The organism is Rhizobium sp. 05N430 (assembly GCF_056396985.1).
On record NZ_JBFTMO010000002.1, the window covers coordinates 172,272 to 228,783 of the forward strand.

The 56,512-nt window shown below is 61.5% G+C and carries 53 protein-coding genes and 1 pseudogene (2 of these 54 only partly in view); 36 read left to right on the forward strand and 18 right to left on the reverse strand.

Going from position 1 to position 56,512, the window contains the following annotated elements:
- Positions 1–1,323, reverse strand: partial view of an acyltransferase gene (locus tag AC1DJO_RS04670; RefSeq protein ID WP_477969465.1) — the 5' portion only. Its footprint begins 330 nt before the window's first position; 1,323 of the gene's 1,653 nt are visible here — the first part of the coding sequence; the start codon lies at positions 1,321–1,323; the stop codon falls past the left edge of the window.
- A 19-nt stretch (positions 1,324–1,342) separates the two neighbouring features.
- On the reverse strand, positions 1,343–2,611 hold the full coding sequence (locus AC1DJO_RS04675; protein WP_477969467.1) for an ABC transporter substrate-binding protein: 1,269 nt from the start codon (positions 2,609–2,611) through the stop codon (positions 1,343–1,345).
- A gap of 161 nt (positions 2,612–2,772) precedes the next feature.
- Between AC1DJO_RS04675 and AC1DJO_RS04680 the strand changes: the two genes are divergently transcribed.
- Together AC1DJO_RS04680 and AC1DJO_RS04685 are read left to right on the forward strand one after the other, a co-directional pair.
- Complete coding sequence (locus tag AC1DJO_RS04680; protein WP_477969469.1) at positions 2,773–3,816, forward strand: LacI family DNA-binding transcriptional regulator; 1,044 nt, start codon at positions 2,773–2,775, stop codon at positions 3,814–3,816.
- Between the two features lie 187 nt (positions 3,817–4,003).
- Positions 4,004–4,957: a sulfonate ABC transporter substrate-binding protein gene (locus AC1DJO_RS04685; protein WP_477969471.1), complete on the forward strand. Its 954-nt coding sequence runs from the start codon at positions 4,004–4,006 to the stop codon at positions 4,955–4,957.
- A 200-nt stretch (positions 4,958–5,157) separates the two neighbouring features.
- Here AC1DJO_RS04685 and AC1DJO_RS04690 read toward each other — a convergent pair whose 3' ends face one another.
- The 4 genes from AC1DJO_RS04690 to AC1DJO_RS04705 all read right to left on the reverse strand — a co-directional run bounded on the left by AC1DJO_RS04690 (position 5,158) and on the right by AC1DJO_RS04705 (position 8,322).
- Positions 5,158–5,400 carry a hypothetical protein gene (locus AC1DJO_RS04690; RefSeq protein ID WP_112514430.1) on the reverse strand — a complete coding sequence of 81 codons (243 nt, stop codon included), beginning with the start codon at positions 5,398–5,400 and terminating at the stop codon, positions 5,158–5,160.
- A 228-nt stretch (positions 5,401–5,628) separates the two neighbouring features.
- Entirely contained in the window at positions 5,629–6,090 is a 462-nt protein-coding gene (locus AC1DJO_RS04695) for a helix-turn-helix domain-containing protein (RefSeq protein WP_112514431.1), read from the reverse strand.
- 98 nt (positions 6,091–6,188) lie between these two features.
- Complete coding sequence (locus tag AC1DJO_RS04700) at positions 6,189–7,226, reverse strand: hypothetical protein (protein WP_477969473.1); 1,038 nt, start codon at positions 7,224–7,226, stop codon at positions 6,189–6,191.
- 55 nt (positions 7,227–7,281) lie between these two features.
- Positions 7,282–8,322: an aldo/keto reductase gene (locus AC1DJO_RS04705; protein ID WP_477969475.1), complete on the reverse strand. Its 1,041-nt coding sequence runs from the start codon at positions 8,320–8,322 to the stop codon at positions 7,282–7,284.
- A gap of 349 nt (positions 8,323–8,671) precedes the next feature.
- Here AC1DJO_RS04705 and AC1DJO_RS04710 point away from each other — a divergent pair, with 349 nt between their 5' ends.
- The 5 genes from AC1DJO_RS04710 to AC1DJO_RS04730 are packed head-to-tail and all read left to right on the forward strand — an operon-like array spanning position 8,672 to position 13,485.
- Complete coding sequence (locus AC1DJO_RS04710; protein ID WP_477969477.1) at positions 8,672–9,817, forward strand: extracellular solute-binding protein; 1,146 nt, start codon at positions 8,672–8,674, stop codon at positions 9,815–9,817.
- Positions 9,817–10,707, forward strand: a complete 891-nt coding sequence (locus tag AC1DJO_RS04715) for an ABC transporter permease (protein ID WP_477969479.1) — start codon at positions 9,817–9,819, stop codon at positions 10,705–10,707. The genes AC1DJO_RS04710 and AC1DJO_RS04715 overlap by 1 nt, the downstream gene beginning before the upstream one ends.
- Positions 10,704–11,534 carry an ABC transporter permease gene (locus AC1DJO_RS04720; protein ID WP_477969481.1) on the forward strand — a complete coding sequence of 277 codons (831 nt, stop codon included), beginning with the start codon at positions 10,704–10,706 and terminating at the stop codon, positions 11,532–11,534. Before AC1DJO_RS04715 ends, AC1DJO_RS04720 begins: the two co-directional genes overlap by 4 nt.
- Positions 11,535–11,567: 33 nt before the next feature.
- Complete coding sequence (locus AC1DJO_RS04725; protein WP_477969483.1) at positions 11,568–12,644, forward strand: ABC transporter ATP-binding protein; 1,077 nt, start codon at positions 11,568–11,570, stop codon at positions 12,642–12,644.
- Positions 12,637–13,485 (forward strand): glycerophosphodiester phosphodiesterase, encoded by an 849-nt coding sequence (locus tag AC1DJO_RS04730; protein ID WP_477969485.1) that lies wholly within the window; start codon positions 12,637–12,639, stop codon positions 13,483–13,485. Before AC1DJO_RS04725 ends, AC1DJO_RS04730 begins: the two co-directional genes overlap by 8 nt.
- Here AC1DJO_RS04730 and AC1DJO_RS04735 read toward each other — a convergent pair.
- On the reverse strand, positions 13,482–14,312 hold the full coding sequence (locus AC1DJO_RS04735; RefSeq protein WP_477969487.1) for an inositol monophosphatase family protein: 831 nt from the start codon (positions 14,310–14,312) through the stop codon (positions 13,482–13,484). The two genes, AC1DJO_RS04730 and AC1DJO_RS04735, sit on opposite strands and share 4 nt — an antisense overlap.
- 218 nt (positions 14,313–14,530) lie before the next feature.
- Positions 14,531–14,683: a hypothetical protein gene (locus tag AC1DJO_RS04740; RefSeq protein ID WP_477969489.1), complete on the reverse strand. Its 153-nt coding sequence runs from the start codon at positions 14,681–14,683 to the stop codon at positions 14,531–14,533.
- Here AC1DJO_RS04740 and AC1DJO_RS04745 point away from each other — a divergent pair.
- From AC1DJO_RS04745 to AC1DJO_RS04775, 7 genes are read left to right on the forward strand one after another with little or no spacing between them, the layout of a single operon-like run.
- A complete protein-coding gene (locus tag AC1DJO_RS04745) occupies positions 14,682–16,370 on the forward strand; it encodes an ABC transporter substrate-binding protein (protein WP_112388771.1) in 1,689 nt (562 codons plus the stop codon). The genes AC1DJO_RS04740 and AC1DJO_RS04745 overlap by 2 nt on opposite strands.
- Positions 16,371–16,390: 20 nt before the next feature.
- Complete coding sequence (locus AC1DJO_RS04750; protein ID WP_112388770.1) at positions 16,391–17,371, forward strand: ABC transporter permease; 981 nt, start codon at positions 16,391–16,393, stop codon at positions 17,369–17,371.
- A complete protein-coding gene (locus AC1DJO_RS04755; RefSeq protein WP_112388769.1) occupies positions 17,371–18,273 on the forward strand; it encodes an ABC transporter permease in 903 nt (300 codons plus the stop codon). Before AC1DJO_RS04750 ends, AC1DJO_RS04755 begins: the two co-directional genes overlap by 1 nt.
- On the forward strand, positions 18,270–19,085 hold the full coding sequence (locus AC1DJO_RS04760) for an ABC transporter ATP-binding protein (protein WP_112388768.1): 816 nt from the start codon (positions 18,270–18,272) through the stop codon (positions 19,083–19,085). Before AC1DJO_RS04755 ends, AC1DJO_RS04760 begins: the two co-directional genes overlap by 4 nt.
- Complete coding sequence (locus AC1DJO_RS04765) at positions 19,082–20,014, forward strand: ABC transporter ATP-binding protein (protein ID WP_112388767.1); 933 nt, start codon at positions 19,082–19,084, stop codon at positions 20,012–20,014. Before AC1DJO_RS04760 ends, AC1DJO_RS04765 begins: the two co-directional genes overlap by 4 nt.
- A gap of 12 nt (positions 20,015–20,026) precedes the next feature.
- Positions 20,027–20,503, forward strand: a complete 477-nt coding sequence (locus tag AC1DJO_RS04770) for a GNAT family N-acetyltransferase (RefSeq protein WP_112388766.1) — start codon at positions 20,027–20,029, stop codon at positions 20,501–20,503.
- 16 nt (positions 20,504–20,519) lie between these two features.
- The gene (locus AC1DJO_RS04775; protein ID WP_112388765.1) at positions 20,520–22,541 is read left to right on the forward strand and encodes a beta-N-acetylhexosaminidase; all 2,022 of its coding nucleotides are present in this window, start codon (positions 20,520–20,522) and stop codon (positions 22,539–22,541) included.
- 5 nt (positions 22,542–22,546) lie between these two features.
- On the opposite strand, the gene AC1DJO_RS04780 is transcribed toward AC1DJO_RS04775, so the two are convergent.
- The 3 genes from AC1DJO_RS04780 to AC1DJO_RS04790 form a co-directional block, all read right to left on the reverse strand.
- Positions 22,547–23,749 carry an ROK family transcriptional regulator gene (locus AC1DJO_RS04780; RefSeq protein ID WP_112388764.1) on the reverse strand — a complete coding sequence of 401 codons (1,203 nt, stop codon included), beginning with the start codon at positions 23,747–23,749 and terminating at the stop codon, positions 22,547–22,549.
- A 136-nt stretch (positions 23,750–23,885) separates the two neighbouring features.
- The gene (locus AC1DJO_RS04785) at positions 23,886–24,281 is read right to left on the reverse strand and encodes a type 1 glutamine amidotransferase family protein (protein WP_310290686.1); all 396 of its coding nucleotides are present in this window, start codon (positions 24,279–24,281) and stop codon (positions 23,886–23,888) included.
- 153 nt (positions 24,282–24,434) lie between these two features.
- On the reverse strand, positions 24,435–24,923 hold the full coding sequence (locus tag AC1DJO_RS04790) for an Lrp/AsnC family transcriptional regulator (RefSeq protein ID WP_112388763.1): 489 nt from the start codon (positions 24,921–24,923) through the stop codon (positions 24,435–24,437).
- Between the two features lie 84 nt (positions 24,924–25,007).
- Between AC1DJO_RS04790 and AC1DJO_RS04795 the strand changes: the two genes are divergently transcribed.
- The 3 genes from AC1DJO_RS04795 to AC1DJO_RS04805 are packed head-to-tail and all read left to right on the forward strand — an operon-like array spanning position 25,008 to position 28,380.
- A complete protein-coding gene (locus AC1DJO_RS04795) occupies positions 25,008–26,069 on the forward strand; it encodes a pyridoxal-phosphate dependent enzyme (RefSeq protein WP_112388762.1) in 1,062 nt (353 codons plus the stop codon).
- 12 nt (positions 26,070–26,081) lie between these two features.
- Positions 26,082–27,182, forward strand: a complete 1,101-nt coding sequence (locus tag AC1DJO_RS04800; protein WP_112388761.1) for a branched-chain amino acid ABC transporter substrate-binding protein — start codon at positions 26,082–26,084, stop codon at positions 27,180–27,182.
- Positions 27,183–27,231: 49 nt separating this feature from the next.
- Positions 27,232–28,380: a M20 aminoacylase family protein gene (locus AC1DJO_RS04805; RefSeq protein WP_112444410.1), complete on the forward strand. Its 1,149-nt coding sequence runs from the start codon at positions 27,232–27,234 to the stop codon at positions 28,378–28,380.
- Positions 28,381–28,447: 67 nt separating this feature from the next.
- Here AC1DJO_RS04805 and AC1DJO_RS04810 read toward each other — a convergent pair whose 3' ends face one another.
- Entirely contained in the window at positions 28,448–28,738 is a 291-nt protein-coding gene (locus AC1DJO_RS04810) for a hypothetical protein (protein ID WP_477831170.1), read from the reverse strand.
- A 243-nt stretch (positions 28,739–28,981) separates the two neighbouring features.
- Entirely contained in the window at positions 28,982–29,977 is a 996-nt protein-coding gene (locus AC1DJO_RS04815) for a type I glyceraldehyde-3-phosphate dehydrogenase (protein ID WP_112388759.1), read from the reverse strand.
- 218 nt (positions 29,978–30,195) lie between these two features.
- On the opposite strand from AC1DJO_RS04815, the pseudogene AC1DJO_RS04820 reads away from it, so the two are divergent.
- The 4 genes and pseudogenes from AC1DJO_RS04820 to AC1DJO_RS04835 all read left to right on the forward strand — a co-directional run.
- Positions 30,196–30,855, forward strand: a pseudogene (locus AC1DJO_RS04820) (amino acid ABC transporter ATP-binding protein); the annotation flags it as partial.
- Between the two features lie 217 nt (positions 30,856–31,072).
- Entirely contained in the window at positions 31,073–32,803 is a 1,731-nt protein-coding gene (locus AC1DJO_RS04825) for a methyl-accepting chemotaxis protein (RefSeq protein ID WP_112388758.1), read from the forward strand.
- 86 nt (positions 32,804–32,889) lie between these two features.
- Complete coding sequence (locus AC1DJO_RS04830; RefSeq protein ID WP_112389043.1) at positions 32,890–33,732, forward strand: alpha/beta fold hydrolase; 843 nt, start codon at positions 32,890–32,892, stop codon at positions 33,730–33,732.
- 260 nt (positions 33,733–33,992) lie between these two features.
- Positions 33,993–34,910, forward strand: a complete 918-nt coding sequence (locus AC1DJO_RS04835; RefSeq protein WP_112388757.1) for a glycoside hydrolase family 25 protein — start codon at positions 33,993–33,995, stop codon at positions 34,908–34,910.
- A 6-nt stretch (positions 34,911–34,916) separates the two neighbouring features.
- Here AC1DJO_RS04835 and AC1DJO_RS04840 read toward each other — a convergent pair whose 3' ends face one another.
- Positions 34,917–35,510: an amino acid synthesis family protein gene (locus tag AC1DJO_RS04840; protein WP_112388756.1), complete on the reverse strand. Its 594-nt coding sequence runs from the start codon at positions 35,508–35,510 to the stop codon at positions 34,917–34,919.
- A gap of 168 nt (positions 35,511–35,678) precedes the next feature.
- Between AC1DJO_RS04840 and AC1DJO_RS04845 the strand changes: the two genes are divergently transcribed.
- From AC1DJO_RS04845 to AC1DJO_RS04885, 9 genes are all read left to right on the forward strand, one after another.
- On the forward strand, positions 35,679–37,481 hold the full coding sequence (locus AC1DJO_RS04845) for a helix-turn-helix domain-containing protein (protein ID WP_112388755.1): 1,803 nt from the start codon (positions 35,679–35,681) through the stop codon (positions 37,479–37,481).
- 165 nt (positions 37,482–37,646) lie between these two features.
- Entirely contained in the window at positions 37,647–38,639 is a 993-nt protein-coding gene (locus AC1DJO_RS04850; RefSeq protein WP_112388754.1) for a flavin reductase, read from the forward strand.
- A gap of 1 nt (position 38,640) precedes the next feature.
- The gene (locus AC1DJO_RS04855) at positions 38,641–40,155 is read left to right on the forward strand and encodes an aldehyde dehydrogenase (RefSeq protein WP_112388753.1); all 1,515 of its coding nucleotides are present in this window, start codon (positions 38,641–38,643) and stop codon (positions 40,153–40,155) included.
- A 40-nt stretch (positions 40,156–40,195) separates the two neighbouring features.
- Positions 40,196–41,272 (forward strand): LLM class flavin-dependent oxidoreductase, encoded by a 1,077-nt coding sequence (locus tag AC1DJO_RS04860; protein ID WP_112388752.1) that lies wholly within the window; start codon positions 40,196–40,198, stop codon positions 41,270–41,272.
- Positions 41,273–41,274: 2 nt separating this feature from the next.
- Complete coding sequence (locus AC1DJO_RS04865) at positions 41,275–42,084, forward strand: alpha/beta fold hydrolase (protein WP_112388751.1); 810 nt, start codon at positions 41,275–41,277, stop codon at positions 42,082–42,084.
- Entirely contained in the window at positions 42,077–42,466 is a 390-nt protein-coding gene (locus AC1DJO_RS04870) for a carboxymuconolactone decarboxylase family protein (protein WP_112388750.1), read from the forward strand. Before AC1DJO_RS04865 ends, AC1DJO_RS04870 begins: the two co-directional genes overlap by 8 nt.
- A 145-nt stretch (positions 42,467–42,611) precedes the next feature.
- Positions 42,612–43,445 carry a transporter substrate-binding domain-containing protein gene (locus AC1DJO_RS04875; protein ID WP_112538246.1) on the forward strand — a complete coding sequence of 278 codons (834 nt, stop codon included), beginning with the start codon at positions 42,612–42,614 and terminating at the stop codon, positions 43,443–43,445.
- A 61-nt stretch (positions 43,446–43,506) separates the two neighbouring features.
- Positions 43,507–44,481 (forward strand): amino acid ABC transporter permease, encoded by a 975-nt coding sequence (locus tag AC1DJO_RS04880; RefSeq protein WP_112388748.1) that lies wholly within the window; start codon positions 43,507–43,509, stop codon positions 44,479–44,481.
- A complete protein-coding gene (locus AC1DJO_RS04885) occupies positions 44,478–45,221 on the forward strand; it encodes an amino acid ABC transporter ATP-binding protein (protein WP_112388747.1) in 744 nt (247 codons plus the stop codon). The genes AC1DJO_RS04880 and AC1DJO_RS04885 overlap by 4 nt, the downstream gene beginning before the upstream one ends.
- Before the next feature lie 9 nt (positions 45,222–45,230).
- On the opposite strand, the gene AC1DJO_RS04890 is transcribed toward AC1DJO_RS04885, so the two are convergent.
- The 3 genes from AC1DJO_RS04890 to AC1DJO_RS04900 are packed head-to-tail and all read right to left on the reverse strand — an operon-like array spanning position 45,231 to position 49,237.
- On the reverse strand, positions 45,231–46,319 hold the full coding sequence (locus tag AC1DJO_RS04890) for a lactonase family protein (protein WP_112388746.1): 1,089 nt from the start codon (positions 46,317–46,319) through the stop codon (positions 45,231–45,233).
- A gap of 12 nt (positions 46,320–46,331) precedes the next feature.
- Entirely contained in the window at positions 46,332–47,600 is a 1,269-nt protein-coding gene (locus tag AC1DJO_RS04895; RefSeq protein ID WP_112389042.1) for a glycerate kinase type-2 family protein, read from the reverse strand.
- A gap of 26 nt (positions 47,601–47,626) precedes the next feature.
- Entirely contained in the window at positions 47,627–49,237 is a 1,611-nt protein-coding gene (locus AC1DJO_RS04900) for a GMC family oxidoreductase (protein ID WP_112388745.1), read from the reverse strand.
- Positions 49,238–49,458: 221 nt separating this feature from the next.
- Between AC1DJO_RS04900 and AC1DJO_RS04905 the strand changes: the two genes are divergently transcribed.
- The 4 genes from AC1DJO_RS04905 (at position 49,459) to AC1DJO_RS04920 (ending at position 54,172) form a co-directional block, all read left to right on the forward strand.
- Positions 49,459–50,538 carry a sugar ABC transporter substrate-binding protein gene (locus AC1DJO_RS04905; RefSeq protein WP_112388744.1) on the forward strand — a complete coding sequence of 360 codons (1,080 nt, stop codon included), beginning with the start codon at positions 49,459–49,461 and terminating at the stop codon, positions 50,536–50,538.
- Positions 50,539–50,644: 106 nt separating this feature from the next.
- On the forward strand, positions 50,645–51,685 hold the full coding sequence (locus AC1DJO_RS04910; RefSeq protein ID WP_003592569.1) for an ABC transporter permease: 1,041 nt from the start codon (positions 50,645–50,647) through the stop codon (positions 51,683–51,685).
- Positions 51,686–51,690: 5 nt separating this feature from the next.
- On the forward strand, positions 51,691–53,193 hold the full coding sequence (locus AC1DJO_RS04915; protein WP_112388743.1) for a sugar ABC transporter ATP-binding protein: 1,503 nt from the start codon (positions 51,691–51,693) through the stop codon (positions 53,191–53,193).
- 10 nt (positions 53,194–53,203) lie between these two features.
- Complete coding sequence (locus tag AC1DJO_RS04920) at positions 53,204–54,172, forward strand: ABC transporter permease (RefSeq protein WP_112389041.1); 969 nt, start codon at positions 53,204–53,206, stop codon at positions 54,170–54,172.
- A 77-nt stretch (positions 54,173–54,249) separates the two neighbouring features.
- On the opposite strand, the gene gloA is transcribed toward AC1DJO_RS04920, so the two are convergent.
- Positions 54,250–54,663, reverse strand: coding sequence for a lactoylglutathione lyase (gene gloA, locus AC1DJO_RS04925; RefSeq protein WP_003592575.1), 414 nt, complete (start codon positions 54,661–54,663; stop codon positions 54,250–54,252).
- A gap of 161 nt (positions 54,664–54,824) precedes the next feature.
- On the opposite strand from gloA, the gene AC1DJO_RS04930 reads away from it, so the two are divergent.
- Both AC1DJO_RS04930 and AC1DJO_RS04935 read left to right on the forward strand, forming a co-directional pair.
- Positions 54,825–56,276, forward strand: coding sequence for an FAD-binding oxidoreductase (locus AC1DJO_RS04930; protein ID WP_112388742.1), 1,452 nt, complete (start codon positions 54,825–54,827; stop codon positions 56,274–56,276).
- Positions 56,273–56,512 carry the beginning of a FadR/GntR family transcriptional regulator gene (locus tag AC1DJO_RS04935; RefSeq protein WP_112388741.1) on the forward strand. It continues 480 nt past the right edge of the window, so only the first 240 of its 720 coding nucleotides appear in the window; it begins with the start codon at positions 56,273–56,275; its stop codon lies off the right edge, out of view. The genes AC1DJO_RS04930 and AC1DJO_RS04935 overlap by 4 nt, the downstream gene beginning before the upstream one ends.

Below are 56,512 nucleotides of genomic sequence, written 5' to 3' on the forward strand. Positions count from 1 at the left end.
GTTCAGCAGCACGGTTTCAAACGCTTCGTGTGGTTTCGGAAGCGGCACGCCGAATTGTGCATAGGTTCCGCGCGTCAGGCGGTAGAAGCCGTTGACAGGCTGTAGCCAGCCTTCCGCGGCCGTCGGTTCGCCCCATACACCTGTCGCCACGTTGACATGCCGCGTCAGCCATTCGAACAGCGCTTTGCGTGGCTGGTCCACGTTGAAATATCTCGCGTTGAAATACATGGCGGTGCCGATCGCATCGATGACGCTGCCCGCGCTCCAGGCTGCGGTTTTCCAAGGCAATCCCAGGAGCCAGCGATCGAGTTCGGCGGGATCGATCTGCACGGCCTGGATTGCCTGCTGCGGATGGGAGCCCAGGACTTCGAGTGCGTAGCCGGCGGAGAGCACATTATAGAGCGCTTTCGGATCCTGCCGCAGTGCGGTGCCGGTGAAGTGTGTTCCAGCTTCCGGGAAAAGACCGGTCTCACGGTCCTGAAGGCTCCGGAGCCGCTCGATGGTCTCCGCCACATTCAGTCCGGGCGGCAGTTCGCCGAAGCCTGCAGCAATCTCGATCGCATCGCAGAGATGGCGGGCAGCCGGGCGGGCGACGCCATCAGCTTCAAGTGACAGATAGGCGTCGGCAGTTTTCCAGCGCTGAAGGATCTCCGGCCACTGATCCCGCGCCTTCTGTCCAAGCGTATGAAGATTGCCCTCGACGCTACCGGGCCGGGATGACCGGGGCGGCTGGCCTCGCATGCGGATGACCCGCGCCGGTACGCCGCCGGCGATCGCCATCGGCGGAATTTCGCCGGAAACGACAGCCCCCGCCGCAATGACAGCCCCGCTGCCGATGACGGCGCCGTCAAGCACGACAGCATTGGCGCCGATCCAGACGTCGTCTCCGATGGTGATGCCAGTCGTGGTCACCTTCTGCCGGTGGATCGGCACGCCGGGATTGTCGAAACCGTGATTGAAGCCGACGATCGACGCATGCGATGCGATCCGCACACCATTGCCGCAGGTCACCTTTCCGGAAACGCAGGCGAAGGGGTTGATGGTACAATCATCGCCAAGCACGACTGCACCGCGGACCAGCGCATGCCCCGCGATCCATGACCGCTCGCCCATCTTCAGGCTTTCTGTAAAGACCGCCGCGTGCCCGGCGATGTAGGACGTATCGGCGAATTCCGCGCCGCAGGACTTCTGCAGCGCAGTCTTTCGTTCGATATGGTCAGGATGGTCGAGGTCGGCAGCGGCACGCTCCCACGGCAGGAACTGCAGTCTGCGCGCTTCCTTGTGCTCGTCCAACGGCTGCTGCGGACTATTGCGCTGATCCATCATACTTCCCCGGTACTGCTCATCCGCCGAATATGCGCTTGCCTTCCGACATGAGCTGCTTGCCAGCGTCGGATGGCGTCATCTGCTCGAAGGCGACGCTGTCGGCAGTCGCAGTCAAAACCTGCTGCGAGAACTCGGCGGCGCCGATCGGGATTGCAGGCGGATAGGGGCCGACCCTATCCTTCAACGAAACGATGTAGTCGATCGTCTGTTTCGATACCTTGTCGCCGGTGGCGGCGACGTCGCCCTGGATCTTCGCATTCACAGGAACGCCGCGTTCGGTTCCAAGAGCATGTCCGGCATTGGTGTCGTTGACGAAGAAGTTGATGAACTTCGCAGCCGTCTCCGGCGACTTCGACCAGGGCGATATCGACCATAGCGTCGAAGGCCGGTAAAACAACCCCGAGGGACCGGACGCCTCCTGCACCGGCAGCGAGCCGATCGACATTTCCGATTTCGCCAATGCACCGTAACCGGCAAGCTGATTGGAATAGGCAAACGCCATCACGGCATTGCCGCTGGCGATCGGATTTGTTTCGATATTGCCCTTGTCGAGGGCCTGAATATCGGCGGTCACGCAGCCGCCTGCCTTCGCCAGCTGATCCCAGTAATCGAACCACTCGATCGCGTCGGCTTCCTGGAAGCCCAGCTGTCCGTCTTGCGTGAACAGTGTCTTGCCGCGCTGGCGCAGCCAGACTTCGAAGACGAAGCTGTATCGCGCGCCGTTGCCGACGGCAAAGAGGCTTGCGGAACTAACAGTCTTCTTGAAGTCGGTGCAGATCGTCTTGAACTGCTCCCAGGTCGTGGACGCCGCCGGCACCGGAACTCCGGCTTTCTCCAGCGCTGCCTTGTCGACGATCAGGGCCGCGGCGTTGAGCGATGTCGGAATGCCGGTCAGTTTTCCATCGACCGTGCCGAGATCCAGTGCGCCGGGAGCGAAATCCGTCGATTTGATGATGCTGTCGCGAAACGGCGTCAGATCTAGTGTCGCTCCGCGGCGGGAATAGTCGGCAAAGGTGACCGGCTCTAGCGCGAAGACATCCGGCACATTGCGGCCCGCGACCATGGTGCTCAGTTTCACCCAATAGTCGGAAGTGGCGACCTGTCCGGTGAATTTTGCGCCAGGTGCGGCGGCTTCGAACTGCTTGATGACCTCGCCGGTCCGTTTTGCCCTGTCCGGGTTGCCCCACCAGAACACTCTCAGCGATTCGTCCGCAGCCAGTGCCGCGGGAATGTCGATAATGGCGGCGGCAATTGCACTTGCGATAAATTCTCGACGTCTCAGCATCTTCCCCTCCCAGGTCAATGCCGCCCGCTTGATGCGGCGACCGTGCAACGATAGACGAAAAAATGGATCACGAAAGAAAAATTTCGTAACCGGAGAAAATTTCTTGAATGGTGGCGAGGTTCAACCGGCCGTGCTAATCAAGGTGCGAGGAGAACCCCTTGATGACACGCAGATCACGCATCTCTGATATTGCCGAAGCCGCAGGCGTTTCAATTGCCTCGGTGTCGAAGGCGCTGAACAACCGGTCAGGGGTCGGGATCGAGAGCCGGGAGCGAATCCTGGAGGCGGCTGCGCGCCTCGACTATCGTCACAAGACGACAGAGGTAACGGAAGCCTTTCCATCCGGCCTGGCGGTTGTGACCACGGCCGCACTTTATCTGAATTCGAAATTCTATGAGGGCGTCATTCAGGGCGCGCTCGATGCGGCAAGGGAGGGCGGCGTCGATGCCAAGGTCCATCTGCTCACGCCGGATATCGAAACGGGCAGCGTCAACGTCGAAAATCTGCTCGGTGCAGACGGCGCCTGTCTGCTTCTCGTCGGTCTCGACCATCCTGTCCTGATCGAGCAGGTAGCCAGAAGCCATGCGCCGGCGGTAATCGTCAACGGCATCGACCGGACGATGCGGCTTTCCTGCGTCCTACCCGACAACAGATCCGCCGGCTGGCTGGCGACCACAAGGCTGCTGTCGGAAGGCCATACTGAAATCGTGCATGTGAGCCGGCTGTTCCGGACGTCGCTCAAGGAACGCTTCGATGGCTTTCGCGATGCCATGCAGGAGGCCGGAATTGCCGTTGACCCCGACAGGCACCTGTTCGACTTGACGGCTGCGGGGATCCTCGAGCCTGATCTCTCGAACGCCCTGATCGATGCGATGCAGAAGGGCAGGTTCGCCAAGGCGACGGCATTCGTCTGCAGCAACGACATCATGGCGCTCGGCGTCATCGATGCGTTGCGGGCCCGCGGCAACATCATCCCGCGCGATTATTCGGTGGTCGGCATGGACGATATCTCGATCGCGCAGCACAGCACCCCGGCACTGACGACGCTTCGCATCGAGCGCGAGGAACTTGGCCGCGTCGGCTGGGATATGCTCAAGGAGAGAGCGCTGAATGCAGAAGCGCGGGTGCGCCGCGTCGGCATGTCGGTCCGGCTGATCGAACGGGGAACCGTTGGCCCGCCGCGCCACTATCTTCGTGCGCAATAGACGCTGCGCCGGTTGTTGTCCGCTGACGATACCGGGTGGTCGAGTGGTCTTTTGAGCACCCATTTTGCGAATGACGCAAAAATCAAAAATGGAATCCTTGGACTGCTCCGAAAACAGCACGATTAGTCTAGTAAAGCTGTAGACATAATTTAATTTTGGCCCAACCAATTCAACGGAGGGGCTCACTATGAAAATCTCGAGACGCGCATTTGCCGTGGCCATGGCCGGCGCAATCGCCGCTCCCCTGGTCGGGGTTCGGACCGCTACTGCAGCCGACAAGGTGGTTCGCATCGGTTACCAGAAATATGGCACCCTGGTGCTGCTCAAGGGCAAGGGTATCCTGGAGAAGAAGTTCGAGGCGATCGGCTATTCGGTCGAATGGACTGAATTCCCAGGTGGCCCGCAACTTCTCGAGGCGCTGAACGCCGGAGCCGTCGATTTCGGCTCGACCGGCGAGACGCCGCCAATCTTCGCACAGGCGGCCAATGCGCCGCTCGTCTATATCGCACACGAGCCGCCGGCCCCGCGCGGCGAAGCGATCCTCGTTCCCAAGGATAGCCCGATCAAGTCGGTTGCCGATCTGAAAGGCAAGAAGGTTGCCTTCAACAAGGGCTCGAATGTTCACTATCTGCTCGTCAAGGCGCTCGAAGAAGCCGGCCTGACCTATGCCGACGTTGAGCCGTCCTTCCTCGCTCCGGCCGATGGCCGCGCCGCTTTCGAAAAGGGCGCCGTCGATGCCTGGGTTATCTGGGATCCGTTCCAGGCGGCGGCAGAGATCGCGATCGAAGCGCGCGAGCTCAGAAACGGCGAAGGCATCGTCCCGAACCATCAGTTTTATCTCGGGACCAAAACTCTGGTCGATGGCCACAGCGCGGCGATCGATGTGGTCATCGAAGCGATTTCCGAAATCGACGACTGGACCAAGTCCGGCGTTGCTGCAGCAGCTGCCGAACTGTCGCCGTCCGTTGGTATTCCGGAACCGGTCCTCGTCCGGGCGCTGGAACGTCAGTCCTATGGCGTGAAGAGCCTGGATGCTTCTGTCGTCGCGCAGCAGCAGGCGATCGCCGACACCTTCTACGAGCTCAAGCTCATTCCGAAGAAGGTCACGATCGCCGACGCGGTGCGCGGCGGCAAAGCCTGACGGCTTATGAAAGCATGTATGGCCTCAGCCGGTGGAGTTCTCCAGCGCCATCGGCTGAAGGCAAATCGGACTATGGCGATCATCACCGCGAGCATCGCTACCGGCAGGCTGCGGGCAGTTTGCTGTAACGTTTAAGCAGTTGAAGCAAGCATGCGAGCGATCATCTTGCCCCGGTTTTCCGGAGCAAGAAAATGGCTCTGTCAGTGGCGGACGGCGAAAGCCGCTTCGAGCCGCTGCCCTTCCTCGGCGATCGCGGGCGCTGCGCTGCCCTGCAGATCCTGAAGCAGGGCATTCAGCGCCATATCCAGGCAATGGGCCGGGAATTCTGCATTGAGCTCCCTGGCATTCTCACGCGCGAAGGCAATCAGTCTTGCAAGCGAGGCCAGCTCCTTCAGCTGCTCCTCGCTCTTCGCGTTCCTGATGTCGATGACCGCATCTTCCATTGGCACACCCCATGAGATCGTTGCCGCTGCAAACGGCCACATGACGAGGCTAGTTGAACTTCCCGCAGGACGCGCGTGACACAAGCGTGACACACGTCTAGGCGTCGGAATACGCTTCGGAATTCAACCTGGAATCCGGATGCAACCATTCGGGTCATAGGCTGCGGAAATCAAAAGGCGCGGTCCGGATGGCCGCGCCTCGATGTCATCGTTTTGCTGGATCAGCGGTCAGCCGTTCAGCGGGACGCTGGAATCCGAAGCGCCCGTGTCGGCGGCAACCTCGCGGTGGCCTTCGGCCTGTGCCATCGCCTTGACGAGCGAAACGATCTTTTCGCGGATCTGCGGATCGTTGATCTTCAGAAAGGCGCGGTTGAGAGCGAGGCCCTCTTTGGAGCGGAGGAATTCTGAAACCGGATCAGCCTTCTGCGGCATCTCCAGGCCCTCGAGCGTCAGCGGCTGGTTGTCGTCCTGCTGGAAGAAATAGCTCGGCTGTGCAGACAGCACTTCGGCGATCTTCTGCAGGCGGCTGGCACCGATGCGGTTCATGCCTTTTTCATACTTCTGGACCTGCTGGAACGTCACGCCGATCTGATCGGCCAACCTTTCCTGGCTAAGGCCGAGAAGGAGCCGGCGCATTCTTACTCGGGAGCCGACATAGACGTCGATTGCATTCGGGGCCTTGGCGTTCATTTCTTTTTTCCGTTTACCGCGAGGGTCGATTGGCGTCCTTGCGGAAGACCGATCAATAGGGGGGCGCGAATAGATAGTGTATGAGCAGAGTGAAAAATTCAATCGCTACTTCTGGGGATGGACCATTCGCCGCTACGCGCTTGTGTATATAGTACCAATGGGTGGCACTTGGCCCCGTCTGAAGCGCATTCGCTGCTTCTGAGCCAGGCCTCGATCGCTTCGGCAGCAGGGCTTCCAAGGCTCAAGAGATCGCAGAGGACGATCAGTGGATTGGCAAGATCGAGCCCGTGGGCGCGCCTGGCGTGGAGCCAGCTGGCGGCATCCGCCGAAATCACGATCGCGAGATTGCCGGGCGCTTTGACCGGCGCGGCCCTGAGATGGGCGAGCAGGTCGGCGATGTCGACCGACGGCGAAAGCCTGATCTGCAACTCCGGCACATCGCTGCGCCTGCCGAGATAATAGCTCGAAGCGTAGCGCCCGGTAATCGCATAGCCGATATCATGCGTACGGCAGAATCCATCGAGCCGCTGCGGCAGAGATGTGAGGGCATCGGCGGGAACGGCGTAGTGCTGCCAGCGCGGGCTTGTTGCCGCCGCCGTTGTTTTCACCGTATCGATGATCGCCCGCGAATTATCGACGGCGTAGCGGTGGCTGCGGCCACGGGCCTGCGGAACGAGCCAGCCCAGCTGCACGGCATCGGAAATGGCACTGCGCGCCGCGGTCGCCGAAACGCCGGCGGCAGCGCCGAGTTGCGACGCTTCGAAGCTTTCGTTTCGCAGATGCCAAAGGGCGCAGAGAAGGCTGAGCTTCCGGCTTCCGAAACCCTGAATTTTCCGGTCTGCCATGTCCGCTGGAAAGCTGCCCGGTACAATCTCGTTGCTGCCTTCACGCAGGATGGCCCATCCCGCATCCTGTAACACAGCGGCAAGCGGAGATGCGGCAAGCGCGGTGACCAGAACAGGCGTCGCATCCACCCGCGCAAGCGCCGTGGCAACGCGCCGCGCTTTCGCCTTGAGAGCCGGCCAGTCGGTGATCGCCGCCTGAGTCTCGCGCACGAAGAACAGCCTGATCCGCCGGCCGGATATCTCCAGTTCGGGAAAGCCAGCAGCCGACGTCAGGTCGGCTTTCGTCGACAACAGGATCGTCTCCGATTCGCCGATGGGTGCGATCGCCGGCCGCGGAGGCATCATGTCACTGCGTGTCGCCGGGTAGCGGCGCTGCCGGATCGATCAACCCCTGATCGCGCAAATCCGACCACAGGCCCGCCGGGATCAGCCACGCGAGGTAGTCGAGATTCTGTTCGAGTTCTTCGACCGAGCGGGCGCCGGGTATGACGCTGACGACAAGCTTGTGGGCCAGCGGAAACTGAAGTGCGGCAGCGGCAAGCGGCACCTTATGTCTTTCGCAGACGGAGCTCAGCCGGGCAACGCGATCCAGAACCTCCTGCGGCGCATTGCGCGTATTGAAGGTCGCGCCGTTGACGGCGCCGGTTGCCAGAATTCCCGAATTGTAGGGGCCGCCAATGACGAGCTTCGTGCCCTTGCGCTCGCAGGCGGGAAACAGTGTCGCCAGCGGCTCCTGTTCCAGAAGCGTGTAACGGCCGGCCAGCAGGAAGTAGTCGAACTGACCCGCTTCGACGAAATCGGACAGCATTTGCCACTGGTTGATGCCGACGCCGATCGCCTTGATGACACCCTGCGATCTGAGCTCGTCGAGTGCCGGATAGGCGCCGTCCATCGCTTCCTTGAAGCGGCTGCGGGCGCGCGGATCCTCACCCTTGGCGAAGTGGATCGCCTCGTCCGGATCGTGGATCGCCAGCATGTCGATATAATCAGTGCCGAGGCGCTTCAGTGAGCCCTCGATCGACCGGAAGACGGCATCGCGCGAATAGTCGAAATCGGCGCGAAAAGGCGGCGCCTCGTCCCAGAGAACAGGTTTGACCTCGCTGTCGGGGATCGGCACCAGATCGTAGCCGACTTTGGACGAGATGACGATTTCGCTGCGCGGCAGCGTGCGGATCGCTTCGCCAAGCCGGGTCTCCGCCAGGCCGAAGCCATAGACCGGTGCCGTATCGAAGTAGCGCAAGCCCTTCTCGAAAGCAGCGTGAACGGTGTCATGCGCCACTTGCGGGTCGGTCGCGCGGTACATGTTGCCAAGGCCGGTCCCTCCCAGGCCCATGACGGTAACCTCAGGCCCATTCCCGCTGACGCTTCTCTTCTCCACTTTTGGCATTGATTTTCCTGACACTTCTTCGCTCGATCGTCTGATGTGATGCGGGGCTTCGCGCCTTCCTGCGTTACCTCGCCATAACATACTGACATATAATTTGTCGTACAACAATGTAACCGGACGAATGAAATCTTGTGGGTGAATTGGGATAGCGCGGCGACGCTTGGTTTGCCGGTCATTGATGGTGGTGTCGCGATATTATCGGTGACTGAGCCGGGAGCCAGACGCTCTCAGGTCAAAAAATGCACAGGCGTGCAAAAAGTGGGTTTTTTGTCATTGGGGTGTCATCCACCACGGATAGCTAGGCTTTCGAAGGCCTCTCGGAATGAGGCCCAAGGAAGAGGAGAAGGTCATGAACAGACGCGAATTTCTAGTCACTTCGTCGGCGGTGGCGGGCCTTCTGGCGATGCCGCGCTTTGCGTTTGCAGCTGGAGAGACGATTGATCTCTACAGTGGCTCTGACGCCAACATTATCGATTTCTGGAGCAACATCGTCGTTCCGGCGTTTTCGAAGGCCCATCCGGAGCTGGCCATCAAGGTCACGGACGCCGGCGACAATACTGGTCTGCGCGCCATCGCCGATCGCGGTCTGGCCGCGCTGAAGACCAAGACCGATCCGCAGGCCGACATTTTCGAACATTTCGACCCGCGCCTTCCGGCAGGCGGTATCGACGCCGGTCTCTGGGTGAAGTTCTCGGCTGAGAACATCGAAGGCCTCGACCACGTCAACCCGCTGAGCGTCGATAGCGAATACTCGCTTCCCTATCGCGGCTCGCAGGTTCTGCTGGCCTATGACACCACCAAGCTCGACCCGAAGAACGCGCCGAAGACCTGGGAACAGCTGACGGCCTGGATCAAGGCCAACCCCGGCCAGTTCATCTACAACCGTCCCGACAAGGGCGGTTCTGGCGGTAACTTCGTCCGCCGCGCCATTCATGAAGCCAATGGCCGCGACCCCAGCAAGTTCACGGTCGACAACTTCACCGCCGACTACGCCAACCAGACGCTGACTGCGGCTTGGAAGCTTCTCACTGATCTCGCTCCCTCGCTCTACGAAAAGGGCGCCTACACCGCCGGCAACACGCAGTCGATCCAGCTGCTCGCACAGGGCGTCGTCACCATGACGCCTGTCTGGTCGGATCAGATTCTGCAGGCAATCTCGCAGGGCGTGCTGCCCGAGACGACCGGCCTCGTCCAGCTAAGCGATCTCGCGCTCTGCGGTGGTTTCTCGCGCATGACTGTCTTCTCGAACGGCGCCCATAAGGATGCCGCTCTCAAGCTCGCCTCGTTCCTGCTCAGCAAGGAAATCCAGGAATCCATCATCACTGAGATCGGCGGCTTCCCGGGCGTATCCTGGGATCACATTTCGGACGACCTCCGCAAGAAGTATGCTGACGTCATCCCGACGACCATTCCGACCTTCCCGAGTGGCGATTGGGAAACCAGCATCAACGACGGTTGGTACCGCAATGTAGCGCCGAACATCAGCCGTACCTGATGCGCAGACGGATACCGGTAAATTCGCCGGCGCGCGATGGCGCGCCGGCCAAGAGTGCCTCGGCGGGGCTGCTTCTGGTCGCCCTGCCGGTTCTTCTGCTCGGCTGGCTTATCGTCTATCCGATCATCTCGGCCGTCATGGGTACGATCTTCGTGCGCCAGGTGGACGGAACTTCGCAGTTCTCACTGGCTTCCTATCAGTTCTTCTTCACCGACAGCTACAGCCTTGCCAATCTCTGGGTAACGCTTTGGACGACTTTCGTCTGCGGCGTGCTGCTTGTCGTCATCGGATTGCCGATTGCGCTTTATCTTCGCTTCTCCCAGGGCCGCCTTGCCGGCTATGTGCAGGGTCTTGCGATCTTCCCGATGTTCGTGCCGTCGATCATTCTCTCCTACGCGCTGATCCGCACCATCGGCCCGAATGGTACCGTCGATATCCTCCTCAACGCCGTCGGTCTGCCGAAGCTGCCATCGCCATATCTGACACCCTGGGGGCCGGTGATCGGCCTCGTATGGGATAATCTGCCGCTGACCGTGCTGATGTTGACGGCTGGGCTCAGCAGCATCTCGAAAAGCTCGATCGAGGCCGCGCGTGATGTCGGCGCCAAGCCTTTGCGCGTCTTCATCTCGATCATCATGCCGCGCATGGGTAACTCCCTGCTGGTGACCGCATCCTTCGCCGTTCTCGGCATCTTCTCGTCCTTCACGCTGCCCTATGTTCTCGGTCCCGCTTCGCCCGAGATGATGGGGCCGTTCATGCAGCGCACCTTCTCCGACATGAACGATCCGCTGAACGCACTGACGCAGGCGGTTATCTCCTTCGCCTTCTGCCTGGTCTTCGGGATCTTCTACGTTCGCTCGATCGCCAGGAACCGGGAGGGCCGCCGATGACACCCGTCGAGAACACCGCTTCACGCGCCAGGATCGATTGGACCGGGATCTGCTTCGCAGTCCTTCTGACGCTATTTATCGCGCTGCCGCTGGTCGTCGTCGGTACCTGGGCCTTTACCGAAGTCTGGCGCTATCCCTCCGTCATTCCGCAGCAGTTCGGCCTGCGCTTCTGGCATCAGACGCTGTCGCGTGCCGATGTCTGGGATGCGCTGACGCTGAGCCTGCGGCTGACGGCAACCGTCACCATCCTTTCGGCGATCATCTGCCTTCCGGCGGCCTATGCCTTTGCGCGGATGAAATTTCCGGGCCGCAACATCCTCTTCCTGTCCTTCCTCGCATCGCATGCCTTTCCGAAATTCGGCCTGCTGGTGGCGATCGCCGGCATCTTCCTGCAGTTGGGGCTGATCAGCACCTTCTGGGGTGTCGTGCTGATCCAGCTCGTCGGCACGCTGATGCTGATGATCTGGATTCCGGTCGCGGCGTTCCAGAATGTCGATCGCCGTATGGAAGAGGCGGCGCGGGACGCGGGCGCCACGCCGCTTCGGGTGTTCTGGTCGATCACCCTGCCGCAGGCGGGGCCGACGATCGCCGCCGCCCTGCTTTTGACCTTCGTCGGCACCTTCTACGAAACCGAAGGCGCCTGGCTGATCGGCGCCCCCGAAATCCGCACTATGCCGGTGCTGATGATCACCTTCATCAACAACCAGATCGTCGTTCAGTACGGCGCTGTGCTTTCGGTGATGCTTTGGGTGCCGTCCTTCATTGCCTTGATGTTTGCCCGCCGCGTCATCGGCACGGGTGCATTCGCCCGGGGCTTCGGTGCATAGTATGATCGGGTTCTGCCCGAAGAGAGGCTGCCAATGGCACGTTTGACGATCAACGGCGTTTCGAAGAGCTTCGGCACGTCTTTCGCCGTGCGCGATTTCTCGCTCGATGTCGAAGACGGCGAGCTGGTCTGCCTTCTCGGCCCCTCCGGCTCCGGCAAGTCGACGCTGCTTCGCATGATCGGCGGCTTCGAGCGCCCGACGGGCGGTTCGATCCTAATCGACGCCAAGGACGTGACCGGCCTGCCGCCGGAAAAGCGTCCCACCGGCATGGTGTTCCAGAGCCACGCCTTGTGGACGCATATGGATGTCTTCAACAACATCGCCTTCGGCCTGAAGCTGCGGCATCTGCCGAAGGCGGAGATCCGCGACCGCGTCGAAGGTGCCCTTGAGCTTGTCGGCCTGTCCAACTACGGCCAGCGCCAGACCACGCAGCTCTCCGGTGGCCAGCAGCAGCGTGTCGCGCTGGCCCGTTCGCTGGTGCTGCAACCGAAGATCCTGTTGCTCGACGAACCCTTCGCCAGCCTCGACCAGCATCTGCGCGAGCGTCTGCGCGAAGAGGTCAAGGATATCCAGCAGCGTCTCGGCATCACCACACTGTTCGTCACCCACGGTCAGGACGAGGCGCTGGCGCTGGCTGACCGCATCGTCGTCATGCGCGACGGTGGCACCGAGCAGATCGCGCCACCAGACGTCATCTATCGCGAGCCGCAGACAGCCTTCGTCGCCGGTTTCATCGGCTCGATGAATTTCGTCCGCACGGCTGTCAAGAACGGCGTCAGCGAGCACCCGGCCTTTCCGCTTGCCGTACCGGTCGGCGATGGTGAGGTGGAGATCGCCTTCCGGCCCGAGGCGCTTTCGCTTTCGCTCTCAGAGAAGAAAGCAGCGTCGGTCCACCGCACCATCGACTTCGGGACCCATAAGCTTGTCGATATCGACCTCATCGACGGTAGCCGGCTGAAATCGATGACCGCGCCAGATGCCAACTGGGCGAAGGGCAGTCTGGTCGAGCCCAAGGTTGCAGCCTACTTCGCATTCCGCGATAACGGCCTCGTCTATCAATCGCCGCAAGCCGGCCATCAGGGACAGAAGCAGGTATTCGGTCATGTCTGATACCACGGGCGTCGCAATCAAGGCTGATGGGCATCTCACCTGGCTGAAATGGCATCGCGGCCACCGATATGCCGGTGACATCTCCTTCACACGCCAGCGGATCGCCGAGGGCATGGCGCTCGGTGCAAGCGTCGAGATCGATCTCGTCTGTTTCGCGGGTGATGGCTTTGCTGTCCTGCACGACGACGTGCTGCATCCGGCAACGACAGGCGAGGGCGTTGTTGCCGATGCCTCGGCCGACTATCTCCGCGGCCTCTATCTCCGCGACCACGAAGGCCAGCCGACCGGTAATCCGGTCATGCTGATAGATGATCTCGGCCGTCTGCTGGAGGAGATCGATTGCCATCCGGATGCGGTCCTGCAACTGGATCTGAAGGAATATTCTGTCCGCATCAGCGAAGCCGACGTTGCTGCCTTTGCGAGGGCGATCGCGCCGGTGGCGAAATCCGTCATTCTCTCAGGCGGTGACGCCGTGGCCGTGGAGCGCCTGTCGCGCGCTGTCCCAGATATGCCTGTCGGCTACGACCCATGCCATGACGGCGCAATCGAGCGGCTGATGGAAAACCGCGATTTCGCGGGCTTCGTCGCTGGCGCGCTTGCGGCCTCGCCAAAGGCCACGATGATCTATCTGCATCACAAGCTGGTGCTGTTTGCCGATGCGGCGGGTTTCGACATGATCGGCGCATTTCATCAGGAAGGCCGGACGATCGACGCCTATACGATCAATCGCGCCATCCCCGATATCCTGCCCGATGTTCGCCGCCTGTTGGTGCTGAAGGCCGACCAGATCACCACGGATGACCCGGTTGGCCTTGAGACGCTGATCGCCTCCGGTCACTAGCCTTCGCGAAAGCCATCGACCAGCCAGGAGTGTACCGCTGCGTTGGCCGCAAGGATGTCGCCGTTGGCCGTCACCGGGCCGCCGGAGAAGGCGGAGACATTGCCGCCTGCCTCTTCGACCAGCAATGCCGAGGCGCCGTAGTCGTGCAGCGACAGGCCATCCTCGAAGAAGCCATCGAGGCGGCCGCAGGCCACATAGGCGATCGAGAGCGCCGCCGAGCCGAGCCGCCTCACGCCGGCCGTCTCATCCATCAGCCGCTGCAATGCCGAGAGATAGGTTTCCTTCCTGACCGCCTTGACCTGGCCGGGAACGGGAAGGCCGGCGCCGATCAGGACATTCTCGATATCGCCATTGTCGATGCAGCTGATCTTCTCGCCGTTGAGATAGGCACCCTGTCCGGCATCGGCGCTGAAGAGCTCGTCCAGCATCGCGTCGTAGACGACGCCGGCGACGACCTTGCCATGTTCGGCAATCGAGATGGTCATGCCGAAATGGGGTATTCCCCACGCATAATTCGTCGTGCCATCGATCGGATCGATGTAGATCACTGGCGTATCCGGGCCGGCGTCGCGATTGCCGACGGCCTCTTCGCCCTGGATGGCGTAATCCGGAAATGCCCTGACCATCTCGTCGACAATGATCCGCTCAACCGCGACGTCGATCTCCGTCTGATAGTCTCTGGGAGCCTTCGCCAGCATCTCGTTGACACGGCGGCGTTTCAGGGAGGAACGGGCGAGCGTGCCGGCCTTGAAAACGGCTTCTGCCAAGAGCCTGAGACGGCTCGATGCCGCGGGATGGAGTCGGTCGGCAACGTCGGGAATTGTCATGGAAACCTGGAAAGTGATTCACATTTGGAGACCTGAGGCATCGCAAAGGCACATTACGCTTTTATGACGAAACGCCTGCCATGTCGCCCGTGAAGAAACTTGGCGACCTTGAACTATTCGGTTCTGATGGATGATCGGCAATGACGCGGAAATTGCCTTCGCGATCCACATTCTGTGCGCAGACGACGCCRGCGTCCGGGCAGCCCACACCTCCGCCTCTATGCCGTTTCGTGAAAGAAATGAAGGCTTTCCGGCGGGCGCATTTTCAAACCCAAATTTCTGATTTTCACAGATTGACCGGCATCGCCAAGATCGATATCCATTATTAAATCAATTTGATTGAGTTCAAATAAAAAAGAGGGAACCTTCATGAACATCACTGGAATTGGGTATCGCAATTTTATCGCGAAGGCGGGCTGGGCGACGACCGCTGCCTATATCGCCCTGTTCGGCGCTTCGAGTGCATTCAGCGCCGAGGCGGTCCTGACAATGCACATTGAGGAGCAGACCAGCTGGGTGCAGAATTTCAATCCGTTCGACCTCGCCGGGCGCCGGCAGAGCACGATGGATTTCATCTATGAGCCACTTGTCATTTTCAACGCCGAGGACGGTGGCAAGCCGGTATGGCGGCTGGCGACGAGCTTCAAATTCTCAGATGACCTCAAGTCTATCACCTATGAACTGCGTCCTGGGCTGAAATGGTCGGACGGTCAGCCGCTGACCTCGTCTGATGTCAAGTATACGATCGATCTGATGCTGAAGAACGCGGCTCTCGATACGGTCGGTGTCGGCGAGACTGTCGCATCCGTTGAGGCGCCATCACCGACCGAAGTCCGCATCAATCTGAAGGACGTCAACTCCGATTTCCCTGAGTCGCTGGCAGATCTGGCCGTCGTTCCTGAGCATGTCTGGAAGGATGTTTCCGACCCGGTCGCATTCAAGAATGAAAAGCCGATCGGATCCGGGCCTCTCACCGAGCTGCGCCGGTTCACGCCGCAGGTTTACGAGCAATGCCGCAATCCGAATTACTGGGATGCGGCGTCCCTTCATGTGGATTGCATCCGGCTACCGCAGATCTCCGGCAACGATCAGATGCTGGCGATCCTGCCGGAAGGCAATATGGACTGGATTGGATCGTTCATTCCGGAAATCAAGAAAACCTTCGTAGCACTCGATCCGGATCATAACGGCTATTGGCAGCCGCCGGCCGAGACGGTCGCCTTCCAGATGAACTTCAAGAGCGCCAACGAGGGCAATCTCGAGGCTTACAAGGACATCAATTTCCGTCACGCATTCAGCCTCGCCATGGATCGGCCGTCGATGGTGGATATCGCCGGGTTCGGCTATCCGGTGGTAAACCTTCATGCCAGCGGCCTGCCGCCGCGCTTCGAAAGCTGGCGCAACAAGGCCGCGGAAGGCGATAAGGACGCCTTCATGGGCTTCGACACGGAGAAGGCCAACAAGGTCCTTGATGACGCGGGCTTCAAGAAGGGCGCCGATGGCTTCCGGACGACGCCAACAGGCAAGGCGATCGCGTTTCCGGTCATCGTTCCAAACGGCTGGACCGATTGGATTGACGCGGTCCAGATCGCCGTCGAGGGACTTCGCGCCATCGGCATCAATGCGTCCGTCGCCACGCCCGAATACGAGCAGTGGCGCAAGCAGATCCTTGACGGAAGTTTCGAGGTGGTCATGAACTCGCGTGCCGACGGGGCGACGCCGTTCCGCGGCTACTATCAAAGCCTCTCGACAGCCTATGCCGGACGCATCACCGGCGCGCCTTCCCGCTATTCGAATCCGAAGCTGGACGCGCTCTTCAGTCAGTATCTGAAGGCCACGACCGATGATGACCACAAGAAGATTTTCAACGACATCCAGCTTCTGGTCGCCGATGACTTCCCGGTCGTACCTGTGTTCAACGGTCCCACCTGGTATCAGTTCTCCAGCAAGCGCTTTACCGGCTGGGTGACGGACAAGGATCCGGTCATGAACCCGGAAGATCATGACAACAACCGGATGCGTCTGATGCATCTCCTGCGTCTCAAGCCGGTTCAATAAGCCGGCCAGGGATAGAGGATATGCGCATTTCGAGCCGGCGCCTCGGCGTCTATGCGGTCGCTCTGGCGTTCGCCGTGTTGATGAACTTCATCCTTCCCCGGCTTATGCCGGGGAGCCCCGTCGACGCCATGGTGGCCCAGCTGGGGCCACGCGCCACGCCGGCAGCCGTGGCAGCGATCAAGGCTCGCTTTGGCGCGGTCGATGCCCCGATGATGAGCCAGTTCGCCGACTATCTGAAGGGGTTGGCCACGCTGGATCTTGGCGTGTCGGTCAAATACTATCCGCAAACGGTTGTTCAGGTTTTGGGCAGAGCCACCATCTGGACAATCTTTCTGGTCGTCACCGCCATTCTCTTTTCGCTATGTGTGGGGGTGGTTCTCGGCGCTGTCGCCGCATGGCGGCGCGGCGGCCGGTTTGACACGATCGTCTCGCCCCTTTCGGTCGTGATGATCTCCGTCCCTCCCGTCATCATCGCATTGACCACGCTTTTCATCTTTGGTGTTTCGCTTCGCTGGTTTCCGGTTGGCTATGCCTATGATCCGAACCTGGATCCGGGTTTCGACTTCACCTTTGCAGGCAGCGTGCTCGTTCACGCCATTCTGCCGGTACTGACGCTGTCGCCGTTTCTCATCGGTGAATTTCAGACGACGATGCGTTCGGCGATGATCTCGGTGCTTGGCGAAGACTACGTCACGATGGGGCGTGCCAAGGGCCTCAGCCACCGTGCCGTGATGTTCGGATACGGCGCCCGCAACGCGATGCTTCCCGTTCTTACCAATCTGGCACTGATGATCGGCGCGGTCTTCGGTGGATCGATCGTCACTGAGATCGTCTTCAACTACCCGGGGCTCGGATTGACCCTCTACACCGCGAGTATCGCGCGTGACTATCCGGTCATTCAGGGCCAGCTGCTCCTGATGACGCTTGCCACTCTCGGCGCCAATTTTCTCGTCGACATTCTCTATGGATCGATCGACCCACGACTGCGGGAGGCAAACTAATGAGCTTCACCCTTGGGGCCATCCTTCGCCAGCGCAAGGCCGTTGCCGGATTGATTATCGTCGCGGCCATCTGGGCGATCGCGCTGCTTGCTCCGCTTATTGCGCCGGGCGAACCCGGCGCGCGTGTCGGCCGCTCCCATCAGCCCCCGTCGATGGAACACGTTCTTGGCACCACGAAGATGGGGCGCGATGTCTATCGCCAGTTTGTCTGGGGTGCGCGAAGCTCGCTTTCGGTCGGGTTTGCCACCGGCATCGCGATCACCGTCATCGGCACCGGTATCGGTCTTGTTGCCGGATATGCCGGCGGAAAAACCGACGCCGCCCTCGATCTTGCAACCAATGCCGTTCTCGTCGTCCCGAACATGCCGTTGCTGATCCTGCTTGCCTCATTCGCGGGAACGGTCGGTCCGATGACGATCATGATGATCATCGCTCTGACATCGTGGCCATGGGGTGCAAGAATGACGCGGTCGCAGACCATGTCGATCAGAAACCGTGATTTCGTGACAGCGTCGAAAATGATCGGCGAGCCGGCATGGCGGATCATCTTCGTCGAGATCCTGCCCAATCTGGCGCCCCTCATCGGTATCAATCTGGTCGGGAGCATCATCTATGCTGTCGTCGCACAGACGACGCTGGAATATCTGGGTTTCGGCGATCCCCTGAAGGTCTCCTGGGGCACGATGCTCTACAACGCGCAGAACGCGTCGGCGATCATGGTGGGTGCGTGGTGGGACGTCGGCGTTCCGGCGGCCGGGATTGCGCTGACCGGTCTCGGACTGGCGCTTCTCAACTTCACATTCGATGAGATCGCGAATCCGCAACTGCGCTCAGGCCCCGCCCTTGCTCGGTGGTTCCGCCTCAATCGTGCCCGCAATCGCGAACTGGAGGCACGCCGATGAGCGACAATCTGCTGGAAATCGAGCATCTCAACATCGACTATCTGGTCGACAAAGGCGAGTTCCGCGCCGTCAACGACGTCTCTTTCAACATCGGCAAGGGAGAGATCTTTGGGCTTGCTGGCGAGTCCGGGTGCGGCAAGAGCACGATTGCCTATGCGATCACCCGGCTCTCCAAGGCGCCTGCGTGGATCACAAGCGGCAGCATCAGGCTGGGTGGAGAAGATCTGTTGCGCCTGAGCGAGCGCGAGCTCCAGAAGATCCGCTGGAAGCGCGTCGGTATGGTGTTCCAGAGTGCGATGAACTCGCTTAACCCCCTGATGCGGGTCGAAGCGCAGTTTCATGACGTGCTCTTCAGGCATACCGGATGTTCGCGCGACCAGTCGAGGGCACGCGGCGAGGAGATGTTCCGGCTGGTGGGCATACCGCCCCATCGCATTGCCGACTATCCGCATCAGTTTTCAGGCGGCATGCGTCAGCGCATCGTCATCGCCATATGTCTGGCCCTCCAGCCCGAACTGATCATTATGGATGAGCCGACGACAGCGCTCGATGTCGTCGTCCAGCGCGAGATCCTCGAGCAGGTCGTCGATCTGCAGAGAACTCATGGTTTCTCGGTGCTGTTCATCACGCACGACCTGCATTTGATGGCGCAGCTGTGTCAGCGCATCGGAGTGATGCTGAAAGGCGAGCTGGTCGAGGTCGGCGATGTCCATCAGGTCAGCACGGCGCCGAAGCACGAATACACGCGCAAGCTATGGAACGCGATCCCGCAGCTTCCCGTCCATGACCTGTCTTCCGGAGTTACAGCATGAGAGCCGAGCCGAGCATATCCACCGCAGCTTTGCCGCATATCCGGCTTGAAAGCATCAACAGGCATTTCGGCCCGATCCAGGCTTTGAGGGACATCAGTTTCTCCCTCTATCCGGGACGGGCTCTGGCGCTTGTCGGCGAATCCGGATGCGGCAAGACCACCTGCGCGCGGATCATCGCCCGCCTGGACAGACCCTCTGGCGGCAAGCTGCTCTTTCGGGGGCAGGATCTGACGCTTCGCGGTACCCCGAAGGAGGAGCGGCGCTACCGCAAGGATGTCCAGATGGTGTTTCAGGATCCGTTTTCCTCCCTGAATCCCGCCTTCAGCGTGAACCATCATCTGTCGCGGCCGCTCGAACTTCACCAGCACGGTCTTTCAAAGCAGGTGCTGGACGAGCGTATCGGGGCACTGCTTGAAAGCGTCGGGCTCGACCCGGCAGTCTCGCGCCGGAAGTTTCCGCACGAGCTTTCGGGCGGTCAGCGCCAGCGCGTCAACATCGCCCGGGCGCTTGCCGTTCAACCGAGCGTGCTCGTTGCCGATGAACCGACGTCGATGCTCGATGTCTCTATTCGCAAGGACATTCTCGACCTCCTGGCGCGCGTCAAAAAGCAAAATGATCTGGCCCTGCTTTACATCACCCATGATATCGCCACCGCGGCCAGCGTTGCCGAGGAAATCGTCGTGATGTTTGCGGGGCAGATGGTTGAATGGGGCGATACGGCAGCTGTGCTTGGCCAGCCGCATCATCCCTACACCCGGCTGCTGCTTTCTGCCGTGCCCGATGGCGGCAGGCCGTTCGTGACCGGCGGAAGTGCGCGCTTTCTTGAACAGGCGGAAAAGGTCCGCAGCCTCAGCCGCCCAGCGTCGGCAGCGATCGATCAGGTGGGCGCGAACCACTTTGTCCGAATGCCCGGCAACACAGCTCAGTAAGGCCAAACTAGAATGGATTATCTCGTCAACCTGTCGGCCTTGCCTGCCGACAACACGTCACAAACCGCCATGACGGAGGCCAAGGTGACAATCAGGCGCGCCTTGCCGCCCGAGCTCAAGCTGATCACAGGCTGGATCGAGGACAAATTTGGAGCGGGCTGGGCCAGCGAAGCAACAGTCGCCATGACCCGCCAGCCGCCCACCTGCTTTATCGCGACGCGCGACGGCGCGCTGATCGGCTTTGCCTGCCACGAGGCCACGGCCCGCGGCTTTTTCGGCCCAACCGGCGTTGATGAAAATGCGCGCGGTCTTGGAATCGGCCGTGCTCTCCTGTTTGCCAGCCTGACCGACCTTAAGTCGCTGGGATATGCCTATGCGATCATCGGCGACGTCGGGCCGTCCGCGTTTTACGAGAAGGCCGTTGCGGCAACGCCGATCCCGAATTCCGAGCCCGGCATTTATGCCGGCATGCTCAAAACTGACCACTGAACCCAAAGGAATAGCCATGTCCGCACCTCAACGCTCCGCCCTGCGGCTGGAGACCATATGGAATCCGCCTTCCGGCAACGCAGAGTTCTCCTATGCACTTCGCCTGAAGCACATGGGAGGCGAACCGCTGACCAACTTCGCCCTCTGTGTCAGCGGGCCGGGACGTGTCGATCCGGCTGGCCGGGTCGAAGGTGCGGTGGTTTCCAAACGTCTCTCGAACTTTACGGAATTCCGTCCGCCTGAAGGCTTCGTGCTTGCCCAGGGAGACACCTGGTCGATCTCTGTTTTTGCGCTGAGCTGGCAATTCCAGCACTGGACGGACGGTGCGACCAACGCCTATCTGGCTCTTGATGACGGGCGCATCATCACGCTTGAATGCGAACCGACACGGTCGTCGGCCAGCAACGCGCCGCTCAAGCGTGGCGCAGAGATCTTTCCGGTGCCTGCCCAGGTGTCTGTTCCCGTTTCCATTATTCCGTGGCCCAGCAAAGTCTCGGTTGGCGCCCGCATGCCGTTGCCTGCAGGCTTTGCCCTGCAGGCTTCCAATGCCGAAGCAGAGGCCGCGGCAGAAAATTTCACGGCGCTGGTGGAGCGGCTGTTTGCCGTCGAGGGGATGGTGAGACCGGCTGCCGAGGGAGGCATGCCTGTCTTGCTGACAGCAGCAGATCTCCCGGGGCCGGAAAGCTACCGTATCCGCTTTCGGGGCAGCAGCGTCGAGGTCGAGGCGGCCGGCCGGACCGGTTTTCTCTACGGCCTCATCACGCTTGGTCAGATTTGGCGGGGCGCAAGGCTGCATCCGCAGGTCTTCCATTTTCCGGGGTCCGGCGAAATCACCGACGAGCCGCAAATGGCCTGGCGCGGGTTGCATCTCGATGTTGCCAGACAATTCTACGGCGCTGCAGAAATCAAAAAGCTGCTCGCGGTGCTGGCGTGGAACAAGCTCAACCATTTCCACTGGCATTTGTCGGATGATGAAGCGTGGCGCGTGGAGATCGACGCCTATCCGGCTCTGACGGAGATTGGCGCCTGGCGCGGCCACGGGCTGGCAATTCCGCCGCTCCTCGGCTCCAGCCCGGCTCGAACGGGCGGGTTCTACACCAAGGCTGCGGTACGAGAGATCGTTTCGCTCGCCTCGTCGTTCGGCATAACCGTCGTTCCGGAGATCGACATGCCGGGCCATTGCTATGCGATGCAGCTTGCCATTCCGGAACTGCGCGATCCGGACGAGATGGGCAGCTACTATTCCGTCCAGGGCTTTCCGGACAATTGCCTCAATCCGGCAAGGGAAGAGACCTACGAGATCGTTGAGACCATTCTCTCCGAACTCATCGACCTGTTCCCTTCGAAGATCATCCACATCGGTGCCGACGAGGTTCCGCTCGGCGCCTGGTCCGGTTCTCCGCAGGCACTGGCAAGGTTGCGTTCACTCGCCGGTGACGAGATCGCCGACAGGCATGCGGAACGGCTGAACGTCATTACCAACGACCATGGCGCCGACGATATTTCTGGGTCGGGTACCGCGGTGCTGCAGGCCGAATTTCTGCAGCGGGCGCAGCGCTTCCTGGCCGCCAACGGATGCACCACCGGGGGCTGGGAAGAAGCAGCCCATGGAGACGTCATCGACAAATCGCGCAGCTATCTCTGCAGCTGGAGAAATGTCGAAGTGGCGGCTGAACTCGCCGCGCAAGGCTACGAAATCGTGGTTTGCCCCGGCCAGGTCTACTATCTCGATATGGCACTCAGGCCAGATTGGGACGAGCCGGGCGCCAACTGGGCGGGGACGTCCGACGCTGAAAAGCTGTACCAGTTCGATCCGGTCGAGGGATGGACGGACGCGCAAAGGAACATGCTTCGCGGGATACAGGCCTGCATCTGGTCTGAACCGATGACCGACCGGGCCGTCTTCGATCGCCTGGTCTTTCCAAGGCTTTCGGCCCTCGCTGAAAACGGCTGGACGAGACCGGAGGCGAAATCCTGGGAGCGGTTCCGGGCGCTCGCGGGATTGATGCCGCTTCTCTACGGCATCCAGCAAGCCTGAAGCCGCTAGCCCAGCGGCTTCTGCAGCACGTCGAAACGGGGGTTCGTTTCGGAAAAGATCGGGAGGGCTGCGGCGCCGAGAATGGCCGTATCCTTCCCGGTCGTGCCGATGGTGACGCGCGGCACGGTCCTTATCTCATCGGGATCGATCGGCACGGGTAGGGGCGCCAGGCAGTCGGCCAGCCGCTGCATCATCAGCGTCGATATGCTGCCGCCGAGAACGATCGTCTGCGGGTCGAAGGCAAGCTCAAGAAAGTCGATTGTCTGCCGCAAGGGCTCGACCGCCAGCGCCAGCCAGTCCTCAAGACCTTTGCCGCCGGCTCTCACCCGTTCGTCGAGTTCGTCGGTCGAAAGCTCGCCTGCATTGCCGATGCCCATGAATTCATAGGCGACCGACGGCGACACATAGCGGTCGAGGCAACCACGTTTGCCGCAGGGGCAGGGCCTGCCGTTGCGTTCGACGACGATATGGCCGATTTCGCCTGCATTGTAGCGGCTGCCCTTGTAGAGATGGCCGTCGAGAAACATGCCGGCACCGATGCCACCGTCGCGGGCAAGGTAGAGATAGACGAAACTGTTGAAGCCGCGGGCGACGCCGTGAAGGCGCTCGCCGATCGCCGCTGCCGCCGCATCGTTCTCGATGAGCACCGGCAAGCCCAGACGGTCTTCAAGCTCGCGTCCAACGGGGAAGCGCTGCCACCCCGGCAGATTTTGCGGGCTGAGCGTGGTCACCCCTCCGTCGGCATAGCGCCCGGGAAGTGCCATGCCGATCCCGAGAAGGCGGCGGCGGTCAAACGCGAATGCTCCCTGAAGCTCGGCGACGACGCCCTCAAGGACAGGAATTGCCTTCTCCGGATCGGCATGGTCGATGTTGTGCTCGACGCGGGCGCAGATGGCCCCGGAGAGATCGGTCAGAATGCCGCTGGCGCGCTGGCTTCCGAGCTCAAGGCCGATCGAATAGGCGCCCTGCGGATTGATCGAGTACGGAATGATCGGCTGTCCGCGCGCTGTCTTCTGCGGCTCGCCGGAAATCAAAAGGTGAGAGCGCGCCAGTTCCTCGACAATGTTGGACACCGTTTGCGTGGTCAGCGCGGTCATCCGCGCGATCGCCGCCCGGGACAGCGGTCCACTGCTGCGGATCGCCTCGATCACAACCCGGCGGTTATGGAATTTCGCTTGCTCAAGGTTGGTGCCCGATATTGTTTTCATGGATCTTTCGTCGCAAATGCAGCGTTACCTTTCCCATGAGACAAGCCCCGGGGAAAGCGCTTTTTTGAGCTTGGACGCGACTTAAAGTATGGGTTTGGGACCGCCGAATTGACCCGGCGGTCCGCTTTCGACGTGACTACTGCTTGTCATTCAGCTTTGCGACGAGAGCGTCGCCGAATTCTGGCGCCGACATCGGCTGCTGGCCGGTGATCAGTTCGCGATCGACGACGACGTTGCTATGCCAGTTGGCGATCGGTTCCACGCGTGCGCTGGCTTCGGCCAGAGCATTGACCAGGTAGAACTGAACGTTGCCACCGAGGCCGTTCGGGCCTTCGAGCGCCTGCTCTTCGCCGGTCAAGAAGATCGTCGCGCGATAACCGGCATAAGGCCAGCCGGTGGTGAGCGAGCTTGCCTTGCCGTCACCTGTGATCATCGAGGCGATGAAGGCATCCGGATGCGGGAGTGCCGAAAGCAGAACGATCGGACCGTGGCAGATGATCCCGGTGGGACGGCCGGTCTCATGGAAGCTCACCAGGATCTTGCCGGGTTCTTATCGTGCATATTGGCCGCGTATCACTACACCGCCGAAACCGCCTCTAGATCCGCCTTTTGGCGAGCAGGTGAGTGGCAGTGGTCCGCGGAGTTATACTTCGAGGGGGCACCGCGGTGTGAGCGGCGCCTTGATTTAACGGTCGATGCCTCGAGCAAGGACCGCATCCATAGGGTTGACGACATCGCGGATCGTAACCAGCGTCGTGAACGATTTCACGTTGCCGTCTTCGTGGAACACTTCCCGCGTGAAGACGTCGTATTGCTCCATGCCGGAAAGCTGCAGCATCAGAATGAAATCAGCCTCACCGGTCACGTAGTTGGCCTGCCGAACCTCCGGCCGCTTTTTGATCTTCCTGATGAACGCCTCGAGTTCGCTACCGGCCTCGCGCTCCAGCGAAACGAGAACGTGAATTGTCAGTGGAAATCCCATCGACGCCGGCCGTACGATCGCGACATCGGCGGCAATCGTCCCATTCGCCCGCATCTGGCGAAGCCTGCGCAACACCGCGCTTTCCGAAAGGCCAACTTTTTCGGCGAGCATGCGGGCCGGCATCAGGTTGTTGACCTGCACCAGCTTCAGCAAAGAGAGATCGAATGAATCGAGGGTAGCGGTTTCCGTCATGAATAGGGAGAATATCGCCTGAAACCGGTAAGGTGCAAGGAATTTCGGCGAAACTCAGCGCGCATAACGCAGTAGCATTTCCGCATGACAAAGAACCTGCCGATCGAAGACGCTCACATTATCCAGACCCGCCTGCATGCCCTTGCGCCGGGATATGCCGCGACACCGCTGATTGCCTTGCCGGAGCTCGCAGCTGCCCATGGGCTGGGTGCGGTCTTCCTCAAGGACGAGGGAGCTAGAACACTCGGCAGCTTCAAATCACTTGGAGGAACCTATGCGGCATTGCGGGCGCTGTCGCGGGCTACCGGTGAGGATTTCGCCGCGATTGCTTCGGGCAAAGTGCCGGCCGGCCGCCTGCCTCAGCTGTTGACTGCGAGTGCTGGAAACCATGGCCTGGCCGTTGCCGCCGCCGCTCGTTTTGCTGGCAGCCGCGCCCGCATCTTCCTCTACCCCGACGTCTCTCGCGCCCGCCGTGATCGCATCGTTGAGATGGGTGCGGAGATCGTCGACATCGATGGAACCTATGACGACGCTGTCGACGCGGCAAAGAAGGCGGCCAAAGACGGTGCCGGCATTCTGGTGGCCGACACCTCCTCCGATCCCGATGACCCGATCGTGAGCGACGTGATCGCAGGCTATGGCGTGATCCCCCAGGAAATCAAAGAGCAGATTGGGGAAGGGCTGCGTCCGACGCATCTTTTTATCCAGGCCGGTGTCGGCGGTCTCGCGGCGGCAATGACGACAGGCCTCAAGGACTGGCTCGCGCAACCGGCAAGGATTGTCGTCGTAGAACCCGCGACAGCGGCATGTGTCGATGTGGCAATCCGCACAGGCAATGTCGAGCGGGTGCCTGGCGATCTGACAACGTCCGCAACGATGCTTGCCTGCGGCGAGGCAAGCCGGCCGGCATTGAAACTGATGGCCGGGTTTATCGACGTTGTGACCGTTGAAGAGGATCGTCTCACCAACGAACCACTCTTGCTGGAAGCCGCTGGCGGCCCCCCGACCACGCCGTCGGGCGCAGCCGGTCTCGCCGGGCTTCGCCGAGCCATTGCAAATCCCGAAATGGCAGTCCGCCTTGAACTCGACGCTTCGAGCCGCGTGCTGTTGTTCGTGACCGAAGGACCTCTCAACGAAGAAACCTAAAAGGGGAATGACATGAAAAGCATAATAATTGCCGCGACGATTGCGGGCGTGCTGGCCACGCCGGCATTGGCGGATATGACCATCGGCTGGGCCGGCCCGGTCACAGGCGGCAGCGCCGCTGTTGGCGAACAGAACCTCAATGGCGTCAAGCAGGCGATCGAGGATATCAATGCCGCGGGTGGAATTCTCGGCGAAAAGATCTTGCTGCAGACGGAAGATGACGGTGGCGATCCCAAGCAGGCCGTCTCGGTCGCCAATCGGCTTGCGGCATCCGGCATAAAATTCGTCATCGGGCATCAGAATTCCGGTGCCTCAATCCCTGCCTCGGATGTCTATGCCGAGAACGGCATGTTCCAGATCACTCCGGCATCCACAAATCCCAAGCTCACGGAACGCGGGCTCTGGAACACCTTTCGCACCTGTGGGCGTGACGACCAGCAAGGGACCGTCGCAGGGAACTATCTGATCAAGAATTTCACCGGCAAGAATGTCTTCATCGTTCACGACAAGACGCCCTACGGTCAGGGTCTTGCCGAAGAGGTAAAGAAATCGATCAATGCCGGCGGCCTGACCGAGACTGGCTACGAGGGTATCACTGTCGGCGACAAGGATTTCTCGGCCCTGATCGCCAAGATCAAAGAGACCAAGGCTGATGTCGTCTATTTCGGCGGCGTCTACACCGAGGGAGGTCTCATTCTTCGTCAATTGCGTGATCAAGGGGTCAAGACCCCGATGATCGGCGGAGACGCGATGTTCTCGGGTGAATTCGCGGCTATCGCCGGGCCGGAAGCCGACGGCACATTGATTACCTTCGGCCCCGATGCACGTCAAAACCCCGCGGCTGCGGAGGTTGTGAAGCGCTTTGCCGGGAAGAAGATCGATCCGGAAGGCTTCACGCTCTATGGCTACGTGGCGATGCAGGTCATTGCAGCCGGCATCAAGGAAGCCGGAAGCGCCGATCCACAGATTGTCGCAGACAAGCTGCACGGCGGGCTGAAAGTCGATACCGTCATAGGCCCTCTCTCCTACAACGAGAAGGGCGATATCACGCGGCTGGACTTCGTCTTCTACGAACTGAAGGGTGGCAAGTTCGAGCAAAAGAATGCCGAATGATCTTGTCCGGGCGCCGCTCCAGCGRCGCCCTCTTGCTCGGGAGTGGACTATGAACAGGTTCGAGACAATCGAGAGGGAGATGATCGAATGGCGGCATCACCTGCACCGCAATCCCGAATTCGGCTTTGAAGAAATCAACACGGCAGCGTTCGTCGCCGAGAAACTTCGTTCATGGGGCATCCAGGTCATAGAAGGCGTTGGAAAAACCGGCGTTGTCGGCAGTTTGACGCTGGGAACCGGAAAGCGCGCCATCGCGCTTCGTGCCGACATGGATGCGCTTCGGATCAGCGAGAGGAGCGACCTTCCCTACCGGTCGCAAGCCTTAGGCACGATGCACGCCTGTGGCCATGACGGACATGTCGCAATGCTACTTGGTGCTGCCCGTATCCTGGCAGAAGAGGGTGGCTTCGACGGCACGGTTCGCTTCGTCTTTCAGCCGGCTGAGGAATGGGGCAGGGGCGCTCTTTCAATGCTGGACGACGGCCTCATGGCCCGGTTCCCTTTTTCCGAAGTCTACGGCATCCACAACATGCCGGGTATGCCGGTGGGCCGGTTCGCGACGCGAATTGGCTCAATCATGGCCGCCGAGGACATATTCGAGATAAGGCTGGACGGAACAGGCGGCCACGCGGCGCGACCGCACCATACCAATGAAGTGCTGGTTGCAGCCTGTGCGCTCGTTGTGAACCTGCAGACGATCGTTTCTCGACGGCTCGACCCCGCAGATATGGCGGTTGTATCGGTCACTGAACTTATTGCCGACGGTACACGTAACGCTCTCCCGGGTACCGCAACCATACTCGGCGACGCGCGTAGCATGCGGTCTGAGGTCAGCGCGGAGATTGAGCGCCGTATGCGCCAGATCGTTGATGGGACTGCTTCGGCCTATGGTTGTTCGGCATCGATCGACTACGGCCGTGAGTTCGTTCCACTCGTCAACACATCCGAGCAAACGCGCGTTGCACTGGAGGCTGCCGCCTCCGTTTTCGGACCTGGGGCGGTGGAAGACGATATTGCGCCTATCGCCGCCTCCGAAGATTTCGCCAGGCTCCTGGAGAAAGTTCCCGGTAACTTCGCCTTCATCGGCAATGGAGAGACGTCAGCTCCCCTGCACAATCCCAGCTATGACTTCAACGACAATGTGCTTCGGCAAGGGGCTGAATATTTCGTTGCCGTCGCGAGACAACGGCTGCGATAACGCTCACAATTCTTGCCGCAAATCGCGTTCTCATCGACAGGGTCGATGCCGGCGCCGAAACGAATGGTCATTCCACCTGCATATCGAGTTGCTGGGCAATGTTTTCATAGTGGCGGGATGAGGCGGCGTTGCCCTGCTTGGCATATTGCGAGCCGACCGCTCGCGCTGCCTTTGCCGCCGCGCGGAACGCATCGATCCGAACCTGCGGTTTGAGATTGGCATCGCCACCGATATCGCCATCGTTGAAGCGGCCAACGCGATAACCATCATGATCGATCACACCGATGACAGGCACGCCTGCTTTCATTTCGCCATAGAAGGCAGGACCGGCGCGATCGCCGTCGCGCCGTCGCAGCATGCCAAGTCCGGATGCCTTGTTCGCGGTGCATAGTCCTGTCCAGTAGGTGGGACCTGCAGTCAGAGAGATGGGGGAAATGAATTCGCAGCGGCTGGTCGGGTCCTTGGACCAGTTCGAACCGGACGATGCCTCCTGCGCCAACAGCGCTGGTGCCCACAACAGGGACAGGGTCGCGGCCACTGCGGATATGGCCCTGAATGACCTCGGATACGGCATTGCTATCGTCTCTCTCATTTCGCCGCGCTACGACCGTGCCATTAGGGCCGCAACGTCGAGCATCCGGTTGGCAAAGCCCCATTCATTGTCGTACCAGCCAAAAACCCGCAGAAGGCCGCCAGCGGAAACCGAGAGTTCCGGTCCTGAGACGACCAGCGATTCCGGCCGGGCGCGCAGATCGACGGATACGAGCGGCTTTTCGATCCAGCCGATGACGGGCGACGTGGCGATTGCGCCCTTGAAGCGTTCGCGGGCTTCGGCTAGGGTCGGCGCCTTCTCCAGCGACACCGTCAGGTCGATCGCCGAGACGCTTGCGGTCGGAACGCGGATGGCCCGGGCTTCGATCTTTCCGGCGAGGGATGGCAGGACTTTGCCAACCAGCTTGTGGGCGCTGGTGCTCGTCGGCACCATAGAGAGGGCTGCCGCGCGGCTGCGTGCAAAATCGTCCCGCGGCTGGTCGACGGTCGGCTGGCTTCCGGTATAGCAATGAACCGTCGTCATCTGCCCGCCAGTGATGCCGAAGAGGTCATCGACAGTCTTCAGCAGGGGTGCCAGCGCGTTCGTGGTGCATGATGCATTGGATATGATCTTGTGGCCGGCAATCATCTCTTCGTTGGCGCCAAGCACCACCGTCGCGTCGGCAGATTCCGCCGGACCCGAAATCAGGACACGCTTTGCGCCGGCCTCTAGCGCCCGGGAGACGTAATCGCGGGTATAAGGCTGGCCGGTGCATTCGAGGAAAATATCGACGTGCGATAGATCGAGGGCGCGAATATCCCGCTCGTTGTGGAAAGGTATCGAACGCTCGCCGATCCGCAACGCGCGAGCCTCGGCCACCACGTCCTCCGGCCATGGGCCGAAGACGCTGTCATACTGGAACAGGTAGGCGCAGCTTTCCAGCGGAGCGATGTCGTTGACGAGGACGACCTCGATATCGCGGCGCTCTTTCAGCAGGATGCGAAGAACAGAGCGGCCGATGCGGCCAAAGCCATTGATAGCAATTTTCGGCTTCTGTTTCGTCACGCGCTGGGCTCCTGCGATTATGTGATGAGGCCTATGACAACCGTGAGCGATGCGCAATATCAAGGCGGTCGCTGCTACTGCTTCCAAGCGCCGCGGCGATCGCTTGGACGGGTGAGGAGCCGCCGCCTGACCGATCAGAGGCAGGTCCTATTTTTCGTAACGATCGCATAAGCTTAAGATGTTTCTGGTTTTTTATCGACAAAAAACACTTGCTATACAGGGTTATGCGTGGCGAGCGCATCGTCATCGCCGGCCCGTCTGGCTCCGGCAAGTCGACGATGATCCGTTGCATCAACCGTCTGGAAGAGCACCAGAAGGGTCAGATCGTCGTCGATGGCACCGAGCTTACCAACGACCTGAAGAAGATCGACGAAGTGCGCCGCGAAGTCGGCATGGTGTTCCAGCACTTTAACCTCTTCCCGCACCTGACGATCCTGGAAAACTGCACGCTGGCGCCGATCTGGGTGCGCAAGATGCCGAAGAAGCAGGCGGAAGAAGTCGCCACGCACTTCCTGAAGCGCGTCAAGATTCCGTAACAGGCCAACAAATATCCGGGCCAGCTCTCCGGCGGCCAGCAGCAGCGCGTGGCGATCGCCCGTTCGCTCTGCATGAATCCGAAGATCATGCTGTTCGGCGAGCCGACCTCGGCGCTCGATCCTGAGATGGTCAAGGAAGTGTTGGCTACGATGGTCAGTCAGGCCGAAGAAGGCATGACCATGCTCTGCGTAACCCACGAAATGGGCTTTTCCCGCCAGGTCGCCAACCGCGTCATCTTCATGGACCAGGGCCAGATCGTCGAACAGAATTCGCCGGCTGAGTTCTTCGACAATCCGCAGCACGAGCGTACCAAGCTGTTCCTCAGCCAGATCCTGCATTAGACGAGTGTGCGGCGCAGGTCACGTATGAGGTCATCGGGCACACCGGCTCCGCAACCCTGACGCGGATCGGCGCCCGGCGCGGGATAGCCGCCCGTAAAAATCACCACTTCAGATATGCTTAATATCTAATTAACGGTGTCCGGATAGTGTTTCGCGAGGGCGCAAGGCGGGCGGTTCAGGATCGTCCCGATGCCGGTAATCGTGGGGTCACTGAAACATGTCCAGCTTTCCGAAACTCGGTTTTGATGCGTCGTCCGTGCTTGAGGCGCTGAGCCGCTCGCAAGCCATCATCGAGTTCGATCTTTCTGGCAACATCCTGACTGCCAACGAGAATTTTTGCAAAGCTGTCGGTTACCCGCGCTCCGAGATCGTCGGCCGCCATCACAGCATGTTCGTGCTGCGCGATGAGGCAGCATCGACGGAATACAAGGCGTTCTGGGCAAAGCTGGCGCGCGGAGAGTATGATCAGGGCCAGTACCGGCGTCTGGCGAAGAATGGCCAGGAAATCTGGATCGAAGCCTCCTACAATCCGGTCTTCCGCCGCGGCAAGCCCTACAAGGTGGTGAAGATCGCCACCGATATCACCGCGATCAAGCGCAAGAGCGCCGAAGACGAAGGAAAGCTGGCGGCGCTGTCGCGTGCGCAGGCCGTCATCGAGTTCACACCCGATGGCACGATCCTGAAGGCCAACGAGAATTTCCTCGGCGCGCTTGGCTACGAGGCGTCCGAGATCATCGGCAAGCATCATGCGATGTTCTGTGAGGCGGGCTACGCCCAATCGCAGGAATACCGGGATTTCTGGGCCGAACTGCGCTCGGGTAAATTCTCCACCGGGCAGTTCATGCGGCTTGGCAAGGATGGCAAGCGCGTCTTCATTCAGGCGTCCTACAATCCGATCATCGACCACAAGGGCGAGGTCTTCAAGGTCGTCAAGTTTGCGATCGACGTGACTGACCGGATGGATGCGGTGGAAGAGCTTGGCGCGGCGCTCGAACGGCTGTCGCAGTGCAATATCCGCGTTACGCTCGACAAGCCCTTCGTTGGTGAATTCGAACGGCTGCGCCGCGACTTCAACAAGTCGATCGGCGAGTTCCAGAAGACGCTGGTCAATGTTCTCGGCCAGACCGGTGATCTCAGCAAGAGCAGCCAGGAGGTGCGCGAGGCTTCCGAGCATCTTGCCGAACGCTCCCGTGAGCAGGCAGCAGCCCTTGAGGAGACGACGGCGGCACTCGGCGAGATCACTGCCACCGTCCGCTCGTCATCGGAAAACACCAAGGAGACCCGGCAGCTTGTTCAAAGTGCACGGGCTTCGACCGCAGCCTCGACCAAAGTTGTGGAGCAGACCGTCAACGCGATGCAGCGCATCGAGGCGGCCTCCCGTGAGATCAGCCAGATCATCGGCGTGATTGACGAGATCGCCTTCCAGACGAACCTTCTGGCGCTGAACGCCGGTGTAGAAGCGGCGCGCGCCGGCGAGGCCGGCAAGGGCTTTGCCGTCGTTGCTCAAGAAGTGCGCGAGCTTGCCCAGCGCTCGGCGAATGCGGCGAAGGAAATCAAGGCACTGATCAACAATTCCGGCACCGAGGTGCTCGAAGGCGTCCGGCTGGTCGGTGAGACCGGCGAGGCACTGAAGCAGATCGACGTTCTCGTCAAACGGATCGACGGCAATGTCGACAGAATTGCCCATGCGGCCGACGAGCAGACGGCGGGGCTTGGCGATATCAGCAAGGCAGTCGAGCGGCTCGACCAGATGACGCGCGAAAATGCGGCGATGAGTGCGCGCACGACGGCGATCAGCAGCACCTTGGCGCTCGGCGCCGATGCGCTGTCGCAGCTCGTCAGCCTCTTCAAGCTGAACCGCCGTGCGGTGATGCGCGACGACGGCTCTTCGGTCAAATCGAACTATCAGGGGCCCCGGAACCCGCAGACCAGCCGTTCGGCCGCCTGACACGCCTTCGATTGGATGACTTGCCAGCTGGCTGGATAGGCCTAATCTCCGCGGCGTGTTTCGCTCGGAGATCAGCTGTGTCTGCAATCAAAGCTGCTGCCATTGCCCTATTGACCGCACTCGCCCTGACCACGGCGGCAAAAGCCGCCGAGCGCTGGGAAACGCTACCCAGTTTTCCACCGATGCCGCCCGCCAAGGCCAGCGGCATGGCACCGGTCAACGATATCAAGATGTACTACGCTGAGTATGGGGAGGGCGACCCTATCCTCTTCATTCACGGCGGTCTCGGCAGCGCCGATGTCTGGGGCAATCAGGTCGCGGATTTTGCCCGGGATCATCGGGTGATCGTTGCCGACAGCCGCGGCCACGGCCGCTCGACGCGCAGCGCCCAGCCCTTCGGCTACGACCTGATGACGTCCGACTACGTGGCGCTGCTCGACTATCTGAAGCTGGACAAGGTCACGCTCGTTGGCTGGTCCGACGGCGGCATTATTGGCATCGACATGGCGATGACGCATCCGGAGAAGCTGACGCGGGTCATTGCCCAGGCGGCGAATGTCACGACCGATGGCGTCAAGGCCGACGTGATGACCAACAAGACCTTCAGCGACTATATCAATGCCGCGGGCGAATCCTACAACAAGCTGTCGCCGACGCCGAACGAATATGACGCGTTCGTCAACCAGATCTCGGCGATGTGGGCGAGCCAGCCGGCCTGGACTGCTGCGAATCTCGCCAAGATCGCCGTGCCGGTGACGCTGGCGATCGGCGACCACGACGAGGCCGTCAAACTTGATCATACTGAGATGATGGCAAAGGAAATTCCGGGCGCCAAACTGGTGATCCTCAAGGATGCCAGCCATTTTGCGATGCTGCAGGATCCGGAAGGCTACGACGCGATGATCCGCAATGCGATTGCCGGGAAGTAGGGATTCTGCCTGAAGAAAAGGAGGCCCGCCGAATTCCGGTTCAGCGGGCCCCGCATTGGTGTCGGTCATCTGTCCTTTTCACCATAGCCAAATGGATATGGGAGACGGCTGCCGCTTCGGCAATTCGTCCGAAAGGCGTAGCACCGTTTACCCCCTGCCGCTCCGGCGCAGTTTCGCGCAAGCATGATCTAATATAATTGCCCGGCACGAACAGAGGGCGGTCGATGCGGCGATCCCTTAGATGGGTGTTTGCATACCTCATGGCGGCCGGTCTCTCACTGGCCGGTCCTTCCGCTGGCGCGCGCGACGCGGCCCCCTGGAACCGCCAGGATGCGGCGCTTATCGTCGATGCCTATGAGATGAACGCGATCGACTGGGATGCTCTGCTCACCGACAAGCGGATCGCCGGGATGATTTCCAAGGCCTCGGACGGGCTTCCGGAAGTGTTTGATTGCAGCGGCGAGCATCGCGGCGATACCGTCGCGCATTGCAAGACGATGTGGCGCAAATATGCGGTCAGCCGCGAGCTCTATCAGACCCGGAAATTCATTGCCAAGCAGAGCGGGCTGCTATGGGGCGCCTATCATGTCGCCAGACCCGGCAACCCGGTTGATCAGGCCAACCACTTTCTGGACTACGCAGAGCCCGGCCCCGACGACCTGATGGTCCTCGATCTCGAGGGGCTCGACACCGATCAGTTCATGTCGCTGTCTGATGCGCAGATCTTTGCCGGGCATATCCGAACCCGCACCGGCCGCTATCCGATCCTTTACGTCAACCACGCGACCGCCCGCTATATCGCCGCCTACCGGCAGATCTATCCGGTGCTGGCACGGCTGCCGATCTGGTATGCGCGCTACAAGCCTGATGTCGGCGGCACATTTCCGATGGGCAACTGGCAGCAATATTTCCTGTGGCAATTCTCCTCGGCGTCGAACTGCTCGACGAGACGCTGCCCCTACCGGGTGCCGGGAACGCTGACGGATATCGATGTCAACCTCGCCTCAGTAAACCGGGAGGAGCTGAAAGCCATCTGGCCGCAGGGCCGTCTGCTGCCGCCCGGAGATCCCGATCCGCCGCTGATCCTGGCAAAGATCGAGCTCCCCGGCGTGTTCGACCGCTTGATTGCGGCCGACACGATCATCACCGCGGCAATTCCCGGCGACGGGGGCCGGTAGCCCGGGTTAGCCCTTGGCTGCCTTTTCGGCTTCCATCTCGGCAATATCCTGGAACCGGTCGGCGATGCGCGCATGCGGCCGGCCGCCGTCGGCCGCGCCGATCGCGACGATGATTTCATCAGCGCCCGGGGCATCGGCAATCATGAAGTTGGCGGTCAGGAAGTGTGAGCGCTTGCCGCTCTCGCTCTTGTGCATCATCGGCAGCGATAGCAGGGCGCCGGGGCCGTTGCGGGTATTGGCGAATTCCAGATAGTTGGTGCCGCCGATCGCCTCGCGGAACGGGTTGCCAAAGCGCAGCGTATGGATCATCGCCGAGGCATGTTCGATCTCGCCGTTGATGCCGACCGCTGCCGCCTTGCCGCAGGCCTCGATCTTCTCGGCATCCATCTGCCGCAACAGGCGGCTGGTCATCTCGTGGCTGAGTTCGCCGGCAATTCGGATGATCTCCGGCCGCAGGTTCTCGACGAAGCCGCGCCCGGCCCAGGGGTTCTGGATCACTGCTGCCACCACGACCATGGTCACCGGCCGAGGCGCTGCCTTGCCGCCTTCGACATGCGTTTCTTCGAGGAAGGTGGAAATCTTTCTGATGCCGAGTGTCATGCCTTGCGCCGATACGAAATGTTGAAACTGGCTAGAAGCCTAGCGGCTAAACGGCGAACGTCTTCCTTTGATCGGCGGAAGCGGATGGCTTCAGCTTCCATCGAAACGGAGTAGATTTCTATTGAGGCCGCGCGCATGATACGCGCCAGCCGGGGGGAGCGAGGCAGGTTGGATCAGAAGTCTCAGATATTGGCGCTCCGCGACGTCGCGAGCCAGATCAACAGCGGCGGCGACCTTCAGACCGTGCTGCAGCACCTGATCGCGGCCGCCTGCCGTCACGCCCATTGGTCGCTTGGTTCGATCATGGGCATCGATGCGGCGCACGGCTATGCCTATGTCATCGTCCGCTACGATCCGACGCTGATCGAACGCCAGCTGCCGGACCGATGGGAACTGGCGACAAGCCCGTCGCTGATTGCCCTGCAGCGCAACGAGCCCGTCTATATCCGCGACGCGCGCGAGACGGCCGAGTTTCCGGGTTATCGCAAGGAAGCCTTCGAGCGCGACTACCGCACGGTCGTCGTGATGCCGATGAACTGCCGGGATGCCGAGGGCCGGCCGATGGTGCTGAGCGTCATCTCCCGGCAGATCACCGATGTCACCGAAGACGACCTCGCCTTTCTCGGCACCATCATTCACATGGGCGCCATCGCCGTCGAGCGCGAGCACCGGCTTGAGGCAGAGAAGCGCGCGGCGCAGCGGCTGGAGCGGGCGCTGCAGGCGCATACCTCGCTGCTCGAACATGTGCTTAGTGACGGTGCGGTTGCGCCGCTGTCCGCGATGGTCGGCATGATGCTGCCGAACCCGACTGTGGTTGTCGATTTCACCGCCAATCAGGTGATCGCGGGGCGGCCGCCAAATGGGCTTTATGACGAGGCCTCGTGGCAGGAGGCCGCGTCCACCGTCTTTGCCCGGCCGCTAATGAAGGCGGCGCGCGAGGCGATCGATCGTGGCACGACCGATGCCGCGAGCCTGTTTCTCGATGATGGCACGCAGCGCTTCAAGATCTCGGCCCGCATCGAGGCACTGATGGTCGATAACCAGCTGGTGGGGGCCTTGATCATCTTCCCCACCTCGCGCGAGTTCAGCGATCTCGATCTCCTGATGCTCGACAGCGCCAAGTTCGCGCTCAGCGTCCAGATGATGCGCAGTTTCATCCGCTTCCGGTTTGAGACCCGCACACAGACCGAGCTGTTCTTCGAGATCGTCGAGGCCAGATGGCGCAATGCCGGAGATGTCGCCCAGCGCGCCCAAAGGCTGGGGCTCAATTTCGCGACGCCGCAGCAGATGATCGTCATCGATTTTCCCGACAAGACGAAGGCGTTCGGCGGGGCTTCCGTCGATGTAGAACACACCCTTGCACGCATCATGCAGCAGGCATCGCTGCAGGCGAGCCTGATCGCGATTGATGGCGGCGTCGTGTGCCTGGTTCCGCATGATCCGAGCAAGCGGCAGGAACGCACGGCCAAGCTGACACGGCGGATTGCCGAGGAGCTCGGCCGCTATTTCGACGAGCCGCCCGTGGTCGTCGCGGGTAACCGCTGTGCCGCGCTTTCCGATTATCCCGCCGCCTGGGAACGCTGCAGCCGGATGATCCGCATCGGCCGCTCCTTCGGGCTGACAGGCGCCGTTTCCGCTCAGGATTTCGGGCCGCTGCCGATGCTGGTTGCGGCGTCCGAAGCCGGCGACGTGCGCAGCTTCGTGCAGGAAAGCGTCGGCGCCATTGCCGAGCATGACCGCGAGAACGGCACGCCCTATCTCGAGACGCTGTCTACCTACCTGCAGGAAGGCTGCCGCAGCCAGGCCTGCGCCGATACGATGGGCCTGCATGTGACGACGTTGCGCTATCGGCTGTCGCGCATCCAGGAACTCTTCGGCGTCGATGTCGAGATGCCGGAAAAGCGCTTTGCGGTCGAACTGGCGATCCGCCTGCATGGCGTCATCGACAACCGCGCAACGGCCGGAAAGTAATCTCCCACAGCCCCGTTATCCTCGCTTGCAGTGCTTTCGCGCGGCCACTTTCCCTCTCCTATGGATCGCAGCAGAAGTTTTCCTGCCTTTCCTTTGAAGGCGCGGAAGAACCACCGGACAGGCAGCGATAGCCTCCTCTTCAACAAACGGAGGAGGCACGAAAGCATGGCGGAGATAGCGGCAAAGACGGATGCGCCGATCGATCCGATCGCACTGCGCCGGGCCTTCGGAACCTTCGTGACGGGCGTCACCGTCATCACCACCCGCGATGAGGACGGCACGCCGCGCGGCATGACCGCGAATTCCTTCACCTCGGTTTCGCTGGATCCGCCGCTGCTTCTGGTCTGCATCGCCAAGTCCGCGTCCAGCTATCAGGCCTTTACGGGTGCCGGTTGCTTTGCAGTCAATATCCTCCATGAAGGCCAGGTCGATGTATCGGGTACCTTCGCCTCGAAGTCGCCGGACAAGTTCCAGTCCGTCACCCACGACCATATCCATACCGGTGCGCCTGTTCTGACGGATAGTCTCACCTGGTTCGACTGCACGACCTTCAGCTCGGTTGATGCCGGCGATCACACGGTTCTGATCGGCCAGGTCAGGGCTTTCGGCACCAGCCCGACCGCGCCACTCGGCTTCTGCCGCGGCCGCTATGCCAGCGTCAAGGATCCGCTGCCATCCGGCTGGCTCGCTTCTCATGGCATGATCATCGGCTACCTGATCGAAGCCGGCGATGGCCTGCTGCTGCGGGCTGACGGAAAGGGCAGCTGGGTGCTTCCCTCGGCGCGCCGCCGCAAGGCTGACAGCCAGCTGGTCGTCGAAGGCGGCGATGCACTGCGGCTGATGCCGGACGAGACCTTCCTCTACTCTGTCTTCGACGTTGCCGACAGCGATCCAGGCTATCTCGTCTATCGTGCGCGGCTGGCGGGCGAGGGGGAGGGCGTCAATCTGCCCGCCGATCTCCGTTTCTTTGCGATCGACGATCTTCCCTACGAGACGATCGCCACCCACGAACTGCGTTCGATGCTGCGCCGCTATGTGCGCGAGCGGCAGGCAGGCCGGTTCGGCATCTACATGGATTCCGACGATGGCGGCCGCGTCGCGATGATCGACGGCGAAGCCCGTGCCTGGATCCAAGCCTCCCAAGACCAAGGACAGTGACATGAAGACGACAGTCAGCTCCATCGAAGGTTCGCGCCAGGGCCTGTTCATCAACGGCGAATTCGTAGCGCCGAAGAACGGCAACTATATCGCAAGCTATGATCCGACGACCGGCGAGCGCTGGTGCGATCTGGCGGAGGCCGATGCCGATGATGTCGCGGCTGCCGTTGCCGCAGCAAATGCTGCCTTCCGCAACCCCGCCTGGCGCCGCATGACGCAGACCGATCGTGGCGCGCTGGTGCGCCGTCTTGCCGAGCTTGTCCGGGCCAATGCCGATACGCTGGCCGAGATCGAGACGCGCGACAATGGCAAGCTGCTGAAGGAAACGCGGGCGCAGATGCGCTCGATGCCGGATAGCTATCACTATTTCGCCGGCATGGCTGACAAGCTGCAGGGCGACACCATCCCGATCAACCGGGTCGATACGCTGAACCTCAACCTGCGCGAGCCGCTCGGCGTCGTCGGCATGATCACGCCCTGGAATTCGCCGCTTATGCTGCTCACCGGCACGCTGGCGCCGTGCCTGGCGATCGGCAACACCGTCGTCATCAAGCCCTCCGAACATGCAAGTGCCTCGACGCTGGCGCTGGCCGAGCTGATCCATGAAGCGGGCTTTCCCGCAGGCGTCGTCAATGTCGTCACTGGTACCGGTAAGAGTGCGGGCGAGGCGCTGACACGCCATCCGGGTGTCTCGAAGTATGTCTTCACCGGCAGCACCGCGACCGGCCGCCGCATCGCCGGCAATGCGGCGCAGAACCTCGTGCCCTGCTCGATAGAGCTTGGCGGCAAGTCTCCGCATGTCGTGTTCGGCGATGTTGAGATCGAGCATGCGGTCAACGGTGTCGTGTCCGGCGTCTTTGCCGCGGCGGGCCAGACCTGCGTTGCCGGTTCGCGCTGCTTCGTCGAGGCCAGTATCTACGACAAGTTCATCGATGCACTGGTTGCCCGCACCGCCCGCATCCGTGTCGGCCTGCCGACGGTCGAGGAGACGGATATCGGTCCGCTGGCGCTCGCCGACCAGCTCACCAAGGTCGAGGGCTACGTGGCATCCGGCGTCAAGGAAGGCGCGAAGATCGCAGCCGGTGGCCGCCGTCCCCAGAAGGAAGGCCTGTCGAGCGGCGGCTGGTATTTCGAGCCGACCGTCATGGTCGATGCGCAGAACGACATGAGCTTCATGCGCGACGAGATCTTTGGCCCGGTGGTCGGCGTCATGCCGTTCCGCGACGAGGCGGAGATGATCGCGCTCGCCAATGACAGCCATTACGGCCTCGCCTCCGGCATCTGGACCAAGGATATCGACCGGGCACTTCGCTTCGCCAATCAGATCGAGGCTGGAACGGTCTGGGTCAATACCTACCGTTCCGCCTCCTTCATGTCCGCCAATGGCGGCTTCAAGGAGAGCGGCTATGGCCGCCGCGGCGGTTTCGAGGTGATGCACGAATTCTCGCGGTTGAAGAACGTCATCATCGATTACTCCGGGGCAATGCAGGACCCCTTCGTCATCCGTCTGAAGTGACGGCACAGAAGAAAATTCAGCCCGAACGGGAGGCTAGCAGATGAAATTCGCAGTATCGCTGACCATGGAGCGCTTCTCGCCCGATGTTTCGATGTCGACGGCCAAGAACAACCTTCTTCATCTTGCCCGGATGGCCGACGAAGGTGGCTTCGAGGCGCTGTGGACGGCCGAACATCACACGATCGAATGCACGATCTCTCCCAATCCTTTCCAGACGCTCGTCTGGCTGGCACAGCATACACAGCAGATCCGCCTGGGCACCTCGACGCTCGTCGCTCCCTACTGGAGCCCGATCCGGCTCGCCGGTGAATCGGCGCTCTGCGATCACCTGACGAATGGGCGCCTGGAATTCGGCATCGCCCGCGGCTCCTACCAGTACGAGTTCGACCGGATGGCGGGCGGCATGCCGCAGCAGGAAGGCGTCGCCTATATGAAGGAGATCGTTCCTGCGGTGAAGAAGCTGTGGGCCGGCGACTATGCCCATGACGGCCACTACTGGAAATTCCCGACGGCGACGTCTGTGCCGAAGCCGCTGCAACAGCCGCATCCGCCGATCTGGGTGGCGGCGCGCGATCCCGGCTCGTTCGACTGGGCGATCGCCAACGGCGCCAGCATCCTCTCCACACCGCTCTCCCAGCCTGCCGCAGAAATCCAGGTTCTGGCCGACAAGTTCAACAAGGCCGTTGCCGACCATCCGGAAGTCCCGCGCCCGCGCTTCATGATGCAGCGCCGCACCTGCGTCTACGACAAGGCGGACGGCTGGGAAACCGCTGTCCAGCACAGCATGGATTACGGCCGCACCTTCGAAAACCTGATGCAGAATATCGGCAATGTGCGCGAAGGGTTTCCGGAAGCGGTTCCCTATGAGGCGGTCAAGGGCAAGGACAACTACAACCCGGACAACATCCGCAAGAACCTGATGTTCGGCACGCCGGATGAGGCGATCGAAAAGCTGCTGGTCTATGAGGCAGCCGGCGTCGATCAGTATTGTCTCGGGCTCACCTTCAATCTGCCCTTCGAGCTGCAGAAACGGACGATCGAGCTGTTCGTCAAGGAAATCATGCCCTTCTTCGCGGCACGCGAAAAAGACAAGCAGCGCAAGGCGGCGGCGGGCTGATCATGGCAGAGGCACAGCGCCATACCGTCGCAGACGTGACGCTCAACTACCGGATCGACGGCAGCGGCGATCCGCTGGTCTGCATCCACGGCGTCGGCTCCTATCTTGAGGCATGGTCGGGCGTGGTCGAGCGTCTGAAGGACAGGTTCACGATCCTGACCTTCGATTTGCGCGGCCATGGCCATTCGAGCCGGGCCAAGGGCCGCTATGAGATCGACGATTTCGTCAATGAAGCTTTGGCGCTGGCCGACAAGGCAGGTTTCTCGACTTTCAATCTCGCCGGCTTCTCGCTCGGCGGATTGATTGCACAACGCCTGGCGTTGACCCATCTCGAGCGCTTGCGCAAGCTGGTGCTGCTATCGACTGTCGCTGGCCGGACGCCGGAGGAGCGGACGCGGGTTCTCGAACGGCTGTCGGCGCTGCGCGCCGGCACGCCTGCCGACCATCACAATGCATCGCTGTCCCGGTGGCTGACCGAAGAATTCCAGGACAACAATCCGGAGGTAATCGCGACGCTTAGACAGCGCGATGCCGAGAATGATCCGGAATGCTATGCGGCGGCCTACCGCGTGCTGGCGGAAACCGACTTCGGCGGATTCCTCGATCAGATCCGCTGCCCGGCGCTGATTGCGACGGGCGAAGACGATGCCGGGTCGAACCCGCGCATGGCCCGCTACATGCACGAGCGCATTCCAGGCTCGAAGCTCGCGATCCTGCCGGGCCTCCGCCACTCGATCCTGATCGAGGCGCCGCAGACGGTTGCCGATCTGATGCGCGAGTTCCTCACAACCGGGGAGTCGAACCATGGATGAAGCGCTCAGAAAGAGTGGTGAGGCCGTCCGGCGCAAGGTTCTCGGCGACGACTACGTCGATCGCGCCATCAACGGCGCCGACAGTTTCTCGGCCCCGTTCCAGGATGTGCTCAACGAATATTGCTGGGGCACGGCCTGGACCGATGACGGTCTCGATCTCAAGCAGCGCAGCCTTTTGAACCTCGGCATGCTGGCGGCGCTCAATCGCATGCATGAATTCGGCATCCATTTCCGCGGCGCCATCCGCAATGGGCTGACCGATGACGAGCTCAGGGCGGCACTCACGCAGATCGCGGTTTATTGCGGCATTCCGGCCGGCGTCGAAGCCTTCCGGGTCGCACGCTCTATCCGCGACGAGATGCGCCAGAAAGGAGAGCTCTGACTTCCATCGATTCAAGGAAGCGACCGGCCTGCGGCTGCTTCAGATCGCCGGAAGACGAAAAGGTCTCTTCGACTTCAAGATCGCATGACGGTACGGGAATGAGCCCGGGCCAAAAACCAAGAATGACAATAAAGGGAACCATCGCATGAACAGACTGACAAAGATGACCGCCGCTGCTGCGTCGCTCGCCGTCGCGCTGGCTGCCGTGCCGGCGAATGCCGGTGCTGTGCTCGACCGCGTGCTGGCGGCCAAGGACCTGAAGGTTGCGACCGACGCCAACTGGGCGCCGCAATCCTTCATGAACGAGAAGAACGAACTCGATGGCTTCGACATCGACGTTGCCAAGGATATCGGCAAGCGTCTTGGCGTGAAGGTCGAATTCGTCACGCCGGGCTGGGACATCATCACCGCCGGCAACTGGGCGGGCCGCTGGGACATGCATGTCGGCTCGATGACGCCGACCAAGAAGCGCGCCGAAATCTTCGATTTCCCGGCCGTCTATTATTACACCCCTGCCGCCGTTGCCGTTCACAAGGACAGCAAGGCGACCAAGCTTTCCGATCTCGACGGCAAGGTGGTCGGCACTACGGCGACCTCGACTTTTGAGGCCTATGCCAAGGGCGACCTGAGGCTCGACGCTGCCGGCGCGCCTCCGTTCAAATACGAGTTCAAGCCGAAGGACGTGAAGTCCTACGCCAACTCGACCACGGCTTTCGACGACCTGCGTCTCGGTGACGGCACCCGTCTCGATGCCGTCGTGTCCTCGCTGCCGAGCATTCTCGACGCGGTCAAGGCCGGCTATCCGATCAAGCAGATCGGCGACCCGGTCTTCTACGAGCCGCTCGCCATTGCCATCGAGCATGGCGACAAGGAGTTCAACGACAAGATCGCCGAGGCCGTGAAGGGCATGCAGGCGGACGGTACGCTGAGCAAGCTTTCGGTAAAGTGGTACGGCGTGGATTATACGGTCGTAAAGTAACCGCCGCCAGAACCAGACGGTCCGGACCCCCGGACCGTCGATTTGCCGCAAGGGACAAGAGATGCTTTATCCCGATACAGTCGAGTCTGAAGTACTCGTCCATAAGCCGTGGTTCGTGGCGACACTGTTTGCCGTCGTGCTCGCCTTCTTCCTGATGTTCAATATGAGCGGCACCGCGATGGGCGAATTGATGCGCCCTGTGATCGGCGATCCCGCATCCAGCGGCATCTACGGACGTTTTGCGATCGCCTTCGTTATCGCCGTCATCTTCGTGCTCAATGTCGTGCTCATCGGTTTTGCGCCGCTGAGGGTGCAGATCGCCATCGTCTGGCTGGAACTGCTCGCTCTGTTCCTGGCCTTCTTCGCCACCTTTCATCTCAGCCTGCCGTTCATTGCCGAGAAATTGCCCTTCATGATCACGCAGGGTCTGGTGACGACGATCTACGTCTCTGCGATATCGATCGTCATCGCCTCTGCGATCGCCATTCTGGGTGCCGTCGCCAAGCTGTCGACCAACGGCTTTGCCTATGCGATCGCCAGTTTCTACACCTCGTTCTTCCGCGGCCTGCCGCTCTTGATGCAGGTCTATCTGATTTATCTCGGCCTGCCGCAGCTCGGCTTCGTCATCGACGCGGTGCCGGCCGGTATCCTGGCGCTGTCGCTTTGCTACGGCGCCTATATGACGGAGATTTTCCGGTCGGGCATCCAGAGCATCGATCGCGGCCAATGGGAAGCCTCGCGCTCGATCGGCTTCGGTTTCGGCGTCACGATGCGCAAGATCATCCTGCCGCAGGCCCTACCTGTGATCATTCCGCCGACCGGAAACCAGTTCATCTCGATGCTGAAGGATAGCTCGCTGGTCTCGGTGATCGGTGTCTGGGAACTGATGTTCCTTGCCCGCACGCTGGGACAGAAGACCTTCCAGCACATGGAAATGCTGATCTCCGCCGCCATGCTCTACTGGATCATGTCGATCTGCCTGGAGCTCATCCAATCCCGCATCGAGCGTCACTACGCCAGGAGCAAAGTCCGATGAACGGCGACAAGATCATCGAAGCGAAGAATGTGTCCAAGTGGTACGGCGCCTTCCAGGTGCTGAAGGATATCAACCTGACGGTCACCAAGGGCGAGCGCATCGTCGTCTGCGGTCCTTCAGGATCCGGCAAATCGACGCTGATCCGCTGCTTCAACCGGCTGGAAGCGCATCAGGAAGGCGATATCACCGTCAACGGCATCACCCTGCACAACAGGATGCGCAATGTCGGCGACGTCCGCAAGAATGTCGGCATGGTGTTCCAGCACTTCAATCTCTTCCCGCATATGACGGTGCTGATGAACTGCATGGTGGGGCCGATGTGGATCAAGGGCGTGCCGGCGGCGGAAGCGAAGAAGACGGCGCTGCGTTTTCTCGAGCGCGTACGCATTCCGGAACAGGCCAACAAATACCCGATCCAGCTCTCCGGCGGCCAGCAGCAGCGCGTCGCGATTGCTCGCTCGCTCTGCATGGAGCCGGCCGTGATGCTCTTCGACGAGCCGACCTCGGCGCTCGATCCAGAGATGGTCTCGGAGGTTCTGGAAACCATGACCGGTCTGGCGAAGGATGGCATGACGATGGTCTGCGTCACCCACGAAATGGGCTTTGCCCGGGCCGTTGCCGACCGGGTGATCTTCATGAATTCGGGCCAGATCGTCGAGGAGGGCAAGCCTCACGACTTCTTCACCAATCCGCAGCATGAGCGGACGAAGCTGTTCCTTAGCCAGATCCTCAAGCACTGAGGGCGGGCGTCAAGCCCGGGCGAAGCGCAGGCACATCGGCGTGCCGATGTGGATCGTCTTGCCGCTGTCGCGGAGCGCTCCGGTCTCCCGGTCACGGGTGAAAATGGTCACGACGTCGCTATCCTGATTGGCGCAAAGAAGGTGACCGCCCTGCGGGGCGATTGCCAAATTGCGCGGCGTGCGGCCACCGCAGGGCACCTGACCCTTCGGCGAAAGCCTGCCGGTTTCCGGGTCGATATCGAAGACCGCGATACTGTCATGCCCGCGATTGGCGCCGTAGAGAAACCGGCCGTCCGGCGAGATCTGCAGGTCCGACGCATAGTTGGTGCCCGTGGTCTGCGGCCGCAGCGTCGAGTGAATCTCGATCTCATGCAGCGTCCGGCGGGCAGCATCGAAGCGATAGCTCGCCACCGTGGAATCAAGCTCGTTGATGACGAAGACGAAGCGGCCGGAGGGGTGGAGCGCAACGTGGCGCGGTCCTGCACCAGGCCTTGCCGCGGTCTCGCTCACCTTCTCGAACCGGTCCCCTTCGAGAGCGTAGATCGTCAGCCGATCCGTGCCGAGATCGGCAACCAAGATCAGGTTCGGGGCGATCTCGGTGACGCTGTGCGGATGGCTGCGTTCCTGGCGGGCGGGGTTCGGGCCGGTTCCGGATTGCGCCACGCTGATCTTGCCCGGCGCCAGCGAGCCGTCGGTCCGGCGCTCGAAGGCGACAAGCGCCTGATCCGGGCCACCGTCTCCCATCGCATAGTTGACGGCGAAGAGGTGCCTGCCGTCATGCGAGATGGCGTTATGCGCCGTGGTAGCGCCCAGCGACGGCTGCATGTTCAGATGGCGGAGGCGCCCGGCCTGCCTGTCGAACGAAAGGGCGGTGACGAGGCCCTCGTACCAGCCTTCGATCTCCGAATTCGCATAGACGAGGCTGCCGTCTGCTGATGGCGTGAGGAAGGTCGGATTGACGATCTGCGGCGCTGTAGCCAGCCGCTCGGCACTCAGCGTCTCGTCGTCGAAGAGATGAACCGAAAGTCCATCGCCATTGGCACCTTCGAAATAGGAGGTCGGCTGGTTGAGCGTGCCGATGAAGAGCAGGTGTTGCATGATCGGTTCCGGCTAGAGGATCAGGATCGCCCTGAAATCGTTGACATTGGTGCCGGTCGGGCCTGTTTCGAAAAGGTCGCCGGTCGCCTTGAAGCCGGTATAGCTGTCATTGGCATCGAGAACGCGGCGCGGGTCGAGACCGGCTGCGCGCAGCCGTTTCACCGTCGCACCGTCTGCAAAGGCTCCGGCATTGTTTTCCGAGCCGTCGATGCCGTCCGTGTCGGCGGCGATGAGATGGATGTCGTGCCCGTCAAGGGCAAGGGCTGCTGCCAGCGCGAACTCGCCGTTGCGCCCGCCCTTGCCGCCTTTCGCACGCAGCGTCACCGTCGTCTCGCCGCCGGAAAGGACGACGACGGGTTTGGCGAACGGCCGGTTGCGGCCGAGCACTTCCCTGGCGATAGCCGCGTGCACCTGCGCCACGTCGCGGGATTCGCCCTCGATCGCATCCGAGAGGATCGCCGCCTCGATGCCTCCTGCACGCGCCAGTGCGGCAGCGGCCTCCAGCGAAACACCGGCCGAGGCGATGATATGGTGGCTGTTGCGGACAAAGGCCGGATCATCCGGGAGCGGCGCGTCGGCTGCCGCCGAATTGAGGTGATCGATTGCCGCCTGCGGCAATTTGAGGCCGTACTGGGCAATGATCTCAAGCGCCTCATGCCGGGTCGAGTGATCGGGCACCGTCGGGCCGGATGCGACATGGGCAGGATTGTCGCCGGGAATGTCGGAGACGATGAGGCTGACGACGCGGGCCCTGGTCGCTGCCGCCAGCCGTCCGCCCTTGATGGTCGACAGATGCTTGCGCACGACATTCATCGCCGAGATCGGCGCGCCCGAGGCAAGCAGCATCTCGTTGAGCGCAATCTCGTCCTCGAGCGTCAGCCCTTTCGGCGGAGAGGGCAGCAGCGCCGAGCCGCCGCCGCAGACAAGAGCGATGACGAGATCATCGGCGGATAGATCCTTCACCGTCTCGATCAGCCGCTTCGATGCGGCGAGACCAGCAGCATCCGGCACCGGATGCGAGGCTTCGATGATCTCGACATGTTCGGTCTCGCAGCCATAGCCGTAGCGGGTGACGACGACGCCTTCCAGCGGCCCGTCCCAGAGGCTTTCAAGTGCCCGCGCCATCTGCGCCGCCCCTTTGCCGGCGCCGATGACGACGGTCTTGCCCTTCGGCTTTTCCGGCAGGTGCGCCGCAATCCCCGTCAGGGGATCGGCGGCCTTGACGGCGGCGTGGAAGAGCGAGGCCAGGAATTCGCGGGGAGACGGGATGGAATAGGTCATGGAATGATCTGCGCTGGAAAGGATCGTCATGCGTAATCGTGCTGTGGCTGCCGTTGCAAGACGCCCTTGAGAATATCGGCCGCCTTTTCGGCGATCATCACCGTTGCCGCATTGGTGTTCGAGGAAATCAGCCGCGGCATCACCGAGCTGTCGCAGACCCTGAGGCGATCGATGCCGCGCACCTTGAGGTCCGGATCGACGACGGCGTCTTCGCCGCCACCCATGCGGCAGGTGCCAACAGGATGATAGGCAGAACGGCCGTATTGGCGGGCGAACTGGCGGTATTCCTCCTGCGTGCGGATGTTACCGTCGGGCAGATGCAGCCGTTTGACGAAGGGCCGGAAGGCCGGTTGCGAGAGGATTTCCTGGCAGATCTTGATGCCGTCGACAGCACGCTCGAGATCGTAAGGCTCTGCAAAGGCGTTGGGGTCGATCTCAGGCGGAACGGCCGGGTCCTTGGAGCGCAGCGTCACCGTCCCACGCGAGCGCGGGCGGACGTGATAGGAATTCAGCGTGCAGCCATTGCCGCCGGGTACGCCGCCGATGCCTTCCTCGACACCGGCGCCGGGCAAGAAGTGGAATTGCAGATCCGGCGTCGCCTCGGCGCGGTCGCCCCACCAGAAGCCGCCGCCTTCGACGATGTTGGATGCGACCGGACCCTTGCCGAACAGCGCGTATTCGATGCCCGCCGCCACCTGCCAATGCCGCTTCTTGTAGCGGTCGATGCCGTGTGATCCGGTGAGTTCGGCGAGAACATCGACATCCATATGGTCCTGCAGGTTCTTGCCCACCTGCGGCAGATCCCTGACAACGTCGATATCGAGCGCCCGCAATTCGTCTGCAGGGCCGAGGCCGGAGAGCATCAGCATCTTCGGGGAGCCGATGGCGCCCGATGTCAAAATGACCTCGCGCTCGGCACGCAGCAGCACCGGGCGGCCGTTTTCGATGATCTCGATGCCGACGGCGCAGCCATTTTCGATGACGATGCGGTTGACGGCCGTATCGGTGCGGACCGTCAGGTTCTTGCGGTGCGCTGCGGGTTTCAGGTAGCCGACGGCCGTGCTGCTGCGGCGCCCATTGCGGGTCGTCGTCTGGTAGAAGCCGGCTCCGGCCTGCGATCCACCATTGAAGTCGGGATTGAAGGGGAGACCCGCTTCCTGGGCGGCGCGGACGAAAACCCGCGTGAGGGCATGCGGCGTCTGCGAGCTGACGCCGAGCGGTCCTTCGGTGCCGTGATGGGCGCCGCCGAACGTGTCGTTGCCTTCGGACTTGCGGAAATAGGGCCTGACATCGTCATAGCCCCAGCCGGTGCATCCTTCGAGGTCGCGCCATCCGTCGTAATCTTCGGGGCAGCCTCGGGTGAAGACCTGGGCATTGATCGAGCTGCCGCCGCCGAGCACGCGCGCCTGCGGATAGACCATCTTGCGTCCGGCAATCTCGCGCCCGGCGACCGTCTCATAGCCCCAGATCAGCGGCCCCGCGGTCATCTTGAAGAAGCCGACGGGTAGATGGATATACATATTGCTGTCGCGCGGGCCAGCCTCCAGCAGGGTCACGGATACGTCCGGATCCTCGCTCAGGCGCGCAGCAAGCACGCATCCCGCCGAGCCGCCCCCGACGATGATGTAATCGGGCATTCTTTCCTCCGTAAAATCCAGATGAAACCGGTCGCTCCTCGTTGTCCCGGCATCAATTCGCGATCACAATCTCAAGTCTCTTGCCCCTCGTCAAGAGAAAGGGTACGGTTATCGTCTTGAAGGGTTGTCGTACAAATGTTATGACGACGTCGCTTCAGATGGAGATGCCGGGGAAACAAGGACGGCATCGCTATCTTCGTCATTCAACGGGAGGTTTTCGAATGAACGATAAGATGAATTCGCGTTTCGGCAGCATGAACCGCAGATCGTTTCTGGCGACGGTCGCAGCGGGTGCGACGGTCGCCGCCTTGCCACGGCAGCTCTTCGCCGCTGACAAGCCGACGCTTGTCACGTCCATCCGCTCTCTCTCCAACCCCTATCATGCCGTCTGGAAGACGGGTGCCGAGGCCTTCGCCTCCGCCATCGGCCTTGACCACGTCACGCTGGTTTCCGAGGGCAACAGCGAAAAGGGTATTGCTGACATCAAGGCGATGCTCGCCAAGACCGGCGGCAACATGGTGCTGAACTCCGACCCGAACGATACGCCGGATGCACGACCGATCGTCGAGGCCTGCGCCAAGGCGGGCGCTTATGTCGTGACGCAGTGGAACAAGCCGGCGGACCTTCATCCGAAGGATTTCAATCCGAACTACGTCTCGCACATCGAATTCGACGGCATCTCCAGCGGCAAGCAGATTGCCGAAATCCTCTTCAAGACGATCGGCGGCTCCGGCGGCATCATCGCGCTTGGCGGACAGATTTCCAACACGGCGGCGATCGAGCGCAAGAAGGGTCTGGAAGACGCGCTGGCTGCCAACACCAACATCAAGCTCCTGGATTTCCAGGTCGCCAACTGGAAGTCGTCGGAAGCCTACGACCTGACCAGCAACCTGCTCACGCGCTTCGGCGATGACGTGAAGGGCATCTGGGCTGCCAATGACGACATGGGCACCGGTGCACTCGAAGCGCTCCGCGCCGAAAACCTCGCTGGCAAGGTTCCCGTCGTCGGCGTTGACGGCATCAAGGCTGCGGTTGACGCGGTGCGCAAGGGCGAATTTGCCTGCACGGTCACCTCGGATCCGTTCTGGCAGGGCGGCATGGGCCTCGCCATTGGTCTGGCTGCACTCCAGAAGAAGTTCGACCCGGCCAAGGAACCGGCCGACCATCGCGAATTCTACGGCAAGGCCGTGCTGATCGCGAAGGACAATGTCGAGGAATATTACAAGACCAACATCGACTCGCATCCGACGCTGGACTGGAACGACCTTTGGGGTCGTGTGACAGGCGCCATCCGCACCTAGCGGCACCGTCTCTCCCGCAGCATCGGCTCCTCCCGAGGCTGCCTCGTCGCTGGCGGGCGCTACGGCGCCTGCCAGCTCCTCCGCATGACGCATGAGGTGCCGTCTGTTGACCATCAATGCCGAAAACATCAAGACTATGACAAAAAGCGAACAGGCAGGTGCCATGCCGACTGTTGGAAGCCGCCTGTTCAGCGGGCCGAACCTCAAGCGCTTGCGCGCCTACGCTCCGGCGCTGGTGCTGATCGCGCTCTGCATTCTCATCACCATCGCCAATCCCAATTTTATCGAGCCTCGCAACCTGGTGCGCGTTGCCAATTCCGCCGCGGTTCCGCTGACGCTCGCCATGGGCCTGACCTTCATCATCCTGCTCGGCAGTATAGACCTCTCGGTCGAGGGCTCGCTTTCGGTCGCGGCCATGGTGACCGTGCTGCTCGCCACCAATGATGCCAATGCCAATGCCTACGGCTGGCTTGCCGTCATCGCCGCGATCGCCGCCAGCACCGTCATGGGCCTGACGACCGGCATCATCCAGACCTATCTCCGAATCCCGTCCTTCATGGCGACGCTCGGTGTCTGGTTCATCGGGCTCGGCATCTCCGTCTATATGCTCGGTGGTTCCGCCGTGCGCCTGATGGATCCGTCGATCCGCGATCTGGCGCTTGCCCGCTTTCTCGGATTGCCTTTCGCCGTCTGGGTGGCGCTCGCCGCATTCCTGATTGCCTGCACCGTTCAATATTATACCCGTCTCGGCCGCCATATCATGGCGATCGGCGGGGGCGAGGATGTCGCCGAACTCTCGGGCATCAATCTCCGCCGCGTCCGCATCATGGCGTTCGGGCTGGCGGGCTTCTTCTTCGGCATTGCCGGTGTTCTTGCCGCGGCCCAGCTCGGCCGCTCCGATGCCGTCATCGCCGATGGCCGATTGTTTGCGGCGGTGACTGCCGTGGTGGTCGGCGGTACGGCGCTGACCGGCGGTGAAGGCGGCGTCATCAATACGCTGGTCGGCGTCCTGATCGTCACCGTTCTCAGCAACGGCATGATCCTGCTCGGCGTCTCGCCCTATGTGCAGCAGACCGTTCAGGGCCTGATGATCATCGCTGCCGTCGCGCTGTCGCTCGACCGCCTGCGTCTCCAGATCGTGAAGTGACCGCCATGTTTTCAGCCAACGATATCAGCAAATCCTTCGCCGGCGTTCACGCATTGAAGAACGTCTCGCTCGAAATCCGGCCGAACGAGGTCGTCGGCCTCATCGGCGAAAACGGTGCCGGCAAATCGACATTGATGCGCATCCTTGCAGGCACACATCAGCCTGACAGCGGCACGCTGATGCTCGACGGCCAGCCGCTGAAGCTGCGTAATGCGCGCGATGGCGCCGCCAACGGCATCGGCATGGTGTTCCAGGAGCAGTCGCTGCTGCTCAACATCTCCGTTGCCGAGAACATCTATCTCGGCCAGGAAAGCCAGTTCGTCCGCTTCGGCATCGTCGACTGGAAAGCGATGCGGGCAGCGGCAAAGCGCCAGCTCGACAAGATCGGCGTCGACATCGACGTGACCGCGCGCACCTCGGAACTGACTTTTGCCGCGCGCCAGATGGTCGAACTCGCCAAGGCCCTGACGCTGGAAGAAACCGTCTCGCGCCCGCTGGTCATCCTGCTCGACGAGCCGACCTCGGTTCTGAGCGGCAGCGATATCGACGTGCTGTTCAAGCGCGTGCGCTCGCTGAAATCGCGGGCAAGCTTCGTTTTCGTCTCGCACCGCCTGGACGAGGTGCTGCGCATCTCCGACCGCGTCTACACGATGAAGGACGGGCAGGTGGTGGCCGAGCATCGGGCTGCCGATGTCACCGGACCCGAACTGCACGAGATTATGGTCGGCCGCGGGCTGCAGTCTACCTATTACAAGGAAGACAAGCAGCTGCCGCCGAAGAGCGAAATCGTCGTCGATGCCAGCCGGCTGGCAATCGATGGCGCCTTTCACGATGTCGATCTGCAGATCCATGCCGGCGAGATCGTCGGTATTGCCGGCGTCGTCGGTTCCGGCCGCGAGGAAGTGACCCGCACCATCGGCGGCTTCATGACCCATACCGGCGGCACCTTGAAGATCAACGGCGAGCCGGTGCATTTCCGTACGCCGCAGCAGGCCGTCCGCAAGAGCATCGGCTATATCCCGCGCGAGCGCCGCGTCGAGGGGCTGGTGATGTTCCTGTCGATCGCCGAAAACATCACCCTTGCCGATCTCTCCTCGGTAATGCGCAACGGCGCAATCGATTATCGCCGCGAGCGGCGGCTGGCAGCCGACTGGATCAAGCGGCTGCGCATCAAGGCGCCGGGACCCGATATCGCCTGCCGGAAACTCTCCGGCGGCAACCAGCAGAAGGTGGTTCTGGCGCGCTGGATGACGGCGGGCTCACGGATCCTGATCCTCGATCACCCGACGCGCGGTCTCGATGTCGGCGCCAAGGAGGAAGTCTATGAACTGGTGCGCGATCTGTCCTCGCAGGGTGTCGCGATCCTTTTGATCTCCGACACGCTGGAGGAAACAATTGGCCTGTCGCATCGGGTGCTGGTGATGCGCGATGGCGCCGTCACGGCGCATTTCGATGCGGCGCCCGGAAACAAGCCGGATCAGGTCGATCTTGTCCGGGCGATGGTGTGAGGAGGCGATGATGGAACGTTTCAAGGATATGAAATCCCTTCTCGCCGCAGGCTGGATGCAGGGCGCCATTCCGCCCGCACTCCTCGTCGTGCTGGTCCTTGTCATCGAGGTCGCGGCTCCCGGATTCCTGACCGGCGATACGCTGATCCTTCTGCTGTCGAACACGGCGGTGCTCTTCATTCTCGCTGCCGGTGTGACCTTCGTCATCCTGATCGGCGGCATCGACCTGTCGATCCAGTCGGTGGCGTCGCTGTCGAGCGTTATCCTGGCGCAGCTTCTGCCGCAGATCGGCATGCTCGCCTTTCCGGTGGCGATCCTGTCCGGCCTGGTCTTCGGCGCGTTGAGTGGCTACGTCCATGTCCGCCTCAAGGTGCCGTCCTTCGTGGCGACGCTGGCGACAGGCGGCGTCGTCGCCGGTATCGCGTTGTGGGCCGCGGCCGGGCGGGCAATTACCATCGAGGAAGCCGGCCGTCTGAACACAGCCTGGATCAACGACAACTTTGCGGGCCTGCCGACGGTCATCTGGATTGCCGCGATCATCGGCATCCTGGCATTTTTCGGCCTCAGATATACGCGCTTCGGCCGCCACAGCCTGGCGATCGGTGCCGGTGAACCTGCGGCGATCGCTGCTGGTATCAATGTCGAGCGGACCAAGATCGTCGCCTTTGCAATCTCGGGCATGCTGGCGGCGATTGCCGGCGTGATCCTGGCTGCGCGTCTGTCGAGCGGCTCGCCCAACCTGGCCAACCAGCTGCTGCTGCCGGCAATCGCTGCCGTCATCGTCGGCGGCACGGCGATCACCGGCGGTCTCGGCGGGGTCGCCCGCACGGCTGTCGGCGCGCTGATCATCTCGATCGTGCGCATCGGCATGACTTTCATCGGCATCAACATCTTTGCCGAAAACGTCGTCTTCGGCTCGGTGCTGATCCTCGCCGTCGCCATTACCATCGACCGCAGCAAGATTGCGATCATCAAATGATGGGCCGCACGCAGACGGCGTCAGCAAACAAAAAAGGCCGCGCTCTGCAGCGCGGCCTCCGGAAGACGAAGCGGGTCTTACATCGTGTCGAGGCCGATCAGCTCGATCTTGTAGCCATCAGGATCTTCGATGAAGGCGATATGCGTGGTGCCGTGCAGCATCGGACCCGGCGGGCGCGGGATCTTGGCGCCCTGCTTCTCAAGCGCGGCGCAGACGGCATAGATGTCGTTGACGCCGAGTGCCAGATGGCCAAAGCCGGTGCCGAGTTCGTAGGGTTCTTCGCGGCCCCAGTTGTAGGTCAGCTCGATGACGGTATCGGTCTCCTCGGGACCATAGCCGACGAAGGCATTGGTGAACTTTCCGCCCGGATAGTCATCCTTGCGAAGAAGCTTCATGCCGAGCAGTTCCGTGTAGAATTTGATCGACCTATCGAGGTCGAACACACGGATCATGACGTGCATATTTCGAAATTGGCCGGACGCTGCGGTCATAGTACGGATCCTCCTGCAAGTTATCGTTTTTACACTGGTTTTTAGCGAAAGGCGAGCATTGGAAAAGATCGCCGCACTTGATGTTCGAAACCAGTGTTGTATGATAACCATGTAAGTGACCCAGTTGTCCAGATGTTTTCCCGCTTAACCGGAGCAACCGAATGAATGCCCTTCCGCCCCTCCAGGAAAGAGCGCTTGCCGCCCTCTCTGCCGCTATGCCGGCAGACCTGCTCCTGACGGAAGGCGAGGCGCTGGAGCGCTACAGCCGCGATTGGTCCGGAGAGCATTACGGCCGGCCGCTGGCCGTGGCGCGGCCGCGCTCGGCCGCTGAGCTCAGCCGCCTGATGGCGTTTTGCCATGAAGAGAAGATCCATGTCGTTCCGCAGGGCGGGCTGACCGGGCTGGTTGGCGCGGCAGTGCCGAGCTATCCGGGCGGCGAGGTGGTCGTTTCGCTGGAGCGGATGAACAAGGTACGCTCCGTCAATCCGATCGATTTCGCCATGGTCGTCGAGGCCGGCTGCATTCTCGAAGATGCCAAGCGCCACGCCGAAGCGGCCGACTGTATTTTGCCGATCACCTTTGGGGCGCAGGGCACCTGCCGGATCGGCGGCAACGTTTCGACCAATGCCGGTGGTTTCAACGTACTGCGCTATGGCATGACCCGCGACCTGGTGCTCGGCCTCGAGGTCGTGCTTGCCGACGGCCGGATCTGGAACGGTCTGCGCACGCTGCGCAAAGACAACCGTGGCTATGACCTGAAACAGCTTTTCATCGGCAGCGAAGGCACGCTCGGCATCGTCACCGCCGTGGCGCTCAAGGTGTTTCCGAAGCCGGAACAGGTGGAAACGGCGCTGGTCGGGCTGGCCTCGGTGGATGATGCCATGCAGCTTTATGCGCGGGCGCGCCGCCAGTGCAGCGACCTGCTGACGGCATTCGAGCTCATCTTGCGCGGCGGCATCGAGATTGCCATCAACGCCCGCGACGATCTTCCCGATCCCCTAAGCGAGGCCTATCCCGTTTATGTGCTGATCGAGGCTTCGGCAGCCGGACGCGTTGATCTTCGCGCCTTGCTCGAAGGATTTCTCGGCGACGCCTCCGATCTGGTTCTCGACGGCGTCATTGCCAGCAGCAAGGCGCAGGGCGACCGGCTCTGGCTGCTGCGCGAGATGATGGTCGAGGCGCAGGGCCGCGGCGGACGATATCTGAGGACCGATGTCTCGGTTTCGATCTCGAGCCTGGCGGCCTTCGTCGGCGACACGCTCGAAGCGCTGTCGCAGAAGCATCCCGAGGCGATCGCCGTCACCTATGGCCATGTCGGCGACGGCAATATCCATCTGAATATCGTTCCGCCTGTCGGCATGCCCGATGATCAGTTCGATGGCCTGTTTCATGCCACAGAAGAGGTGATCTTCGATGTCGTCGACAAGCATGGCGGCTCGATCAGCGCCGAACATGGCATCGGCCGCGTCAAGCAGGACGCCTTCCTGAAACGTGCCGACCCCTTGACGCTGGAGCTCTCGCGCCGGATCAAGGATGCATTCGACCCACGGCATCTCTTGAGCGAGGGGCGGATATTGGCAAGTGCAGATGGCATGGCAGGGGGTAGGGAATGACGCTGAAACTCGACAAGGTCAATCGGGGCCCGCATCTGTCGACGCTGGTCGCAAGTTCGATCTCGCGCGAAATCGCCCAGGGGCGTTTGAGGCCGGGTGATCAGCTGCCGACCGAGCAGCAGCTTGCGCAGACATTCGGTGTCAGTCGCAACGTCGTGCGCGAGGCGATCGCGCGGCTGCGGTCCGAGGGCCGGATCTGGTCGCAGCAGGGCCGCGGCGCTTTCGTCGCCGACCAG

Excerpts from the sequence above, each read along its gene's own strand:
- AC1DJO_RS04685 (WP_477969471.1), top strand. The coding sequence starts at position 4,004 with ATGAAAATCTCGAGACGCGCATTTGCCGTGGCCATGGCCGGCGCAATC.
- AC1DJO_RS04680 (WP_477969469.1), top strand. The coding sequence starts at position 2,773 with ATGACACGCAGATCACGCATCTCTGATATTGCCGAAGCCGCAGGCGTT.
- AC1DJO_RS04745 (WP_112388771.1), top strand. The coding sequence starts at position 14,682 with ATGAACATCACTGGAATTGGGTATCGCAATTTTATCGCGAAGGCGGGC.
- AC1DJO_RS04805 (WP_112444410.1), top strand. The coding sequence starts at position 27,232 with ATGAACAGGTTCGAGACAATCGAGAGGGAGATGATCGAATGGCGGCAT.
- AC1DJO_RS04905 (WP_112388744.1), top strand. The coding sequence starts at position 49,459 with ATGAACGATAAGATGAATTCGCGTTTCGGCAGCATGAACCGCAGATCG.
- AC1DJO_RS04710 (WP_477969477.1), top strand. The coding sequence starts at position 8,672 with ATGAACAGACGCGAATTTCTAGTCACTTCGTCGGCGGTGGCGGGCCTT.
- AC1DJO_RS04930 (WP_112388742.1), top strand. The coding sequence starts at position 54,825 with ATGAATGCCCTTCCGCCCCTCCAGGAAAGAGCGCTTGCCGCCCTCTCT.
- AC1DJO_RS04780 (WP_112388764.1), bottom strand. The coding sequence starts at position 23,749 with ATGAAAACAATATCGGGCACCAACCTTGAGCAAGCGAAATTCCATAAC.
- AC1DJO_RS04865 (WP_112388751.1), top strand. The coding sequence starts at position 41,275 with ATGGCAGAGGCACAGCGCCATACCGTCGCAGACGTGACGCTCAACTAC.
- AC1DJO_RS04795 (WP_112388762.1), top strand. The coding sequence starts at position 25,008 with ATGACAAAGAACCTGCCGATCGAAGACGCTCACATTATCCAGACCCGC.
- AC1DJO_RS04790 (WP_112388763.1), bottom strand. The coding sequence starts at position 24,923 with ATGACGGAAACCGCTACCCTCGATTCATTCGATCTCTCTTTGCTGAAG.
- AC1DJO_RS04715 (WP_477969479.1), top strand. The coding sequence starts at position 9,817 with ATGCGCAGACGGATACCGGTAAATTCGCCGGCGCGCGATGGCGCGCCG.
- AC1DJO_RS04775 (WP_112388765.1), top strand. The coding sequence starts at position 20,520 with ATGTCCGCACCTCAACGCTCCGCCCTGCGGCTGGAGACCATATGGAAT.
- AC1DJO_RS04800 (WP_112388761.1), top strand. The coding sequence starts at position 26,082 with ATGAAAAGCATAATAATTGCCGCGACGATTGCGGGCGTGCTGGCCACG.
- AC1DJO_RS04705 (WP_477969475.1), bottom strand. The coding sequence starts at position 8,322 with ATGCCAAAAGTGGAGAAGAGAAGCGTCAGCGGGAATGGGCCTGAGGTT.
- AC1DJO_RS04880 (WP_112388748.1), top strand. The coding sequence starts at position 43,507 with ATGCTTTATCCCGATACAGTCGAGTCTGAAGTACTCGTCCATAAGCCG.
- AC1DJO_RS04835 (WP_112388757.1), top strand. The coding sequence starts at position 33,993 with ATGGCGGCCGGTCTCTCACTGGCCGGTCCTTCCGCTGGCGCGCGCGAC.
- AC1DJO_RS04850 (WP_112388754.1), top strand. The coding sequence starts at position 37,647 with ATGGCGGAGATAGCGGCAAAGACGGATGCGCCGATCGATCCGATCGCA.
- AC1DJO_RS04870 (WP_112388750.1), top strand. The coding sequence starts at position 42,077 with ATGGATGAAGCGCTCAGAAAGAGTGGTGAGGCCGTCCGGCGCAAGGTT.
- AC1DJO_RS04875 (WP_112538246.1), top strand. The coding sequence starts at position 42,612 with ATGAACAGACTGACAAAGATGACCGCCGCTGCTGCGTCGCTCGCCGTC.
- AC1DJO_RS04760 (WP_112388768.1), top strand. The coding sequence starts at position 18,270 with ATGAGCGACAATCTGCTGGAAATCGAGCATCTCAACATCGACTATCTG.
- AC1DJO_RS04695 (WP_112514431.1), bottom strand. The coding sequence starts at position 6,090 with ATGAACGCCAAGGCCCCGAATGCAATCGACGTCTATGTCGGCTCCCGA.
- AC1DJO_RS04915 (WP_112388743.1), top strand. The coding sequence starts at position 51,691 with ATGTTTTCAGCCAACGATATCAGCAAATCCTTCGCCGGCGTTCACGCA.
- AC1DJO_RS04770 (WP_112388766.1), top strand. The coding sequence starts at position 20,027 with ATGGATTATCTCGTCAACCTGTCGGCCTTGCCTGCCGACAACACGTCA.
- AC1DJO_RS04900 (WP_112388745.1), bottom strand. The coding sequence starts at position 49,237 with ATGCCCGATTACATCATCGTCGGGGGCGGCTCGGCGGGATGCGTGCTT.
- AC1DJO_RS04825 (WP_112388758.1), top strand. The coding sequence starts at position 31,073 with ATGTCCAGCTTTCCGAAACTCGGTTTTGATGCGTCGTCCGTGCTTGAG.
- AC1DJO_RS04690 (WP_112514430.1), bottom strand. The coding sequence starts at position 5,400 with ATGGAAGATGCGGTCATCGACATCAGGAACGCGAAGAGCGAGGAGCAG.
- AC1DJO_RS04885 (WP_112388747.1), top strand. The coding sequence starts at position 44,478 with ATGAACGGCGACAAGATCATCGAAGCGAAGAATGTGTCCAAGTGGTAC.
- AC1DJO_RS04920 (WP_112389041.1), top strand. The coding sequence starts at position 53,204 with ATGGAACGTTTCAAGGATATGAAATCCCTTCTCGCCGCAGGCTGGATG.
- AC1DJO_RS04840 (WP_112388756.1), bottom strand. The coding sequence starts at position 35,510 with ATGACACTCGGCATCAGAAAGATTTCCACCTTCCTCGAAGAAACGCAT.
- AC1DJO_RS04765 (WP_112388767.1), top strand. The coding sequence starts at position 19,082 with ATGAGAGCCGAGCCGAGCATATCCACCGCAGCTTTGCCGCATATCCGG.
- AC1DJO_RS04750 (WP_112388770.1), top strand. The coding sequence starts at position 16,391 with ATGCGCATTTCGAGCCGGCGCCTCGGCGTCTATGCGGTCGCTCTGGCG.
- AC1DJO_RS04860 (WP_112388752.1), top strand. The coding sequence starts at position 40,196 with ATGAAATTCGCAGTATCGCTGACCATGGAGCGCTTCTCGCCCGATGTT.
- AC1DJO_RS04755 (WP_112388769.1), top strand. The coding sequence starts at position 17,371 with ATGAGCTTCACCCTTGGGGCCATCCTTCGCCAGCGCAAGGCCGTTGCC.
- AC1DJO_RS04735 (WP_477969487.1), bottom strand. The coding sequence starts at position 14,312 with ATGACAATTCCCGACGTTGCCGACCGACTCCATCCCGCGGCATCGAGC.
- AC1DJO_RS04855 (WP_112388753.1), top strand. The coding sequence starts at position 38,641 with ATGAAGACGACAGTCAGCTCCATCGAAGGTTCGCGCCAGGGCCTGTTC.
- AC1DJO_RS04725 (WP_477969483.1), top strand. The coding sequence starts at position 11,568 with ATGGCACGTTTGACGATCAACGGCGTTTCGAAGAGCTTCGGCACGTCT.
- AC1DJO_RS04675 (WP_477969467.1), bottom strand. The coding sequence starts at position 2,611 with ATGCTGAGACGTCGAGAATTTATCGCAAGTGCAATTGCCGCCGCCATT.
- AC1DJO_RS04740 (WP_477969489.1), bottom strand. The coding sequence starts at position 14,683 with ATGAAGGTTCCCTCTTTTTTATTTGAACTCAATCAAATTGATTTAATA.
- AC1DJO_RS04720 (WP_477969481.1), top strand. The coding sequence starts at position 10,704 with ATGACACCCGTCGAGAACACCGCTTCACGCGCCAGGATCGATTGGACC.
- AC1DJO_RS04895 (WP_112389042.1), bottom strand. The coding sequence starts at position 47,600 with ATGACCTATTCCATCCCGTCTCCCCGCGAATTCCTGGCCTCGCTCTTC.
- AC1DJO_RS04810 (WP_477831170.1), bottom strand. The coding sequence starts at position 28,738 with ATGCTGCGACGGCGCGACGGCGATCGCGCCGGTCCTGCCTTCTATGGC.
- gloA (WP_003592575.1), bottom strand. The coding sequence starts at position 54,663 with ATGACCGCAGCGTCCGGCCAATTTCGAAATATGCACGTCATGATCCGT.
- AC1DJO_RS04890 (WP_112388746.1), bottom strand. The coding sequence starts at position 46,319 with ATGCAACACCTGCTCTTCATCGGCACGCTCAACCAGCCGACCTCCTAT.
- AC1DJO_RS04730 (WP_477969485.1), top strand. The coding sequence starts at position 12,637 with ATGTCTGATACCACGGGCGTCGCAATCAAGGCTGATGGGCATCTCACC.